Genomic DNA, 55,322 nt, shown 5'->3' with positions numbered 1-55,322 from the left:
CCGCGCCATCGCGCCCGTGCTCGCGCCCTTCATCACCAGCAGCGAGCTCTGGGCCGCCTGGCAGCGGGTGTCCGACAACGAAGTCATCCACGCCGCCACCTATTCCGAAATCGTGCGCAACTCGTTCGACGACCCCTCGGTCATCATCGACGAAATCCTGCGCGTGGAAGAGGCGCACGCACGCCTGAACCGCGTGGTGCAAGCCTTCGCCGACGGTTTCAGGGCATCGCACCAGTATGCGCTGGAGCAACTGCCCAACGACCAGGAAACCTACAACGCCATCTTCATGATGGTGGTGGCGCTGTATTGCATGGAGCGCATCCAGTTCATGGCCTCGTTCGCCGTGACCTTCGCCATCTGTGACACCGGCATGTTCCAGCCCATAGGCAAGGCCATCCAGAAGATTGCGCAGGACGAGCTCGAAATCCACGCCGAACTCGACCGCGCCGTGCTGCAAAACGAACTGGAAACCGCCCGCGGACAGATCGCCTTCGCGCAAAAGCGCGAAGACATCGAGCAGCTCATCGCCGAAGTGGTGGACAGCGAACTCACCTGGATCGCCTACCTGTTCTCCGAAGGGCGCGAACTGGTCGGCATGAACGCCGAACGCCTGGCCGCCTGGACGCTGTACTGCGCCAAGGATGTGTACCAGACACTGGGCATAGAGACCACGCGCTACGAATTCCCCAAGGCCAATCCGCTCAAGTTCATGGAGAAGTGGCTCAACATCAGCAAGACGCAGGCTTCACCGCAGGAGCAGGATATTGCGGCGTACAAGGTGGGGGTGATGAGGAGGAATGATGAGGGGGTGGTGTTTGAGGAGGATTTTTGAGGAGTGGCTTCCGGAAAAATCCAGGTCTGCTTAAATTGGAGGGGGTCCGTGTTTTCCACGGAAATTTTTTGACGGCGCTGCTTTATGTGACGAAAGGCGCTGAGGATCGTGTCAGCCAGGTCCAGATAGGCACTCCATGAAAGTATTTCGCGGCAGTACGTTCAAGGCGGATCGCGCTTGGGGCGCTATGGATATCGCCAATATGGGCGGTATCACCACGCGCTTGCATTGGACAGACCAGCCGTATAAGTGGCACGTCAATGACGGAGAGGAGGTGTTCGCCGTCCTCAATGGTTGTGTCGAAATGAGGTATCGAGATGCAGGCTCTGAGCACAGCATTGTCTTGGAGGCTGGCGATGTGTTCTATGCGGCTACAGGCACGGAGCATGTGGCCCATCCTATTGGCGAGGCCAGAATTCTGGTGATCGAGCGCGAGGGAAGTGTCTAACTGTCGCATCCCGGATGATTGCATAGACGAAAATCGCTATCCGCTGTTCATGGCACGCGCCGTGATGACAGAGCTGATGGCGAGTTTGCAAGCATCCGGGAGAGCTCAGACATGATGATCGCACTACACAAGAACGCCCGCACCACGCCTGCGGTGCGCGCTGAAATCGCCGCCAGCAGCGAGAGCGCAGCCGTGCTGGCAGCGCGTCACGGTGTCACCGAGCAAACCATCTACAAGTGGAAAAGGCGCGATGTCTTCACTGACCGCTCGCACAGCGCCCACCGCCTGCAAACGACACTCACGCCCGCGCAGGAGGCCATCGCCGTAGAGCTGCGGCGCACCTTGCTGCTGCCCCTGGATGATTTGCTGGCCGTCACCCGTGAATTCCTGTGTCCCGCAGTCTCTCGCTCGGTGCTCGATCGCTGCCTGCGCCGCCACGGCGTGGGCAACTTGAATGCTCTGAAACCCCAGCAGCCCAAGCCTGCGCACAAGGCCTTCAAGAGCTACGAGCCGGGCTTTGTGCATGTGGACGTGAAGTACCTGCCGCAAATGCCTGGCGAGAGCTGCCGGCGCTACCTGTTCGTGGCCATCGAGCGGGCCACACGTTGGGTGTTCGTGCAGATCAAGCGCAGCAAAACCGCCAGCAATGCTCGGGCCTTCCTCAAGGCTTTGCACAAGGCTTGTCCCATCAAGATCACCCGGCTGCTGACCGACAACGGCAAGGAGTTCACCGATCGCCTGTTTGCCAGCCGCGAGCGCGAGCCCAGCGGCCAGCATGAGTTTGATCTGCTGTGTCAGCAGCTGGGCATCGAGCACCGCCTGACCCGGCCCAGGACACCCAGAACCAACGGCATGGTCGAGCGTTTCAACGGTCGCATTGCCGATGTCTTGAACACGCATCGCTTTGACAGCCAGGAAGATCTGGACAGCACGCTGCTGCGCTACGTGGCCTTGTACAACCACCAGCTGCCCCAGTCAGCTCTCAAGAGCTTGACGCCACTGCAGGCCATGAAACAGTGGTACACATCCCATCCGCATTTGTTTCTCAGGCGACCTTATGATCGTCCGGGATGCGACATCTAACAATTCACTCAGGCCGCCGCCGCTTTGCCGCGTGGCTCAAGCCAATTGTTGGATTTCCCCCTGCGGTCAAACGCGCCATCATTCTTCGTAAAACGCCCCCAACACCAGCGCCGCCTCCGGCGTGAACGCCCTGGCGGCCAGCCGCGCCTGCACCTCGGCGTGGCTCCAGCATGCAAAGCGCTCGACTTCGCCGTTCTGATTCACTGGCATCACGGCCTGCGGCAGGCGGGCCGACCACCAGTGGACGCGTTCGTGCAGATGGCCCAGGCCCGCGCCGCCTTCGTCGCTGGGCTGGTCCAGCAGCACGGCGGCGCCGGCTTGCAGGTGGGTGAGGGCGCTGAGTTGCAAGCCGGCTTCTTCCTGCGTTTCGCGCGCCAGCGCGTCGCGCAGGCTGTCGCGCGCGCTGACCATGCCGCCCATCAGCGTGTCCCATTGGCCGGGGTGGCTGGGCTTGGTGCGCGATCGCTGCTGCACCCAGACGGCGCTGGCGTCTTCGGTCAGGCCGACGAGGTGCACCGCGTCGGTGGCAATGCCCAGCACGCGCACGGCGCCGCGCTCCACCGTGGCCCGTTGCCGACCGGCGGCGTCGCGCACCGCAAGCTGCTCGTTGCGCCAGGGGCCGCAGCGGCCGACCTCGCGCAGCAGGGCGGCAAGGGCGTTCAGGGCGGCGCTTGCCTGCTCCGCGGGCAGGGTCAAGGCAGGGGCGCCGTCCGACTCTTCAAATGAGAGCTGGTAGCGCTTGTCCAGCAAGCGTTTGGGGCCGATTTCATTCAGAATTTCAGCTGCGACCGATCCGATCTGCGCGTCGCCCAGGCGCAGCGGTATGCGGCCTGGATGCGGCCCGCGCCGGGTGGCTGCGCGCAGCGCGCTCAGCCAGGCCGCGACGGGCTGGCTCACGGCAGGGTGAGGATGGTGCAGCCGGTGGTCTTGCGCGCCTCCAGCGCGCGGTGCGCCTGCTGCACGTCGGTGAGCGCAAAGCGCTGGCCAATGTGGATCTTCACCTGGCCGCTGGCTACCACGGCAAACAGGTCGTCGGCCATGGCCTGAGTGGATTCGCGCGTGGCCATGTGGGTGAACAGCGTCTGGCGCGTGACGTACAGCGAGCCCTTGGCCCCGAGGATGCCGGGTGCGAACGGCTCCACCGGCCCCGAGGCGTTGCCGAAGCTGGCCATCAGGCCGAAGGGGCGCAGGCAGGACAGCGACCCTTCCCAGGTGTCCTTGCCGACCGAGTCGTAGACCACCTTCACGCCCCGCCCGCCGGTGATTTCCCTCACGCGCGCGGCGAAGTCTTCCTTGGCGTAGTTGATGGCGTGGGCTGCGCCATGGGCCAGCGCCAGAGCGCATTTTTCGTCGCTGCCGGCGGTGCCTATGAGCTGCAATCCCAGCGCGCGCGCCCACTGACAGGCAATCAGGCCCACGCCCCCGGCGGCGGCGTGGAACAGCACGTGGTCGCCCGCCTGCAGCCCTTGCACGGGCAGCGTCTTCTTGAGCAGGTATTGCGCCGTCAGGCCCTTGAGCATCATGGCCGCGCCGGTGTCGAAGTCGATGGCGTCGGGCAGTTTGCAGACGGTGGCGGCGGGCATCACGCGCGCTTCGCAGTAGCTGCCCTGCGGCCCGGCGTAGGCCGCGCGGTCGCCGACGGCCAGGTGGGTGACGCCCGGGCCCACCGCCTCGATCACGCCGGCGCCTTCGCCGCCGGGCACCAGCGGCAGCGCGCTGGCATACAGCCCGGTGCGAAAGTACACGTCGATGAAGTTCAGGCCGATGGCGCGGTGGCGGATGCGCACCTCGCCCGGGCCGGGCTCGCCCACGGGCAGGTCGACGATGCGCAGCTCTTCGGGGCCGCCATGCCGGTGAATCTGTATGGCTTGGACCATGGTCATCCTCTAGCAAAATTCAGGGTGGAGCGCTCGATCGTGCCATGTTCGCCCGGCGCCTGCAGCGCCCGCGCCACAAGCCGTTACAGTCAGCTTCTTTCATGCTCAACCGCGACACGCTTTCCACCGTCCTGATGCTGACCACGGCGCCGCTACTGTGGGCGGGCAATGCCGTGGTCGGGCGCATGGTGCATGCGCTGGTCGGGCCGTCCATGCTCAACTTCCTGCGCTGGCTGCTGGCCTTTGCCATCCTGCTGCCCTTTGCCTGGCCGGTGCTGCGCCGCGGCAGTCCGATGTGGCCGCACTGGCGGCGCTACGCCCTGCTGGGCTTGCTGGGCATAGGCAGCTACAACGCCTTGCAGTACCTGGCGCTGCAGACCTCTTCGCCGATGAACGTCACGCTGGTGGCCTCGGGCGTGCCGGTGTGGATGCTGCTGGTGGGCGCGCTGGTGTTCAAGGTGCGCGTCACCGGGCGTCAGGCCGTGGGGGCGCTGCTTTCCGTGGCCGGGGTGCTGCTGGTGCTGAGCCGCGGCGACTGGCAGCAGCTGGTGGACCTGCGCCTCGTGCCGGGCGACCTGTACATGGTGCTCGCCACCATCGCCTGGGCCTTCTACAGCTGGCTGCTGCTGCGCACCAGCGAGCCCAGGGCGATACGCGCCGACTGGAGCGCCTTCCTGATGGCCCAGATGTTCTTCGGTGTGGGCTGGTCGGGCGCCTTTGCGGCCGTGGAATGGGGCACGGCCAGCTACGCCATCCATTGGGGCTGGCCGCTGGTGCTGGCGCTGGCCTTCATCGCTCTCGGCCCCGCGCTGCTGGCCTACCGCTGCTGGGGTGAGGGCGTGCGCCGCGGAGGGCCGGTGCTGGCGGCCTTCTTCCTCAACCTCACGCCGCTGTTTGCGGCCGTGATGTCGGCGGCCTTCCTGGGCGAAGTGCCGCACCTGTACCACGCGCTGGCCTTCGTGCTGATCGTGGGCGGCATCGTGGCCACGTCGTGGCGGCGCAGGGCGGCGCCATGAGCCCGGCCGCCAGCCTGGTCCTGATCGCGCTGCTGGTCGTGGCCAGCGCCTTCTTCTCGCTGGCCGAGATTTCGCTGGCGGCCGCGCGCCGCCTGCGCCTGCGCCAGATGGCGGACGAGGGCGATGCGCGCGCGCAGCAGGTGCTGCAGACGCAGGAGCAGCCGGGCGACTACTTCACGGTGGTGCAGATCGGCATCAATGCGGTGGCCATCCTGGGCGGCATCGTCGGCGAAGGCGCGTTCAGCGGGCCGATCAGCGAGCTGCTGGGCAGCTGGCTGTCGGCCACCACCGCGGCCACGCTGGGCTTCTGGATTTCCTTCCTGCTGGTCACCTCGTTCTTCATCTTGTTTGCCGACCTGCTGCCGCGGCGCCTGGGCATGGCTCACCCCGAGCGCATCGCGGTGCGCGTGGTGGGGCCGATGCGCTGGTGCATGGTGGTGTTTCGCCCGCTGGTCTGGCTGTACAGCCGCTCGGCCGACCGGCTGCTGCGCGCGCTGGGCTGGTCGAGCCAGCGCGACGACCGCATCACGCACGAAGACATCCTGGCGATGACCGAGGCGGGCACGCTCGCCGGCGTGCTGGCGCAGCGCGAGCAGCAGGTGATCGTGAACCTGTTCGAGCTCGACACCCGGGCCGTGGCCTCGGTGATGACGCTGCGCGAGCGCGTGGCCTATTTCCTGCGCGACGACCCCGACGAGGTGATCCGCGTGCGCATTGCCGCCGAGCCGTTTTCCACCTACCCGGTGTGCGAGGGCGACATCGACCACGTCGTCGGTTACGTGGACGCCAAGGACTTGTTCCAGCGCGTGCTGAACAACCAGCCGCTGTCGCTGCGCGACGACGCGCTGCTGCGCAAGGTGCTGATCGTGCCCGACCGGCTGACCCTGGCCGAGGTGCTGGAGCAGTTCCGCCAGGCGCACGAGGACTTTGCCGTCATCGTCAACGAATACAGCCGCGTGGTGGGCGTGGTCACGCTCAACGACGTGATGAGCACCGTGATGGGCGAGCTGCTGGGCCCGGCCGACGAAGAGCAGATCGTGCGCCGTGACGCGCATTCCTGGCTGATCGACGGCGTGGCGCCGATCGAGGACGTGCTGCACGCGCTGCAGCTCGACGAGCTGCCCGAGGCCGGCGAGTACGAGACCATGGCCGGCTTCCTGATGGTGATGCTCAGGCGCGTGCCGCGGCGCACCGACCACGTGGTGGTGGGCAACTACAAGTTCGAGGTGCTGGACGTGGACAGCTACCGCATCGACCAGGTCATGGTGACCCGGCTGGAGCCTGCCACGGCCGAAGAGCTGGCCGCTCAGGCGTTTCGCGCCGGCTCGGAGTAGTGCCAGCGCTTTTGCGCGGCGAAGACGGCATTGGGGTAGGCCGCCTTGCCCCGGCTGCCGTTGTAGCGGCCCAGCGCCATGTACAGGTCGCCGCTTTCGCGGTCCAGGTAGTGGCGCAGGATGACGCAGCCAAAGCGCAGATTGGTCTGCAGGTGAAACAGCTTGCCCGCGTCGCCGTCGCCGATCACGCGCGTCCAGAAGGGCATGACCTGCATGTAGCCGCGCGCGCCGACCGAGGAGACGGCGAACTTGCGAAACGCGCTCTCCACCTGGATCAGCCCGAGCACCAGCGATTCATCGAGGCCGGCGCGGCGCGATTCGTACCAGGCGGTCTGCAGGAAGTCGCGCCGCTGCTCCCAGGCCGACTTGCGCGGGCGCAGGCGCTCGCTCATGGTGGCGAGCCAGCGCAGGTAGTTGATGCGCGCCTCGGTGCTGGCAAACACCGGCTCGGGCGGCGCCAGCTCGGACACTGCGGCGCTGAGCGCGCTGCGCACCGAATCGATCAGCGGCTCTTCCAGCTGGCCACCGGCGTGTGCGGGCGCCGTCCAGCCGAGCAGGCCGGCGGGCGTACCGGCCAGGGCCAGCAGGGCGTGTCGGCGGGTGAAGCTCGGCTTGGTCATCCCTGGTTGATCTTCTGCAGCAGGTGGGGCAGCACAGCGCCGAGCGCCATGCGCGTCGCCTCGGTGTCGCGCCGGTGCTGGTATTCGACCTGGCCTTCCTTGAGGCCACGCTCGGACAGCACCACCCGGTGCGGCACGCCTATCAGTTCCCAGTCGGCGAACATTGCGCCCGGGCGCTCGCCGCGGTCGTCGAGTATGACATCCACACCCTGCGCGAGCAAATCCGCGTGCAGCTGCTCGGCGGCGGCGCGCACCGCCTCGCTGCGGTCCATGCCTATGGGGCAGAGCACCACGGTAAAGGGCGCGATCGCATCGGGCCAGATGATGCCGCGCTCGTCGTGGTTCTGTTCGATGGCCGCGGCCGGCAGGCGGGTGATGCCTATGCCGTAGCAGCCCATCTCGAAGAAGGCCGGTTTGCCGTCTTCGGCGAGGAAGGTGGCGTTCATGGCCCTGGAATACTTGGTGCCCAGGTAGAAGACGTGGCCTATCTCTATGCCGCGCTCGATCGCGAGCAGGCCCTTGCCGTCGGGCGAGGGGTCGCCCTCGACGACGTTGCGCAGGTCGGCCACCAGGTCGGGTTCGGGCAGGTCGCGCCCCCAGTTCACGCCGGTGATGTGAAAGTCCTCCTGGTTGGCGCCGCAGACCCAGTCGGCCATCAGCGCCACTTCGCGGTCGGCGACGATGGTCACGCTCTTGCGCAGGTTCAGCGGGCCAAGATAGCCCGGCCTGGCGCCGAAGTGCTCCTCGATCTCGGCCACGGTGGCGAAGCGAAAGCCCGCATCCAGCCCCGGCACCTTGGAGACCTTGACCTCGTTCATGTCGTGATCGCCGCGCAGCAGCAGCAGCCAGACCTTGCTGCCCGCCACCTGGCCCGCATCGTCCAGCGTGTCGGTGGCCAGCACCAGCGACTTCACGGTTTGCGTGAGCGCCAGCCCGAGCAGATCGGCCACCTGCGCGCAGGTGCTCTTGCCGGGCGTGGGCGTGAGCGTGCGCGGCTGGCTGGCGGCGGGGCGCGGGTGTGCGGGCGCCGCCGCCTCGGCCTTTTCCATGTTGGCCGCGTAGTCGCTGTCCGGGCAATAGACGATGGCGTCCTCGCCGGTGGCGGCGATCACCTGGAATTCTTCGGAAAGATCACCGCCTATGGCGCCCGAATCGGCGCGCACCGCGCGGTAGCGCAGGCCGAAGCGGTCGAAGATGCGCTGGTAGGCCGCGCGCATCGCCTGGTAGCTCAGCTGCGCGGCCTCGCGGCTCTTGTCGAAGGAGTAGGCGTCCTTCATGATGAATTCACGCCCGCGCATCAGGCCGAAGCGCGGGCGGCGCTCGTCGCGGAACTTGGTCTGGATCTGGTAGAAATTGCGCGGCAGCTGCCGGTGGCTGCGCAGCTCCTGGCGGGCGATGTCGGTCACCACCTCTTCGCTGGTGGGTTGCACGACGAAGTCGCGTCCATGGCGATCCTGGATGCGCAGCAGCTCGGGGCCCATCTTCTCGAAGCGCCCGGTCTCCTGCCACAGCTCGGCCGGCTGCACCACGGGCATGGTGCATTCCACGGCGCCCGCGCGGTCCATTTCTTCGCGCACGATGGCTTCCACCTTGCGCAGCACGCGCAGGCCCAGGGGCATGTAGTTGTAGATGCCGGCCCCGAGCTTCTTGATCAGCCCGGCGCGCACCATCAACTGGTGGCTGATAATCTCGGCGTCGGCAGGGGCTTCCTTGAGGGTGGAAATGAAGAATCGGGAGGCTTTCATCGGGGTATGTCCGGCGCCGCGGGGCGCAGCGCTTGCCGCACGCGTGCGAGCGTGCATAATGGCCTGAACTAGCAAGAATCGGGGTCAGATTATGCTCGACAGAGAAGGCTTTCGGCCAAATGTCGGCATCGTGCTGCTCAACCAGAGAAACCAGGTATTTTGGGGCAAACGTCTTGGAACGCACAGTTGGCAATTCCCGCAAGGTGGCATCGACCGGGGTGAAACCCCGCAGGAGGCCATGTTCCGGGAACTGCACGAGGAGGTCGGGCTGCTGGCCCACCAGGTGCGCGTGGTTGCCCGTACGCGGGACTGGTTGCGCTACGAAGTGCCGGACCGCTACATCCGCCGCGATGCGCGCGGACATTACAAGGGGCAAAAGCAGATCTGGTTTCTGCTGCAACTGGTCGGCAACGACTGGGACCTGAACCTGCGCGCCACCAACCATCCGGAGTTCGACGCCTGGCGCTGGAACGAATACTGGGTGCCGCTGGACGTGGTGGTGGAGTTCAAGCGCAGGGTCTATGAGATGGCGCTGACCGAACTCTCGCGCTTCCTGCCGCGCGGAGCGCAGCGCAACCGCTATCTGCGCGCCGGCATGCGCACACGCGAAGGCGCAGCGGGGCGCGACTATGCCGGCGCCTACCGCAGCGGCTCCATGCTGGTGCATCCGGGGGTGGAACTGCCGCCCGGGGCCAGCTTCGACCCCGACCCGCACGCGAGCCTGGCGCCCGCCGAGGCGCTCGGCTCTGCCCCCGTCGGCGGCCACCCGCTGCCGGCGAGCAAGTAGGCCAAAGCAGGCCAGCCGGGGCGGTCGCCGCTCAGTGGTGCGAGAGCACCATGTTGTCGCGGTGCACCATCTCGGGTTCGGCGGCGTAGCCCAGCAGGCGCTCGAATTCGCTCGACGGCTTGCGGCACAGCAGCCGCGCTTCGGCGCTGGCGTAATTGGCCAGGCCGCGGGCAATCTCGCTGCCGCCGGCGTCGCGCACCGCGATCACGTCGCCGCGCGCAAACTCGCCCTGCACCGCCACCATGCCTATCGGCAGCAGGCTCTTGCCGGACTCGCGCACCATCGCGGCCGCGCCCGCGTCCACGGTGACCGAGCCGTGCAGCTGCAGATGGTCCATCATCCATTGCTTGCGCGCCTGGTGCTTGTGGGTGTCGGCCACCAGCAGCGTGCCTATGGCCTCGCCGCGTGCCAGGCGCAGCAGCACGTCGCTTTCGCGCCCCCAGGCGATGACGGTGGAAGCGCCCGAGCCGGCCGCGCGCTTGGCGGCGATGATCTTGGTGATCATGCCGCCCTTGCCTATGGCCGAACCCGCGCCGCCGGCCATGGCTTCAAGCGCCGGGTCGCCAGCCTGGGCCTCGTGGATGAAACGCGCGTCGGAGTTGCGCCGCGGGTCGGCCGAATACAGGCCCTGCTGGTCGGTCAGGATGATCAGCGCATCGGCTTCGATCAGGTTGGTCACCAGCGCGCCCAGGGTGTCGTTGTCGCCGACCTTGATCTCGTCGGTGACCACGGTGTCGTTTTCGTTGATCACCGGCACCACGCCGAGCTTGAGCAGGGTGAGCAGCGCGGAACGTGCGTTCAGGTAGCGTTCGCGATCCGCCAGGTCGGCGTGGGTGAGCAGCACCTGGGCGCTGGCCATGCCCTGCTCGCGCAGCTTGGTTTCGTACATCTGCGCCAGGCCCATCTGGCCGACGGCGGCCGCGGCCTGCAGTTCATTGACCTCGCGCGGGCGCTGCGGCCAGCCCAGGCGCTTCATGCCTTCGGCGATCGCGCCGCTGGAGACCATGACCACCTCGCGCTTGAGGCCGGTGTCGCCCTGCACCAGCGCACAGAGCTGGCGGCACCATTCGCCGATGGCGTCGGCGTCCAGGCCGCGCCCCTCGTTGGTCACGAGGCTGGAGCCCACCTTGATGACGATGCGGTGGGCGGTACGCAGGATGTCTGAGGGATTTTTCATGTAAAAAGCGGCTCTAGCCCTTGCTGGGCAAGCGCTTGCAGCTATCAAAGCAGAGGTTCAATGGGGTACGTCACCGCTGTCCGCAAAGCGCGGGTCGGGCTCGGCGGGGGGCTGGCTGGCCTGCTGCTCGGCGTGCACGTGCTGGTAGATGGCGCGCACCAGCGGCTCGCAGCCTTCGCGCGTCAGCGCCGATATCTCGAACACCGGGCCCTTCCAGCGCAGGCGCCGCACGAAGTCCTTCACGCGCGCAGCGCGTTCGTCGGCGGGCACCATGTCCAGCTTGTTCAGCACCAGCCAGCGCGGCTTGGCGTGCAGTCCGGGGTCATACTTCTTCAGCTCGGCGACGATGGCGCGCGCTTGCGCCACCGGGTCCACCGCATCATCGAACGGCGCCAGGTCCACGATGTGCAGCAGCAGCCGCGTGCGCTGCAGGTGGCGCAGGAACTGGTGCCCCAGGCCCGCGCCCTCGGCGGCGCCTTCGATCAGGCCGGGGATGTCGGCGATGACGAAGCTCTGCTCGGGGCCGACGCGCACCACGCCCAGGTTGGGGTGCAGCGTGGTGAAGGGGTAGTCGGCGATCTTCGGGCGTGCGTTGGACACCGCCGCGATGAGGGTGGACTTGCCCGCGTTGGGCATTCCGAGCAGGCCGACGTCGGCCAGGATCTTGAGCTCGAGCTTGAGGCTCTTCCTCTCGCCCGGCCAGCCGGGGGTCTTCTGGCGCGGCGCGCGGTTGATGGCGCTCTTGAAGCGCAGGTTGCCAAAGCCGCCGTCGCCACCCTTGGCGATCAGCACCGGCTCGCCGGGCTCGAGCAATTCGTGCAGCACCGCGCCGGTTTCCGCGTCGCTGATGATGGTGCCCACCGGCATCCTGAGCGTGATGTCGCTGCCGGCGGCCCCGAACATGTCCGAGCCCATGCCGTGCTCGCCGCGCCTGGCCTCATGGCGGCGGGCGTAGCGGTAGTCCACCAGGGTATTGAGGTTGACGTCCGCCACCGCGTACACATGGCCGCCGCGTCCGCCATCGCCGCCGTTGGGGCCGCCGAACTCCTTGTACTTTTCATGCCGGAACGAGACGCAGCCGTTGCCGCCATCTCCCGCCACGATGTCGATATAGGCTTCGTCTACGAATTTCATGGTGCACAAGTGTAGTGAGGGGTGCGCGCCGGCCAAACAACAAAGCCCCGGAATACGGGGCTTTGCAGGTGGGGGCGGTGAGGGCCGTCAGACCGGCGTCACGTTGGCGGTGTGCTTGGACAACGCGCCCCGGGTGGAAAACGAGACCTGGCCGTCCACCAGCGCAAACAGCGTGTGGTCCTTGCCCACGCCGACGTTCGCGCCGGGATGGATGCGCGTGCCGCGCTGGCGCACGATGATGGAGCCGGCGCTGACGGTCTGGCCGCCGAAGGCCTTCACGCCCAGCATCTTGGGGTTGGAATCGCGGCCGTTGCGTGTGGAGCCGCCGCCTTTTTTCTGTGCCATGGTGTTCTATCTCCGTATCAGGCGGCTATCGTATCGATCTGCAGCTCGGTGAACTGCTGGCGATGGCCCTGGTGCTTCTGGTAGTGCTTGCGACGGCGCAGCTTGAAGATGCGCACCTTGTCGTGCTTGCCGTGGGCCACGACCGTGGCCTTGACACTGGCTCCGGACACCAGGGGCGTGCCGACCTTGAGTTCACTGCCGTTGCCGACAGCCAGAACCTGGTCAAGCACGATTTCCTGGCCTACTTCCGCAGCAATCTGTTCTATCTTGATTTTTTCGCCGGCAGCCACGCGATACTGCTTGCCACCGGTTTTTATGACCGCGTACATGTAAACCTCTAGAAACGTCGAATCAAAGAGTTCCCGCGAACGAATTTTCGCGAAACGGGCAATTGTACTGCACGGCGTTGCTGCCGGGCAATGCCCCCAGCCGGGTGCGGCCCAGGCCCAGGACGGCGCTTTCTATAATCGCGACCGAGCAAAGACACCAGCAGAGATCGGACACCTTGAGCGCCTCAGCACCCAGCACGACCGCCGCACTGGCACTCATTGCCAACGACATGCGCGAGGTGGACAAGGTCATCGCCGCACGGCTTGATTCTTCCGTGGCGCTGGTGGGCGACGTGGCGCGCTACATCATCCTCGCGGGCGGAAAGCGGCTGCGCCCGGCGCTGCTGCTGCTGATGAGCGGCGCGCTGCAATGCAGCGACGCCCGGCGCTTCAACCTCGCGGCGGTGGTGGAATTCATCCACACCGCCACGCTTTTGCACGACGACGTGGTGGACGAGTCCACGCTGCGCCGCGGGCGCACCACCGCCAACGAGAGCTTCGGCAATCCCGCCAGCGTACTGGTCGGCGACTTCCTGTATTCGCGCGCCTTCCAGATGATGGTGGAAACCGGGGACATGCGCGTGATGCGGATCCTGGCCGACGCGACCAACGTCATCGCCGAAGGCGAGGTGCAGCAGCTGGTGAACACCCACGACGCCACGCTGACCGAAGCGGGCTACCTGGAGGTCATCCGCTCCAAGACGGCCAAGCTGTTCGAGGCCAGCGCGCGCCTGGCCGCGGTGCTGGCCGGCGCCGACGCGCAGGTGGAGCAGCACTGCGCCGAGTACGGCAAGGCGCTGGGCACGGCCTTCCAGGTGATCGACGACGCGCTGGACTACGACGGCGACGTGCGCGAAATGGGCAAGAACATCGGCGACGACCTGCGCGAGGGCAAGATGACGCTGCCCCTGATCATCGCTATGCAGCGCGCCAATCCGGGGCAGCAGGCGCTGCTGCGCCGGGTGATAGAGCAGGGCGCCACCGGGGAGCTCACCGCCGTGGTGGACATCGTGCAGGCAACCGAGGCCATGGCCGCCACGCGGGCCGCGGCGGCGGCGCAGGCACAGCGCGCGGTGGATGCAATTTCCACCCTGAAAGCCAATTCGTACACCGAAGCACTGCTACAATTGGCGGCTCAGTTGCTGGTGCGCAGGGTCTGATTTGCGTCGGCAGAAGCGGGGTGTAGCTTAGCCTGGTAGAGCGCTACGTTCGGGACGTAGAGGCCGGAGGTTCGAATCCTCTCACCCCGACCAGAATTTCCTTGCCAATCAAGGACATACAAGCCGCGAACTCCGCGGCTTTTGTGTTTTAACAGGTTCTGTTCCAAATCTGTTCCACGAAAGCAGAGTTGGGTGGGACAGAAACTCGACAAGGCTAAAACCCATTCACTTCACGAGTCTCCCTTGTCAACTGGAGACTCACATGGCTGACCTCACCAACCGCGGGCGCTTTCGTGTCGCGGTCAAGAACCGCGACGACCTGACCCGGCACTTCAGCTTCAACCGGCTTGATGACGTTGGAAGCTACATGGCGTGTTTGCGCGCGCAACGCTTGAAGCCGCGTGTCGAGCAGCTCGATGAAAGCTGGCTCGTGCGCATTCGCGACAAAGGGCACAAGCCGCTGAGCGCGACGTTCAAGACGCGCAAGGAAGCCGAAGGTTTCATCGCCCGGACAACGGAAGAGCGCAGTCGCGGATTATTCGTCGACTACACGGCATCGCTCAAAGTCAGTCTCGCTGAACTGATGGTGCGCTACCTGCTCGAGGAAGCGCCAAAACACAAGAGCCATCAGGTGCTCTCCTATTCGCTGGAGGGCTGGCTCGCCGATAGCGGACCGGTCGGCCTCGAACTGCTCGAGAAATATCGCGAAGAGCGGCGCAGGCGCGGTCTCGCCGCGCGGGTGAGCAAGTTTCAGATGCGCCGCAGCAGCGGCGAGCTGGCTTGGATTCACAAGCCGCTGTCGGAAATCACGACGGTGGACGTCGAGAATTTCATCAATGAGCGAATCGATGCCGTCGCACCGGCTACGGTCGACCGCGAAATTGACCGCCTGAAGGCTCTCTTCAAGATTGCCATCTCTGTCTGGGACTACCCGCTGGCGAAGAATCCCATGGACGCGGTCCGCCGGCCGAAGTACTTCAATGAGCGCGATCGCCGCATCGCGGACGACGAAGAGCGCCGCCTGCTGGAGGCCTTCGCCGCGCTGGACTTCGAGCGCGCCGTTGAGGCTCGATTGAGCGAACTTGCCGACGCCGCTCTTGCCGACCATGTGTTTACGAGCGTCAGCGCACGCAAAAAGGTGCTGGCGAAAGTCCGTACTGAGTTGCTCCCGCTGGCGCAGGAGACGGCTGAGGCTGTGCCCTATTTACAGGTTTTTTATCTGTTCCAGGTCATGACCGCTGCACGCCGGGGCGAGACGCTCGGGTTGCCGTGGAAGCACGTCGATTTCGTCGCGAAGACGGCCTATCTTCCTAAGACCAAAAACGGGCGTCCACGCAAGCTGGCACTGCGCGAAGATCTAGTGCAGCTAGTGCGCGAGCTACCCCGCGACACCGAGCGGGTTTTCGACCTGGGGATTGACTATCTCGTATGCGTCACGGGTCGCATCGTCCGCATCGACGGCGTGCTTTCGGCCACTGTGCTGCCCGCCGACCGCTGGGGCCGGCCGCTCCCATCCTGGCAGCAGTGCCAGCGCCTCGAACCCGGTGAACTGTTCCTGCTCAGTGTGACCAATCCGGCGTCGTTCGATAGCAGGTATTTCGGGCCGGTCAGCGCAGCCGCCGTGATCGGCGTTGCACGTCCGGTCTGGCTGGAGTCACGCCCATGATCGCCGCTGATTCGCTGCGCATCATCGTGCTATCGGGCGTGGCGCAGCACGCAGCGGCTTCGCCGCCGTGCCGCGTGGGGCGCGAGGCTCGCGCCAATGCAGGCTTGTCCGCGTGCTTCGCACGACCGGACACGCCAGAGCTTGCAGAGAGCGCAGCCATGACCGACCGCCGCGACGATGATTTCCGCATCCGCCCCGGCGTCCCAAAGAACCGCGGCCAGGGCTTCGTCTCCAAGGTGCTCAAGCAGGCGGGCAAGGCCGGCAGCGGTACGTCCGCTGTGCGCCGTCCTGCCACTGCCAGCGGCACCGGGAGGGGCACCGGCCAGCGGCCCGGCTCGCGTCTGGGGCGCGGCCACACGGCGGCGCGTTTCGCGGGTGCGAAGCTGACGCCCATGTCGCGGCGCGTGACGATCAAGACCCTGCTGGTCAATCAACGCAACGCCAGCCCGCAATCGCTCGCCAAGCATCTGCGCTACATCGAGCGCGACGGCGCCGGCCGTGATGGTGAGCCGGGCCGGGCCTATGGGCCGCAGACCGATGCCGCCGATCTGGATGCCTTCAAGGAACGCTGCGCCGACGACCGGCACCATTTCCGCTTCATCGTCTCGCCCGAGGATGGGGCCGAGTTGGAAGATCTGCGTACCTACACGCGACACCTGATGAATCGAATGGAAGCCGACCTGGGCACGCGGCTGGAATGGGTGGCGGTCGATCACTGGAACACCGACAACCCGCACACCCACCTGATCGTGCGCGGGCGCGACGATACCGGCAAAGACCTCATCATCGCGGGCGATTACATCGCCGATGGCTTCCGGCATCGTGCGTCTGAGCTGGCGACCGAGTGGCTGGGGCCGCGCACCGAGCTGGAGATCCAGCAGACCTTGCAGTGTGAGGTGGAGCAGGAACGGTGGACGAGCCTGGATCGCACGCTGAAGCGCGAGCTTGGCGACGGCGGTCAAGTGCAGATTGAACGCTTCAACGAGCCGCGGCTGCAACGCCAGCGCCTATTGCTGATCGGCCGCCTGCAGCGTTTGCAACGTCTGGGCCTGGCCGATGAAGTGCAGCCCGGCACCTGGGCAGTCCATTCGGATGCGGAGAAGACCTTGCGCGCCCTGGGCGAGCGCGGCGACATCATCCGCACCATGCAGCGAGCCATGAATGGCGAGCCTCGCGAGCTGGCCGTATTCGAGCCGGGCGACGATGGTCGCAGGGTCATCGGCCGTGTGGCCGCCAAGGGGCTGGCTGACGAGCTGCGCGACCGGGGCTATTTGGTCATCGACGGGGTGGACGGCAAAGCCCACTATGTTGCGCTCAACGCCCGCGTCGAACTGGCGAACTATCCGACCGGCGCCGTGGTGGAGGTGAAGGGGTCGGCCGACATGCGCGCGGCCGATAAGAATATCGCGGCGCTGGCGAATGATGGCCTGTACCGCACCGACCACCACCTCGCCATCGCGCAGGGTCAGGCGGTGCCCGGACGCGACCCGCAGGAGGTCGTCGCGGCCCACGTCCGCCGGCTCGAAGCCCTGCGCCGCGCCGGCATTTTGGAGCGTGTCACCGAAGGTCTATGGAAGGTACCGGACGACCTGGCTGAGCAGGGCCGCCGCTACGACGCACAGCGCCTGGGCGGCGTGGCCGTGGAACTGAAATCGCACCTGCCCATCGAGCGGCAGGCCCGCGTGATCGGAGCCACCTGGCTCGACCAGCAACTGATCGGTGGCGGCTTAGGGCTGGGTGGCCTGGGCTTTGGTAGTGAGGTCAAGGACGCACTGCAGAAGCGGGTCGATTTCCTCGCCGAACAGGGACTGGTCGAGCGACGCGGCCAACGCGTCATCCTCGCCCGCAATCTGTTGAACACGCTGCGCAGCCGCGAACTGGCCCAGGTCGCGAAGGATATTGCCGCAGAAACTGGCCTAGAGCATCGCCCGGTGGCCGACGGCCGGCGCGTGGCGGGGATCTACAGGCGTTCCGTCATGCTTGCCAGCGGACGCTACGCCATGCTTGATGACGGCATGGGGTTCAGCCTGGTGCCGTGGAAGCCGGTGATCGAGCAGCGGCTGGGGCAGCAGATTGCGACGACTATGCGCGATGGCGTTGCGTCGTGGGATATGGGGCGGGGACGTGGGATGTCGATCAGATGAACTGAGCGAGAACATAACGTGCAGTCTCAAGCTGCAAGAGGGTTTTGTGCCCATTAATTTCGTCCTTTCTTGTTTCTGAATTCATCGAACACTCAGGTTCCGGCAAGATTCTTGCGGCAGTGCAGCGGCTGGGATGGGAACAAGGCCTCTGGCACCGAGATGCCAGAGGCCGAGGCAACGATCATGTGCACCGCTCAAATGGATGGAGCCGACTCTCTCGCCACTGTCGACAAGGGCGCTGAGTGCGCCGGTGTCGCGCGCCGCAGCAGCCGCATGGCATTGGCAATCACGATCAATACCGAGCCTTCGTGGAACAGCATGCCGGCGGCCATGGTCACCCCACCCATCAGCACACCGGTCAGCAGGAGGCCGACGGTCGCTAGAGCGATGACGATGTTCTGGCGGATGTTGGAGAGCGTGCGCCGCGCCAGCGAGATGGCCTCGGGCAGCTTGAGCAGGTCGTCGCCCATGAGCGCGATGTCGGCGGTCTCCACCGCCACGGCCGAGCCGGCTGCGCCCATGGCCACGCCGACGTCGGCGGTGGCCAGCGCCGGCGCGTCGTTGACGCCGTCGCCAACCATCGCGACGACGTGGCCGGCCCGCTGCAGGCGGGCGACGATGTCGAGCTTGTCCTCGGGCAGCAGCCCGGCGTGCACCTCGTCGATGCCGGTGGCGGCGGCAACGGCATCGGCCACCGGCTTCACGTCGCCGGTGAGCATGACGACCTTCTTCACGCCCGCCTTGTGCAGCGCGGCCACCATGGCTGCGGCGTCGCGCCGGATCTCGTCGGCCACGGCGATCACGCCCAGCACCTGGTCGTCCACGGCAACGATCATGGGCGTGCGCCCCTGGGTGGCCAGTTGATGCGCCTGGCGGTCTGCGCCCACCGTATCGGCGACGCCAAACTGCTCCAGCAAGGCCAGGTTGCCGATCAGCACCCGCTTGCCCTCGACGCGGGCGGTGATGCCCTTGCCGATCACGGGCTCGATGTGCTCGGGCAGCTCGGCCACCGCGATGCCTGCTTGCTCCGCCGCTTCCAGGATGGGACGCGCCAGCGGGTGCTCGGAGCCGGCCTCGGCGCGCGCCGCCCAGGCGAGCACCTGGTTCTTGTCCACGCCCGGCGCCAGCGCCACGACATCGGTGAGCTGCGGGCGGCCCTTGGTCAGCGTGCCGGTCTTGTCCACGGCCACGACGTCGATCTTGGCCGCGGTCTCCAGGAACTCGCCGCCCTTGATCAGGATGCCGTCGCGTGCCGAGCGGCCGATGCCGGCGACGATGGACACGGGAATGGAGATCACCAGCGCCCCCGGGCAGGCCACCACCAGCAGGGTCAGGCCCAGCACCACGCTGCCGCTGATGAGGCCGGCCAGCAGCGCCAGCACGACGACGGCGGGGGTGTACCAGGACGAAAACCGGTCCATGAATTTCTGCGTGCGCGCCTTGGCGTCCTGCGCGTCTTCCACGCGGTGAATGATGCGCGCCAGCGTGGTGTCGGCGCCGATGCCGGTGGCCAGCACCTGCAGAAAGCCGCCGCGCGAGATGGTGCCGGCGAAGACATGGTCGCCCTTGGACTTTTCCACCGGGATCGATTCGCCGGTGATCGACGCCTCGTCGAGCGCGCCGGTACCGGCGATCACCTCGCCATCGACCGGCACCTTGGCGCCGTTCTTGACCAGCACCACCTCGCCCATGGCGACGCTGGCGGCGGGGATTTCCACCTGCTCGCCCTTGCGCATCACGATGGCCGTGTCCGGCGCCACGGCGATCAGCTCGGCCAGCGCCGCGCGGGTCTTGTTCAAGGTGGCCGATTCCAGCGCGTGGCCAATGGCAAACAGGAAGGTGACGGCCGCCGCCTCCCAATACTCACCAATGATCAGCGCGCCGACGGCGGCGATGCTCACCAACAGGTCGATGCTGATATGGCGCACGGCCAGCGCACGTACGGCGTTGCGCACGATGGGCGCGCCGGCGACGAGGGCGGCGGCGACCATCAGCCACTGGGCCGCCAGGGCAGCGCCGTAGCCCTTGGATGCGGTGAATGAAGCCAGGATCAGCAGGCCGGACAAGGCGGGAGTCGTCCAGCGGCCGTTGATCCATGCGTTGATCTTGTTCATGGGGTTGGCCTCCAAAGGTGGTCAAGCGGGACAGGGGCAGCCGCCGCCGCCGGGCGCGGCGGTGTGCTGCTCGTGGAGTGAGCGGCGCGGGGGCCATGGTGGTGCGTCAGAACGCCGAGGCGCGCGCGGTGTAGCCCACCTTGGCGATGGCGGCGATGAGATCGTCCGCGCTGACGGTTTCGGGGTGGTGGTCGACTTCGATGCGCGCCGATGCGAAGTGCACCTTGACGTGGCTCACGCCCGCCATCGCGCCGACGCTTTTCTCGATCTTGGTCACGCAGGACGGGCAGGAAAAACCCTCGGCGCGCAAGGTGGTGCGGGTGTTGGTGTTGGTCATGGTTTTTTCCTTGTATGACGGTCTGGTTGAGGGATGCCTTCACTGTAGGCAGGCCCGCCGTATTGCTCCATGAGAAACGTCAATCAACAGCAGCCGACTTTGGCGCTGACTCAAACCATGCCGTCGCGCACTTGCTCCAAGCGCGCCGCATCGACGATGGCGACCCAGCGCCGGCCGGCGTCGATCCAGCCCTCGCGCTGCCACTGGCTGAACAAGCGGCTGACCGATTCGGTGGCCGCGCCGGCCATGGCGGCCAGGTCCTCGCGCGCCAGCGGCACGTCCAGCAGCATGGCCTCGTTCCAGGGCTTGCCGACCTTGTCGGCAAGAACCAGCAGCAAGGCTGCCAGGCGCTGCTCCAGCGGCGCCCCGGCCAGCATGTGAATGGCGTGCTGCGACTGCGTCAGCCGGTGCGCCACGCCCTTGAGCGTGGCCACAGCGACTTGCGGAATTTCTTGCAGGATGGCGTCGTACTCAGGCGCATCCAGGCCCAGCAGGCAGGCCGGCGTCAAGGCGGTGGCGCTGTCGGCGTAGAACTGCTGGCCCAGCGCCGGCAGCGCGCCAAAGAAATCGCCTGGGGTGAGCAAGTCAATCAGCGACTGGCGCCCATCGGCCGCCAGCCGCGTGGTCTTGACGGCGCCGATCGCCACCACGTAAATGTGCGTCGCGGCATCGCCTTCCAGGTAGACGGGCTCCCCGGCCGCGAAGTTCTGGGCCTGGCAATGCCGGTTGACCTGCGCCAGTTGCCCGTCGTCGAGATCGGCAAAAAGAGGGACTTTGCGGCAAACGGCCATGCGCATGTCCAGCGAGCAGGCCGCCGGGTCCGGGTCTGGCATGGACAGGGGGATTTGGCGGCGTTTGTTTATGGCTTGTTTCATCGTGCTGTGGAATAAGTTCGCGGCGTCTTGAGCCGATCTGCCGGTGTTCCGGCCGGCGTCCAGATCCGGAGCTGGCAAGGGTTTTGCGGCAGCCGGTCAGCGGCTGTCTCTGGAGTTTGGGTCAAGTCGAGCCCGCCCCAGGCCCATGCGTGCCAGCGTCGTGTCGTGCATCAGGTAGTGATGCACCAGCGCCGCTGCAGCGTGTAGGCCGATCAGCCAGTACCCGAGTGTGCCGATTGCCTCGTGGACTTCTTTGAGGCCGCCTGCAAGCGCCTTGTCAGGCGCCATCAGCCCAGGCAGTTCGAGTCCGAACAAGGACACGGGCGCGCCCTTGGCGTTCAGGCTCAGATAGCCGAGAACGGGCGCCGCGATGAGCAGGCCGTAAAGCGCCCAGTGCATGACATGGGCCAAGCGGGACTGCCACGCGGGCGTACCGGCAAGCTCACTGGGTTGACCCAGCATCCACCGCAGCGGCAGCCGAACCAATACGACGACTGCGAAAACCAGGATGCCCAGGCTTTCATGCCAGCTCTTGGCCAGCGCCCGCTCGGCACTGCCCTTGGGCAGGCCATCGTGCAGCTCGATCAAGGCATAGACACCGACCATCAGCAGCAGCGTCAGCCAGTGCAGTGTGATGAGCGTTGGATGGTAGCGTTCAGTGGTTCTGGACATGAGGCTCTCAATGTGGATGCGGGCGTGAACGTGGCAGCCCGCGCTTTTGCAGGCGAGGCTGCCACGATGCCAACCCTCGTTCCGGTTCTGAAAAAGCAGCTGATGGATTCTTGCTGCCCCTGCTTGCAGCACCGTTTGTCAGCCGATGGATGCGTCGCGACCGGTTGGCTGCTGCGCCATAGCCACCCAACGCAGCCCATCGCCCTGGCTGAGGTAGTAGTGGCCGTCGGGACTGATCACCACCGCACGGGGTGCGATCGAGTCGAAGAAGTACTGCCAGCCAAACCCGGGCATGCCGGCCTGGGCCTGGTTGGCGATGGCCTGCCAGGGCGCCGTTGCCGTTTCCGCCGCTGGTTGGGCTGCGGCGATCCAGCGCAGCCCCTTGCCGCGGCTCAAGTAGTAATGGCCATCAGGGCTGATGACGACGGCGCGCGCTGCCTGCGGGTTGAAGAAATACTGCCAACCATGTCCGGGCGAGCCTGCCTCGGCCGAGTTGGGAATGGCCTGCCAGGGTGCGTTCAGCGCTTCGATGCGCTCGGCGCGGCTGGCGTGGCGCTGCGTGCGATCGGAATGATCGCCGGCCAGGGCGGTGTTGCCCAGCAGGGCCGCGGCGATGCCGATGGAGGCGATGGTGGTGGCGACTTGCATGACGTTCTCCTTGAGTTGCAATGCAGTCACGATCGACTGTGGCTGCAGTCTGCGCGGGTGTGGGTGAACCGGTGCTGAACAGCCTCTTCACCCGCCGTTCATGCCGTACCCGCCGATGCGGCAGCGGCGAAGCGGCCCGAGCCCAACTCGACCAGCGCCTCGCCCCGGCGCAGCAGCCACAAGGCATCCAGGCCGTGCCGATGCGCCAAGGCCAGGCCCTGGCCCGAGCCCGCCACCAGCAAGGCGGTGGCCCAGGCGTCGGCGTCCATGCAACGGGGCGCCAGCACGGTGACGCTGGCGACGCCGTTGTTCACCGGCTTGCCGCTGCGCCCGTCCATGCTGTGCGCCAGGCGTGCCTGGCCCACCTGGACGAAGTGCCGGTAATCGCCCGACGTGGCCACGGCCAGGTCCTGCAGCTCGATCACCCCGTGCGCGGCGCGCAGGCCTGCACGCGGGCTCTCCAGCGCCACCGCCCAGGGCGCGCCGCTGGCCTGGGGGCCGATGGCGCGCAGCTCGCCGTCCAGTGCGACCAGGGCGTGGCACACGCCGTGTCCGGTGAGCACGGCACACATACGATCCACGGCATAGCCTTTGGCGATGCCGCACAAATCGAGCTGCAGTGGCGAGTGCTTGCGCGCCAGGCCGGCGGCCAAGTCCAGCTCAAGGGCTTGCGGTGTCGGCAGGCGTTTGGCATTGCGCGCGGCGCGGATGGCCTCGGCGTCCGGCGTGTCGCATGCCGCGCCAAAGCCCCAGGCATCGACCAGTGCGCCGACGGCGGGATCAAACGCTCCGTCGCTCAGGCGGCAGACTTCGAGCGCGCGGGCCAGCACCTCAAGGATCTGCGCCGGCAGTGCCAGCCAATCGCCTACCGGCGCACGGTTGAGCTGATTCAGTGCGCTTTCCGGCTGCCAGGGCGACATCTGGGCATCGACTTGTTCGACCGCTTCGGCCAGCGCCTGGCACAGCGCGTTCGTGTCCAGCACAGGCGGCACATCGCAGCTCACGGCCCAGCGCGTGGCCATGGTCGGCCCGTGCAGTTGCAGCCGGTGCAAGGGCTCAGAACAGGTCTTCGGCATAGCGCCCCTTGGCCTTCAGTGCGTTCACGTCAAGGCCCAGCGGCGCCAGCAGCGCATCGAGCACCTCGCCCACGCCCTGGGCCATGGGGCGGCTGCCGCACACGCGCACCGCGGCGCCGGCGGCCAGCAATTTGCGCAGGCGTTCGGCGTCGCGTTGCAGGATTTCCTGCACGTAGCCGCCGCCGGGCACGCGCGAGAAGATGGTGTTGACGCTGGCCACGCGCTGCTCGGCCTGCCAGCGCGCGATCTCGGAGCCGAAGTAGTAGTCGGTGGCCGGGTCGCGCGCGCCGAAGTACAGGTGCATCGGCGTGCGCTCGTCGTTGCGCCGAATGAAGCCTGCCAGCGGTGCCACGCCGGTGCCAGCGCCGATCAGCAGCACGCTCGGCGGTCGACCGCTGAGGGTAAAGCCCGGGTTGGCACGGATGAAGGCCTGCGTGCTGTCGCCCGGCTTGAGCCCCAGCAGGTGCGCCGAGCACACGCCGCCGGGCCACTGGCGCACGCAGATTTCCAGAAAGCCGTCGGCGCTGCCCGACGCCAGCGAGTAATAGCGCGCCACCGCGTTCCCCGGTGGCACGATACCTACCAGGTCGCCCGCCTCGAAGCGGCCCAGGCCGCAGCCGAGCAGACGCGCAAACCACGGCTGGCGCGGCCAGGCAAAGCGCAGGATGGCCGTGGGCCGATCGGCCTGGCCGGGGTAGTCGCGCCGCTCGACGAGCGTCAGCGCGGTGGTGGCGGGCAGACGGGGTCGGTAATCGATCGCCAGCGGCTGGCCCAGGGCCTGCGCCAGTGCCTCGCCCCAGCGGGCGAACTGCTGCGCCGACTGCTGGTGGATCAGCTCCAGCGGCAGTAGGCTCGCATGCCCCTGGGCACGCAGCGCCTGCTCGACGGCCTGTGCATAGGCGCAGAACGCCGGGTATTGGCGATCGCCAAAACCCAGCACCGTCACCGGCACGCCGCTGCCGCCCTGCGCGGCAATGCGCTCCAGCGCATGACGCGCATGCGCCGGCGGCTGGCCATCGCCATGCGTGGCCGCCAGGATGAAGACCTGCTGCGCCGTGGGCGTGATCTGGAAGTGCTCCAGTGCGCTGCTGTGCACGCGCCGCCCGGCGCGTACCAGCGCGGCATGCAAGGCCTGGGCAAAGCCCCAGGTGCTGCCGCCCTCGCTGGCGACGAAGATCAGCACCTCGGCCTGCTGCAGGCGGGAGTTGTCGGCGATGTGCACCGCGTTGCGGCGCCCCTGCCACCAGATCAGCACGCCGCTCGCCCAGAACAGCAGCACGCAGAGGCCCGCGAGGCCCATCACCACGGCCCACGGCCAGGCGCTCTCGCCGGTGTGCAGCACGCGGGCCCAGTCGTCCAGCCGCTGCGCCAACGTCGCCTCCTGCCAGGCCAAGGTATCGCCGCTGTGGCGGTCAATCCAGCCTTGGCCGCGCGTGGTCGCCACCTGCCAGGTGTCGGTGGGGTCGCCCGCATCGGGGAGGTTGACGCGGTGCAGATCGCCGACGCCGAGGTCGCGCAGCAGCGGTAGCTGCGCCGGCGCCAGGTCGGCCCCCGTGCTGGCGCTGGAAACAACGTCGGGCTCGGGCCCGGCTTCCAGTTCGAGCAGGCCGAGTGTCGAGGCGCTCATGGTCAGCGCCGTGATCGAGGACAGCAGCAGCAGGGCCAGCACCACCCGGCCCGCCAGTACGTGCAGGCGCTGCGCCAGGGTGCCGCGCACCCGGCCTGCCACATGGCGCCAGCCGCCCATGCGGCGCACGAGCAGCACCAGGCCGGAAATCGACAGCAAGACCATGGCCAGCGCCGTGGCCGCGGCGCCCCAGCGCCCACCATCGCCCAGCAGCAGCGCGCGGTGCAGGTTCTTGACCCAGCGCGGCATGCTGGAGGGCTGGTAGTTGCCAAGCAGCTGGCCGCTGGTTGCATCGACGTAGCGCGCCTGCGCTTGGTCGCCGTCGAAGCCGAAGGCGGCGACGGCGCCCGAGGGCAGGCGACGGATTTCCTCGACGCCGGGCATGGCCTGCTGCACCTGTTGCACCAGCGTGGCCACCGGCAGGTCGGCCGGTGCTGTCGGCGCCTGCCAGGCCTCCTGCACCGGATCCAGGGCCAGCAGGGCACCGGACAGGCCCAGCACCAGGGCCACGGTGCCCAGGCTCAGACCCAGCCATCGGTGGACGGCTTTCCAGTTCATGCCTTGCTCCTTACTTCAGCTGGAAGCTGGCCGACTGGATGTACTGCTTGCCGGCCTGCGCCTTGCCGGCGCCCGCCGCCGTCAGGGGCAGCCGCACCTCGGAGGGGCTGTCACGCATGTCTTCCACGGCGGCGTCGATGCGGATCTCGTAGCCGGCGTCGATCAGCGCGTCGGCCAGATCGGCCGTCACCCTGAGCGTGCGGCCCGCGCCGACGCTGGCGCCGGTCACGCCATTGAGACGTTTGGCGTCGCCGGCCGACAGGCGGCTCCAGTCCGCCAGGTGCTTGTAGTACTTGGCCTTGCCGCCGGCCACCCAGAGCGTGCCGGCGTAGGCGCCCTTGGCATCGGTCAGGTAGACCGCCAGGTAGGCGCCGTCGCCGCCGTAGTTCTTGAGCTGGGTGGCAATGGTGACTTCGCGCGCCTGGCCGAGGGCGGGCACGGCAAGCGCGCAAGCTGCGGCAATGGCGGTGATCAGGGGTTTGGACATAGGGTTCTCCTGGAAAGAGGGGAGGCGATTCATTGCACCTGGCCGCGCGGCGCGCTGCCCGGGGTAAAGAGGGGTGAGGAAGGGGCAGTGCCCGCATCCTGCGGCGTGTGGTCGCGCCGGCGCTCGCGCTCCCGGTCCCGGTCTTTGTGGTGGTCATCGCGCTCGCGCGACTTGATCTTCAGCACCTGCAGGGTCTCGGGGTCGAGCTTGGCCTTGAAGTGCTGGCCCTGGGCGTCGGTGCCACGGATTTCGTAGCAGCCGTCGTCAATCTTCAGTCGCTCGACCTGCCAGCCCTGCTGCGCCGCCATCTGGCGCACCGCTTCGCGCGACTGCCATCGCGCGGCCGGGGCATCGCAGTCGCTGGATGCCACCGCTGGCAGCGCCGCGACGGCCAGCACCAGGGTGGCCAGCCGGGGCTTGAGGTGTAGGTTTCGTTTCATCGTCGGTTCCTTTCACAGCATCAGAGCTGTTGATGCCAATAATTTTGACGAACCGGGGGTGAATCAACACTGAACCTTCTGTTCACCTCGTGTTCATCCGATCGAGCCAACGGTCAGTTCACGTTGCCACATGCCCCCATCGGACGTATTGATGAGAAGCATGAAGCGAATCGCGAGTCTGGCTGGACTGACGAAGACGGGTTCGTCAGGGCTTGCCCGAAGATGGAACTTTTGCGCTCCTCATGCGTTAACGCCCCAATGCCCCAACCGAGCCAGTTTGACGAGACTGACTGCATTGCCCGCGCCCAGCGCGGGGAGGTTGCGGCGTTCTCTGAGCTGGTGACGCGCAACCAGGATCGCATCTACCGCTTTCTGGTGCGCATGACTCGGTCACAGGAGGATGCGCGCGAGTTGACCCAGGAAACCTTTCTGAGCGTCTACCAGGCACTGCCCAGCTGGCGCCCGCAGGCGCAGCTGTCCACGTGGCTGTTCCGCATCGCGCGCAACCAGGCACTGGACCGGCTGCGTCGCGCGCGGCACGTGGAGTTCGTGGCGCTAGACGACGCGCTGCATCAGCAGGTACCGGCGGATACGCCCACGCCCGAGGCCATGCTGCAGGCGCGCCAGCGCATCGCGGAGCTGGAGCGCGCGCTGGCGCGGCTGTCGGTGGAGCACCGTGAGATCCTGCTGTTGCGCGACATCGAGGACATGCCCTACGAGGACATTGCCCAGGTGCTGGGCATCGGCCTGGGCACCGTCAAATCCCGCATCGCCCGCGCCCGCGCCGGGCTGCTGCAGCACATGCCACGCTGACCGCAAGGAGCCACCATGACCTGCCCACGCATCGAAGACCTTTCCGCCTTTGTCGATCACGCCCTGCCCGCGCGCAGACAGGCCGCGCTGCAGAGCCACCTGCGGGCCTGCCCTGTCTGCAGCCAGCAGCTCGATGCGCTGCGGGCGCTGCGCCAGGAACTGCACGCCCTGCCATCGCCCACGCTGGGCTTCGATCTCGCGGCGCAGCTGCAGGAGCGCCTGCGCGACCGGCGGCCACCGCGCGCCGCCAGGCCCCGGCGTGCCGGCTGGGACCTTCTGGGCTGGATGCCCACGGGCCTGGCGGCTGGCGCGGCGCTGGTCTCGGGCCTGTGGATGGGCGGGCTGCTGCTGGGCACGGGGGCAGCCATTCCTACCACGTTTGCGGCCGCCGACCCCGCCATGGCGCGCGTGTTCGACCCCGTGCCGCCGGGCGGGCTGTGCGCCGCCACCGAGATTTGCCGACTGCCAAGGAATCTGCCATGAAACACCCCACCTGGATCCGCACCCTGCTGGCCGTCTCGCTGGCGCTCAACCTGGGCATTCTTGCGGCGCTCGTGCTGCGCCCTGCCCGCGTGGCGCCGCCCCCGGCGCCGGCCGTGCACCTGCCGGACTACCTGGCGCTCACGCCCGGGCAACGCACGCGCTGGGAGGCGCTGGAGGCGCCGTTCCTGCACGACCTGTCATCCAACTGGGACGACATACGCCACCGTCGCGAAGCCCTGGTGCGCCACATCTTCGCCGCCGCACCCGACCGCGCGGCCATCGACGCCGAGCAGGCCGCCATTGCCCGCCTGCAGGCCGCGCAGCAGCAGCGCGTGATCACCCAATTGCTGGCCGAGCGCGAGCTGCTGGACACCGCCCAGCGCGAGCGCCTGCTGCAGCTGTTGCTGGGTCGCTACGCGCAGGAGGCGACCGAGGAGGAGCTGCTGCACCGCAAATAAGGCCGTGCACCAAAGATGCAAAACACATGGAACATTCAGACGCGCGCTTCGTTGAAGAGGGCAAGGCAGCCAGGCAACCCGCACGGCCACCTTGCATGGTTCAACTTTCAACGGAGCATTTCCATGAAACAACTCACCACACTGCTGCTGGCCGCCGCCCTGGCAGTCCCCCTGACCTCGATGGCCGCGAGCGCGCACGACAGCCACGGCAGCGCCGAAACCCACCAGTTGCAACTCAACGCCGGCAAGAAATGGGACACTGACGCGCCGCTGCGCCAGGCCATGACGGCCGTCCATGCATCGGTGACGAAAATCCTGCCCGCGGCCCATGCAGGCAAGGCCACGGCGGCCGACTACGACGCCTTCGGCAACGCCGTCGGCCAGCAGGTCGCCTACATGGTGGAAAACTGCAAGTTGCCCCCCGAGGCGGACGCCCAGCTGCACATCATCGTGGCCGACCTGGTGGCGGGCGCCGAGGCCGCCCAGGGCAAGCACGGAGAAGGCAAGCGCGCCGCCGGCGTGGTGCAGGTCGCGCAGGCCTCCAACGCCTACGGCAAGTATTTCAGCCACAGCGGCTGGAAGGCCGTCAAGCTGCCCCATTGAAGGACATGCCAAGCAGGGTGAGGGTATGCCCAAGGCAGGCCCATTCGCCCCCGTGCAAAGTGTCTAGCCACGTTCGGGCACTTGGAGGCACCACGCCGTGCCAGCACCATGGAGCGCGTGGTCGAAGGGCTATGGAAGGTGCCGAACGATCAGCCCGAGCAGGGCCGCCGCCATGACGTGCAGCGTCTGGGTGGTGTGGCCATTGAGCTGAAATCGTACCTGCCCATCGAGCGGCAGGCCCGCGTGATCGGGGCCACCCGGCTCGAATGGCAGCAGGGCGGGCCTGAGCAACCTGGGCTCCGGTGAGGGAACCAAGCAGGCGATGCAGCAGCGCGCCGACTCCCTGGACGAACAGGGACTGGATAAGCGGTGCAGGCGATGCGTGATCCTGACATGCAACCTGCTGGGCACGTTGCGCAGTTGAGAACTGGCGCAGACCGCGAGGACATCGCCTCCACCGGCCTGGAGCTGCCGGCGCACTTCATGACCGGCACAGGATTCGCGTACCTGACTCACGGGCTCAATAAATCTTTGGGATCGCCGGTGCCATCAAGAGCCGCGCGCTGCGCAGGGTCGAGCAGTGCTTCACGATTCCAGCCGGCCACGGTCGCTGCGGCATCCACCGTATGCGCCCAGGTACAGCGGTTGGCGAACAGCATGCCGGGGACATCGAAGGTGCCGCCGCGGCTGATGTAGCCGAGGGCGTGCGTCCTGGTCGGGCCGTTGTCGATGCGGCGCAGAATGCCGAGCATGGGCTCGGGGCGCGTGTGGGTGAGGATCACGCGCGGCAGGCCTTGCGGGAACAGCGTGCTGACAGTGGCGTCTTCATCGACGAACTCCGCTTCCATGGCATCGCGCGGGATGCGCAGGCGGCCAGGTTCCAGGATGACGGTGACGCAGGCGCGCTTGCCCATCCCGGCAAGGTGCTGCTGCGCCTTGATCGCCTCGTCGAGTTGGTAGGCACCCAGCGCGATGAGCTGCACTTCGGCCTCGGCGGGGTCACCGATCAGATGGGCCGCGCCGTCACGGATCAGGCGTTGCGCCGATTCGGCATCGAAGCGGTTCTCCACGTCGCGCTTGGAAACGATGAGGCAGGCCAGTTGCCCGCGTCCGGCATAGATTTCGCGCAGCGCGGCGACCGCAGTGTTGCCATCCACCGGGAACAACACGCGCGAGGTGTCCGACATCTCGCCCAGCAGGGCTTCGCCGATCGTCGGGTCTTGGTGCGACTGTTCGTTTTTGGCGTTCTCCCAGGTGTGCGAGGTGACGATGAGTGGCACCGACAGCCAGCCGGCGGGCTGGCCGACCTGACGCAGGTGGCGGGCGAAGATGATTTCCTGCCGCATCAGGCCGAGCATTTTTACGGCGAAGGCCTCGTAGCTGACGATCAGGTTCAGTCCACCCTTGTTGCCGAGTGCGGCGGCGGCCACGGCCTCTTCGTTGAGCGCGGTGATGACGGCGCCGTGCAAATCCTCAGGCACACCGGGTTCGGGCTCGTTGACGCGGTGCTTGAGCAGCGCCAGCGTGCCGCCCATCTTGTTGCTGGCCAATTCGTCAGGGTTGCCGATGCGCATGCGCAGCTCGGGATTGGCTTTGGCGAATTCAACGAACCACTGATCCAGCGCCGTCATCGCACTGCCTTCGCTGCCTGATATTTCCCAGCGCGGTTCGGGCAGCCTGGGCGCAGCGGGGTGGCGGTGCGCCATCGGATGCGCGCTTTCCAGCGGGCGCTGCTGGGCGGCGTGGGTTGCGAAGGCGGTGAGCGTCGCGTCGAGTTCGACCGGAGCAACGAAGAGCGCAGCCGCGCTTTCGTTGAACCGCCCACGCATGGCGACATCGGTGTGGGGGTTGCCGCCCAACGGCAGGTTGTGCGCGGCGTTGCTGCCAGCACCGGGAAAGCCGAAGCCCTTCTCGGTCTCGGCGATCACGTAGGGCAGAGGCGCCGGATAGCGGCGATCCGGATCGGCGGCAAACGCACGCAGCGCGCCCTCGGCTTCGACGATTGCCCAGGCGATCGCGGCCGGGTCGCGGCCATCGACGATCACCGGGTCGAAGCCGTTGTGGCGCACGTCGTCGGCCAGCCATTGCGCACCCCCTTCCTGCATGATCTGGGTACGTTGCTCGATGCGGCGGCCGTTGAGGATCATCACCGGTACAGCGAAGCCGCTGTCTTGCGCGCGCCACCAACGCGGCGCCCAGTCCGGGCCACGCTGCTCCTCGAAGGCGCCGTCACTGAGGAAGGCGACCAGCGATTCGCCAGGCAGCGGCATGTGGATGTACTGCAGTTCGGCAAAGCCGAGGTAGCCGCCTTCGGACACGGCACCGGCGGTGTTGGGGCCGGCATGGCTGCCCAGCGGCACGGCCGGGCGGCCCTGCGCATCGATGGCATAGGAATAGAAATCGGCACACAGGCGCGACAGGCCTTGCTCGCTGCGGTCGTAGCGGCCCCGCTGCGCGGGCGAGACATCGCCGGTCAGCACATTGACGGCTTCGATGGCGGCGACACAATGGCCCTGGCCCATGATCCAGCCGCGTGTGCTGCCGGTGAGCGCGTTGGCCAGCAGGTAGCCGACGAAGGCCTGCACCATATTCAGCGAGCCGCCGGTGTGGCCTTCGGGCGTGGGCTTGAAGTCCTCGGCTGACAGCGCCGCGCCGGAAAGATCGATGCGGCGCGCATAGGTCATGTGCGCGACCACGTTCATGGCCACGCAGCTCAGGCGGTCGGCGGCGGCAAGCAGGGTGTAGGCCGTCGTCTCGTCGGCAACACGGCCCTCGACGATCAAACGGGTCACCAGGGTTTCCATGCGTTTGATGGTCTCGTCGCGATGGACGATGGGGCCGTGCCCGGCAAGCCAGCACTGGCGGATGGTGGAAGCGGTGGTCATGCGATTTCCCCTCTTTGATGTCGATGAATCCCTGCGTGGCTACAGAGTCAGTTGAGTTGAGCGCGCTCGGCCTGGCTGGGACATCACGCGCCGCCTATCAAATCCTGCGTATAGCGCGCTGTGATCCATTCCTCGTTGGTAGGCTCCACCGCGGCCAGCACCCGGCTGTCGGTGGTGGAGATAACCGGGGCATCGATGGCGTTGGCATCGGCATCCAGCTTGATGCCGATAAATGCCAGGTCGCGGCAGACGCGCTCGCGCACGAAGGCGTTGTGCTCACCGACACCGGCAGTGAACACGAGCAGATCCAGGCCGCCAATGACTGCGATCAGTGCGCCAATCTCCCGCACGATACGGCGCACGTAGAGCGCCAACGCGATGCGGGCGCGTTCGCCGACTTCGCCGGAATCGCTCTCGTGCTTCACCACCACGCGCGGCTCGGCCGAAATCCCGGAAACACCGAGCAGGCCGGACTGGTTGTAGAGCGTGCGGCCTACTTCTTCCAGTGAGAGCTTTTCGATCTCCATCAGGTAGAGCAGGGCGCCCGGATCGAGCGAGCCGGTACGGGTGCCCATCATCAGGCCGTCGAGCGCGGAAAATCCCATCGTGGTGGCGATGCTTTGCAGGTTCTGCATCGCGCACAGGCTGGCCCCGCTGCCGAGGTGCGCGACGATGGTGCGGCCGCGTGCCAGATCACCGTGGCGCTCGGGCAGGACGTGGTTCATGTAGTCGTATGAAAGGCCGTGAAAGCCGTAGCGGCGCAGACCGCGTTCCCAGGCCGAGTACGGCAGCGGCAGGATCTGCTCCACCTTCGGCGCCGTGCGGTGAAAGGCTGTATCGAAGCACGCTACCTGAACAATTCCGGGCCACTGCTCGAACAGCAAACTCATGGCCTTCAGGGGAAAGGGTTGGTGCAACGGCGCCAAAGGAATCAAGGCCCGCAGCTCCGCGATGGAGCCATCGGTCACCACGGTTGGCTCGAAGTACCTGCTGCCGCCATGGACGACACGATGCGCGATGGCCACAATGCGGCGGCCATCGAGTCGGGCCACGATGCGCGCTTGAATCAGCGCCAGAGCGGCGGTGTGAGGGTGTTCGTGATCCAGATGGATGCGCTGCTGTGCAGTGCCACTGTCGCTGTACTCAGGCGCGGGCCCAGCAATCCCTTGCACCTTGCCGTGCCAGAGCGGCTCGCGCGGCAACGGGCGCACCTGTGCATCGAACAAGGCGAACTTGATGCTTGAGGAGCCGCAATTGAGCACCAGGATGAGGCTCGGCTGGGAGTTGCTCATCGTGATGCCCCATACAAACCGGCCTGGGACAAATGCGTGTCAGCGACTCCCATAAAACTGTTCCACGAACGATTGTCGGAAGCTTTGGTGACAAGCGAGGCAGCTTTGTTGTGTCTTGGAGAATGCGGCGATAACGGCCTGGCCGTCGCCGCGCTTGGCGGCATCCCCCATGGCGCTCGCAGCGTCCTGGACCTGCCCGTCGAAACCCCGAAATTTCCCGGCATCCGTGCCAAGCCAGCCAAGAATGCGCATTTTTTCGCCCAGAGGTGGCTCGGCATGCTTGGCGATTTTGGGCGCCAGCTCGGCGACCAGTGTCCATTCCTCCTTGGAAATCGCACCGGTGACGGCTTGCATGTCACGGCCAAGTCTCTCCATGACGCTGCGCAGCGCCATCGGCTTTGCAGCGTCAGCGGACTGCGCGCTCAGTCCCGTGGCAACGGTGGCCAAGGCTACTGACAACGTGATCGTCAAAAGCTGTCGAGGGTTCAATAGATGACTCACGGGATTCTCCATGGAGGTTGTTGGTGAATGCTTCGCAGGCGGGCGCATGGCTTCGGGATTTCAAAATTCCATGCTCAACGCAATCGATCCGAAGGCGTGATGGCCGATCTGCTGGTCGAACTCGCGGGTTCTCCAGACGCGCATCCCGGCAAGCCGCACGCCATGCCCGGCAACAATCCATTGGCTGCTGATGCCAATGGCTGCCTGAGCGACCCAGGGTCGTCGACTGACGTGATGGCTGTGCCGAAACAGATTCCCGTCGAGCGAGAAATCCCAGGCAACGGCTTTGGCCTCCAGATTCAGGAATGCATGCGCTCCGGGTTTGGGCGCGCGCGCTGATTGAGGCTCTGTTCTGCGCAGGTCGGAAACGCCCGAGGGCGGGCGATTCTCCGCGCCGGGCCGAATCGGATAGCTGCCGAAGTCGTTCGGAATGTTCCAGCCCGCACGCAATTCCATGCCGGTGCTGGCTGCGGTTTCGATGTTTCCGATCCGCAGGGCATAGCTGCCGATCACGTCGCCGCTCCACCCCGGCCGGACGGCACCCTCTGTGTACGACTTGAACTTGCGCTCCATCGCCATCTGGAACGCGGGTTCGTTGCGCAACTGGTTGTCCCAGCCGCGAAAACGATCGATGCCCCGCACCCGATGCACCAGATCCTGCGATTGCTCCGCCAACGACCAGGGGCCAATCACGCCCAGGGTCAGTTCGCGCACGTCAAGCATTTCATAGCTGGCGGCCTGTGGGTGGACGCGGTGATTCCATGCCAAACCCAGGTACAGCAGGCCGGCGTACGGGCGATCGTCGGAAATCAGATCGGTGCGCGTCTTGTCCTCGGGCGTGTACATGGACTGGCCGAAGCGCACGACGATGTTTTGCGATGCCGATTGGGCGCCAGAGTCGCGCCAGAACTCGGGATCAGCCCAGCCGATGAAGCGGGTGTACCAGGCAATCGGTTGGGGCAGACACTCCGGGCGGAGCGCGCCTTGCAGATCGCGCGAAACCACGCTCAGCGCCACACCGTTGGTGTAGTTGCGGTCGGTGCCCGTGAACAAATCGTTCTCCAGGCGCAGGGTTCCACCTCTCCAGTGCAAGGCGTGCTCTGGCAGGCAGCGGGAAATACCATCCGAGGATGCGGGCTCCGCGCCACGGGCGGCAGTCGAGCCGAGTACCGCGCACGCAATCAGCGGCGTGATACTGCGCATCGACCATTGCGCATTGGCCTTGGACAGCCGCGCGTGAAGGCTGCCGATGCGCATCATGATGGCGCGCCATCTGTTGCCCTATCGACGTAAAAGCGTTCCAAGGCACCCATGATTTCCTCGGCTTTGTCGACGCAGGTAAACAAGTCGAGATCGGACGGCGATACGTAGCCTTCGTCGAGCAGAAGATCGAAATCAACGGCTCGGCTCCAGAAGTCGCGACCGACAAGAACCACCGGAATCCGTTGCATCTTCCCGGTCTGGATCAGGGTCAGCACCTCGAACAGTTCGTCGAGCGTTCCATAGCCACCGGGGAAGGCCACCAGACCTTTCGCATGCAGCAAGAAATGCATTTTGCGCAGCGCGAAATAGTGGAACCGGAACGCCAGCTCCGGACACATGTAGGGGTTCGGCGCTTGTTCGTGCGGCAACGTGATGTTGAGGCCGATCGAGCGAGCCCCGGCATCGAAAGCACCGCGATTGGCTGCCTCCATGATGCCGGGGCCGCCACCGGTGATGACGACGAAATCGCATCGTCCCTCCTGCTGGAAACGAGCAGAGATCAGTTGAGCGAAGCGCTGTGCCTCTTCGTAATAGCGTGCCTGTTCCACGCGGCGACGGGCCAAGACTAGTTCCCGCCCAAGCGTCGAATTCCCTGGCATGGTGCCCGCTCGCTGCTCCAGCACAGCGAGCCGGTCGCGTGCAGTGGCAGCATCGCTTACGCGCGCACTGCCAAACACCACCACGGTCGAATGCACGCCTTGCTCACGCAAGATGCGTTCGGGCTTGAGCAGTTCGAGTTGGAGACGCAGCGGGCGCAGATCGTCCTGGCCAAGCAAATCGATGTCTTCATACGCAAGGCGGTATGTGGGTGAATCGAGGATGGCGCGCAGGCGCTCGTCAGGATCAGCGGGCGGTGTCATCGCTCGACCACCAGAAAATCCGGCCACGGAACGACCCGGCCGCGCTCGGGCACCGAGACCTGCCAGCCAAGCTGCTGTTGCAGGAGTTCCGCCAAAGCCTGCGCGGCGGACGGCTCCCCATGCACTACAAAGGTTTGCTCGGGGGCTTGCTTGAAGCCTCGGGCCCAGGCCATCAGGGCTGGTTGGTCGGCGTGCGCCGAGAGCCCATCGACACTGTGGATCGCCGCGCGCACCGGAATGTCGTCGCCGAAGATGCGCACGCGCGCCGCGCCATCGACCAGTTGGCGGCCCAGTGTTCCCTGCGCCTGAAAGCCGGAGAACAGGACGCTGCATTCCTTGCGCGGCAAATTGTGGCGCAGGTGGTGCCGGATGCGTCCCGCGTCGCACATACCGCTGGCGGAAATGATGATCGCGCCCGAACGAATCTGGTTCAGCGCCATGGATTCGTCGGCGCTTTCCGTGAAATGCAGATACGGCAGGTTTTCGCCGCGCGCGTGCCACCCGGCCAAGCGCTTGGCCTGCTCGTCGAACAGCTCAAGGTGCTCGCGCGTGATGCGCGTGGCTTCCGTGGCCATCGGCGAATCAACGAATACCCTCGGTTGCCGCAGCCGCCCCTCGCTGGTGAGACGGTGCAGGTGGTACAGGACTTCCTGGGTTCGACCGACCGCGAAGGCCGGCACGATGACGTTGCCACCGCGTTCGAACAGGGTTTTCTCGACGATGCCGATCATCTCCTCTTCGGTTGCCGAAAAGTCCTTGTGCTGGCGGTTGCCATAGGTGGACTCGATGACGAGGATGTCGGCGTCCTCGATGGGTGTCGGGTCGCGCAATATCGGGCGTCCCGGCTGGCCAAGGTCGCCGCTGAATACCAGTTTTGTCGGGTAGCCGTACTCGGTGACCCAGACTTCGATGATGGCCGAACCGAGGATGTGCCCGGCATCGCGAAAGCGCGCGCGCACCCCGACCCGGGGCGCGAACTCCCGGTCGTATTCGATGCCTCGTACCTGCTGCAGGCATTCGCGCGCATCCTGCAGCGTGTACAGCGGCGGCAGCGGGTCCTTTCCGCGGAACCGCTTGGCACTGCGTTTTGCATCGCTCTCCTGGATGTGTGCACTGTCGGGCAGCATCACGCCCAGCAGATCAACCGTGGCGGGAGTGGTGTAGATGGCCCCTTTGAACCCGGCGCGGGTGAGTTTGGGCAATAGCCCGCTGTGGTCGATGTGGGCATGGGTCAGGAGCACGAAATCGATAGCTGCCGGGTCGAACGGAAATGGCTCGCGGTTGCGCGCCGCCGCCGCAGAGCCCCCTTGAACCATGCCGCAATCCACCAGGAAGCGCAGGCCCGCCGCCTCCACCAGGAAGCACGACCCGGTGACTTCGCGCGCAGCACCCAGAAATTTCAGTTTCATGGGATGCTCACTCGGGCTTCTTCTTTTGCATTGGACAGGTGTTCACGCCGAGCAGGCGATAGCCCGGACAGCGACCCGCCAGGCCGGTAATCAGCGGCATGATTCCGATGAGCCCCAGCCACCGCCATGGCGAATCCAGCCACAACGGCAAGCTGAGCAGGATCAGGCCGATGACGACGCGCGCGATGCGATCGAGGTTTCCTACGTTCGTTTGCATGGAGGCACTCCTTGATGGTGGGATAGAACGGGTTCGGGAAATCACGCCGACGGCTACATGGCCGCCGCGAAAATGGCACTGATTTCCTCGTGCGACGCCTGTATTGGATTGGTCAGTCCGCACGCGTCCTTGAGCGCATTGGTGGCCAGGGTGGGAAAGTCCTTGGCCTGAACGCCAAGCTGTGACAGCCCGTGGGGAATGCCGATGTCGGCGGACAATTGGCGAATCGCCAATAGGCACAGATCCGCGGCGGCCTCGTCGCCCAGGCCATCGGTTTTTTCCCCCATCGCGCGGGCGATGTCGGCGAGGCGTCCCGCAGCGACCTGCTTGTTGTAGGCCTGCACGTGCGGCAGCAGGACGGCGTTGCACACACCGTGCGGCAGGTCGTAGAAGCCGCCCAGTTGATGCGCCATGGCGTGCACGTAGCCCAGCGAGGCATTGTTGAAGGCCATGCCGGCGAGGAACTGCGCATAGGCCATCTGTTCGCGCGCTTCGACGTTTCGCCCGTCAGCCACCGCCTTGCGCAGCCATTGGCTTATCAATGCCACGGCCTTGAGTGCGCAGGCATCGGTGATCGGCGTGGCAATGGTTGAAACATAGGCCTCCACCGCGTGCGTAAGGGCATCCATGCCGGTGGCGGCGGTCAAGCTGGCGGGTTTGAGCAGCATCAGCTCGGGGTCGTTGACCGAGAGAATGGGCGTCGTGTGCTTGTCGACGATCGCCATCTTCACGTGGCGCGCCTCGTCGGTGATGATGCAAAAGCGCGTCATTTCGCTGGCCGTTCCAGCCGTGGTGTTGATCGCCACCAAGGGCAGCTGCGGCTTGGCCGACTGGTCAAGTCCCTCGTAGTCCTTGATCGTTCCGCCATTGGCAGCGACCAATGCGATTCCCTTGGCGCAGTCGTGCGGCGAACCGCCGCCGAGCGAGATGACGAAATCACAATCGTTGTCGCGCAGTTGCTTCAGCCCATCGGCCACGTTCTTGGTCGTCGGGTTGGGCTGCACTCCATGAAAAACCAGGGTATCCACGCCGTGGCTGGCAAGAAGGTCGCGCACGTTGCCGACCAGTCCGAGACGAACCAAGGGAAGGTCGGTCACGATCAGCGCTTTCCTGAAGCCATAGGACTGGATGGCCTTGGCTGCATCACGAAGACAGCCCGCGCCCATCAGGTTCACGGGCGGAATGAAAAAGGCGGTGGTGGTCATGGCTTGGCTCCTTCGGTTGGCCTGTTGATGATCAAGTGAGTAAGGGTTTCGCGTTCCGCGCTTTGGCTTGTGAGGTGTTCCGTCGCGGCGGCGCTTGCAGGCATGCCGGAGCGACTTGCACGAGGCGTGGGTGCGGCGGCGCCTGTAGGCGAATGGGCGGCGCTTGGCGTCATGTTGGATACCTCCCAGCCGCCCCCGAGCGCCTTGTACAGCGCCACCAATTGCACGGCGGCGCTGGTATGCGCACGTGCGGCCGCAGTCTCGGCTTCGTGCAGGCTGCGCTGGGCGGCCAGCAGCTCCACCAGTGCAACATCGCCCGCGGCGTAGCGAGCCTTGGCGTAGCCGTAGCTGGTTCGTGCCGCATCCAGGGCCATGGCACGGCGCTCCAACGTGTCCAGCCCGCCGTGGTAGTCGCCCAGCGCACGCTCGGCGTCACCCAGCGCCGCCAACACCGCCTGCTCATAGGCCAGCGCCGCCTGCTGCTCGGCGGCCTCGCGTGCCCGAATCTCGGCACGCACGCGGCCACCATCGAACAGACGCCAGGAAATCAGCGGCAGGATGGAAAACCGTGAACTGGATGCATCGAACCAGTTGCCCGTGCTGAGCGCCTGAAACCCGCCGCCGACACCGATGGAGAGCTTGGGGAACAGCTCGGCCGTGGCCACGCCGATGTCGGCAGAACTCGCCGCCAGACGCCGTTCCGCGGCCAGCACGTCAGGGCGGCGGCGCAGAAGATCAGCACGTTCGCCCACCGGCAGGGCCCGCAGCGTGCACGGTGCCAAGGGGCCGTCGAGCAATGCCAGTTCACGCTCCGGTGGAGCGCCCAAGAGCACGCCCAGGCCCAGCACCGCGGCGCGCTGGCGGGCCTGGATGTCCGGCAGCAGTGCGTTGACGGCAGTCCACTGCGCATAAGCCGCCTCCACATCGGCGGCGGATGCGTCGCCCAATGCATGCCGCAGGCGCACCAGCTCCAAGGTCTGCTGCAGCGTATCCAGCGTGGCTTGTTGTGCATGCAGTTCGTATCCAGCACCAACGGCGGTGAACCAGGTGCGTGCGACCTCGGCCACGATGCGCATGCGCACACCCTGTGCTTCGACTTCGGTGGCTTGCAGGCGGGCGCTGGCGCCTTCCAGGGCGCGGCGCTTGGCGCCGAATAGATCGGCCTCCCAGGCCGCATCGAAGCCCGCATCGTAGATGGTCTGGGTGGCGTCCATGCCGGGAATCGAGCCCACGGGCAAGGGGCCGTTCTTGCTTTGCCCGCGTCGGTTCACGCTGGTGCCCGCGCTCACGGTGGGCATCTGGTCGCCAGCCACGCGGTCGCGCAGGGCGCGCGCCTCGTCGATGCGTGCCGCGGCTTGGCGCAGATCCAGGTTCTGTGCCAGTGCCGTGCCCATCAGGCGGTCAAGGATGGGGTCGTCCAACGCGGACCACCAGCGGGCCAGGTCCGCGGACTGCGATTCGCTCGCCAGAGGCAAGGTCCAACCGCTGCCGATGTCCACAGGAGGCGGCTCGCGGTAGTCGGGGCCCACGGCCGCACAGGCGGTCAGCAGCACGCAGGACAGGGCCAGCCCGAGCGGGCGCAAGCGCCTGGACGCCGGCGGTGCGGCTGGCGTGCGCGAGGAGAGGTGGCGGGTTTTGGTTTTCATTGCAGGCGTCCTCGGACGAATACGGTGGCCATCGTCAGCGTGGCGAGGGCGATGAGCGCCAGCGGCCAGAGGCTGGCGAGAATGTCGCCGGGCGGCATGGCCTTGAGGAAGCTGCCTTCGACGATGATGAGGAAGTGGGTCAGCGGAATGGCCTGGGCCAGCCACTGCAGGACGAGCGGCATGTTTTCCACCGGCGTCGCAAAGCCCGACATCAGCACCGCCGGCACGCCAATGGCGAACGCCCCCAGGATGGCCTGCTGCTGGGTCATGCTGACTGCGGAAATCATCAGGCCGATGCCGACCACCGACAGGATGAACAGCACCAGGCTGGCGAGCAGCAGCGCGAACGAGCCGGTGAACGGGATGCCGAACAGGAACACGCCGGCGCTGATCATGAACAGGCCCAAGAGCGTGCCGATCGCCAGCGCAGGCAGCGACTTGGAAACAATGATCTCCGGCGTCGAGGTGGGCGATACCAGCAACTGGTCGAAGGTGCCCAGTTCGCGTTCGCGCGCGATCGACAGCGAGGTGATGAGCAGCGCGCTGAACAGCGCCAGGATGCCCGTGAGCCCAGGCACGATGAACCAGCGGTAGACCAGGTTGGGGTTGAACCAGTGGCGCACGACCACGGGCGTCGGCGCCTGCGCGTCGGGCACGACCTCGGCCCCAACGTCGGCGGCGATGGTGGACAGGTAGGCGACGGTGATCTGGCCCGAGTTGCTGCGCCGGCCATCGACCAGAACCTGGGCGCGGCCGCTGTCGCCGGCGGCGATGGTGCGCGAGAAATCCACGGGAATGGCGAGCGCGGCGATCACCTGGCCGCGGTCGATCATCTCGTGCAACAGCCGCTGGCTGTCCACGTGCCGCACGTGGGTGATGAAGCGGGCGCTGTCCAGGCGCTGCACCAGCTCGTGCGACCAACGCCCGGCGTCCTGGTTGTAGACGGCGATGTCGACGTTGCGCACTTCCAGTGTGGCTGCAAAGGCGAATACCAGCAGTTGCAGGATCGGCGGTACGAATACCACCATGCGGCTGCGCGGGTCGCGCAGCACGCTGAGCACTTCCTTGATGAATTGGGCGCGCAGGCGGGTGAACGAGAAGGCAGAGGTCAACATCGCGTCACTCCAGGTTCTTGCGCGTGGCGCGCTTGGCGATCAGGAAAAACAGCGCCCCAATCGCCGCCATGGCCGCCAGGTTGGGCAGGAAGACGGCCCAGATGTCGCCGGCCAGGAACACGGTCTTGAGCGAATCGACGAAGTAGCGCGCCGGAACCGCCCGAGTGATGGCGCGGATCGGCGCTGGCATCGCATCGATCTCGTACAGAAAGCCTGAGAGCATGAAGGCCGGCAGAAAGCCCGTGAACAGGGCGATCTGCGCCGCCAGGAACTGGTTGCGCGCCAGCGACGAAATCAAGAGGCCCTGGCCCAGCGCCGGCACCATGAACACCGCCGACAAGAGCAGCAGCGCCGCCAGAGAGCCGCGCATCGGCACGCCGAACACGAACACGGCTAAGGCCGCCGCGCCCAGCGTGGACAGCATGCCGAGCACGAAGTGCGGCAGCAGCTTGCCGATCAGGATTTCGGCCACCGACGCGGGCGTGGACAGCACCGCTTCCATGGTGCCGCGCTCCCATTCGCGCGCCACCACCAGCGCGGTCAGCATGGTGCCGATGATGGTCATGACGATGGCAATGGCCCCGGGAATCAGCGCGCGACGGCTTTCCAGCTCGGGGTTGAACCAGTAGCGTGGCTCCAGCACGACGGATTGCGCGGGTGCCGCGACATCCAGCCCGGCACGCCAGGTCTGCACCACGCCGCGGGCGTAGTTCTCGACGTAGTTGGCGGTGTTGGGATAGGAGCCATCGGTGATGATTTGCACCAGCGGTTCTGCTCCGCGCTGGGCCACGCGCTGCTCGAAATCCTGCGGAATGACGACGTAGCCGCGCAGCGCACCGGAGACGAGCTGGTCTGCCACCTCGCGCCGGTCGTGGGCGAATTGCGTCTTCAAGAAGCGGGTGCCCGAGAAGGCAGCGGCCAGCGACTGCGCCGATGCACCGGGCGACTCCAGCACGACGCCGACGCGGACCTCCTTGGCATCCAGCGACACCGCATAGGCGAACAGCAGCAGCAACACCACCGGCAGCACGAAGGCGATCAAGAGCGTCGAGGGGTCGCGCAGCGCCTGATAGCTTTCCTTGGTGACCAGGGCCATCAGCCGCCGCAGGTCAAAGCGGCGCAAATCGCTCGGCTCCAAAGCAGCCCCTTCCTTGCGTTGTGCTACAGCGTTCATGCGGCGGCCTCCATCTCGCGGTCGGCAGATTCCACCAGGTGAATGAAGGCGTCCTCCATGGTCGGGTCGGGGTGTTCGACATTGGCTGCGGCGCGCTTGAGCGCATCGGGCGTGTCCAACGCGATCAGGCGTGCGCGCGAGAGCATGGCGACGCGGTCGCAGTATTCGGCCTCGTCCATGAAGTGGGTGGTGACCATGATGGTCACGCCCTTGCGCGCCAGGCCGTTGATGTGGGTCCAGAACTCGCGCCGGGTGATCGGGTCCACGCCCGAAGTAGGCTCATCGAGGAACAGCACGGGTGGCCGATGCATGAGCGAGCAGGCCAGCGCCAGGCGCTGCTTGTGCCCCAGCGGCAGGGAATCGGGCGTGGCGGACAGCCACTCCCCCAGATCGAAGGTCTCGATCATCTCGGCAATGCGCTCGCGCCGGGTGTTGCCTTCCAGCCCGTAAACGCCGGCCGAAAATTCCAGGTTCTGCTGCACCGACAGCAGACCGTAGAGCGAGAATTTCTGCGCCATGTAGCCGAGCCGGCCCTTGGCTGCACCGGTGGCGCGGCGCAGATCATGGCCCACCACATGCGCTTCACCAGCAGTGGGTTTCAACAGGCCGCACAGCATCTTGAAGGTGGTGGACTTGCCGGCGCCATTGGGGCCGAGCAGACCGAAGATTTCGCCCTTTTGCACCTCGAAGCTGACCTGGTCGGTGGCGGTGAACTCACCGAAACGCTTGGTCAGATTGCGGCAGGAGACGGCTATTTCGGAGCCCAGTTCGACCGGTGACAGCCGTTCGGCCAAGGTTGAGGTGCCGCCGGGCCCGCCGCCGAGCAAATCGATGAAGGCATCTTCAAAGCGGGCGGGTACCGGCGCCAGCGCTACTCGCGCCCGATCAGCCAGCGACTGGATTTGGCTGACCTGCGCACCTTCGCGCAGCACCACCCGCACCCCGGCGCCCTGGATCACTCCGTCGCTCACGCTCTCCAGATCGAGTGCCTCGGTCAGAACCGCCCGGCGCTCGGCGCCGACGTTTTCCAGGCGAAAGCTGCGGCCTTCAAGTTGCGCGGTGAGTTGCTGCGGTGGACCATCGAACAGGAGCTGCCCCTGGTTCAACAGCAGCACGCTCTCGCAGCGCTCGGCCTCGTCGAGGTAGGCGGTGGACCAGACCACGGCCATGCCCTCATCGGTCAGTGCCTGCACCATGCGCCACAAATCCTGCCGGCTGACCGGATCGACGCCCACGCCGGGCTCGTCCAGCAGCAGCACCTTGGGCCGCGCCATCAGCGCACAGGCCAGCCCCAACTTTTGCTTCATGCCGCCGGAGAGCTTGCCGGCCAAGCGTTTGGTAAAGGGCCCAAGCCGCGTGAAGTCCAGCAACTCGGCAAACAGATCGGCATTGCGATCCGCGTCCATGCCGCGCAGCTGCGCATACAGGCGCATGTTCTCCATCACCGACAGGTCTTCGTACAGGCCGAAGCGCTGCGGCATATAACCGCTGGCGACATGGATGGCGTCGTTGTCCTTGACCACGTCAAAGCCAGCCAGGGTGACGCGACCGGCGTTGGGCACCAGCAGGCCGGTCAGAATGCGCATCAGCGTCGTCTTGCCGGCGCCGTCCGGGCCGACCAGGCCCGTCAGCCGTCCGTAGTGGATGTGCGCGCTCAAGCTGCGCAGGGCCTGCACCTTGCCGAAATGCTTGTCCACCCCTTCGATGACGACGGCGGCAGCGGCGACAGCGCTTGCCGGCGTGGCGGCCATGGCGGTGTCTGCCTGCATCTCAACGCTCCCCCGCGCGCGCGCCGGAGACCGGCTTGGCATCGACCGCGATCGTCACCGGCATGCCCTGGCGCAGGGCGGCATCGCTGTCGGCCTCGTCGATGACGATGCGCAGGCGGTACACCAGATCCGTGCGCAAGTCCGTTGTCTCCACCGTCTTTGGCGTGAACTCGGCGCGCGGCGAGATGAAGCCGACCTGGCCGCGATAGACCTTTTCCCCGGAATCGCTCCTGACGTGCACCACGGTGCCCGGTGCGATGCGGCCCAGATCCCGTTCGCCCACGTAGGCGCGCACGTACACGGGCTTGTCCAGACTCAGGCTGTAGACCGTGCTCTGGCTGGCCACCATGCTGCCGGGCTCGCGCACCCGCGCGATGATGGTGCCGTTGCTGGGTGCCGTCAGTTCGGTGTCCGCCAGGGAAGTGGTGGCTTGCGCCGCGGCTGCCTGCGCGGCTGCAAGGCGAGCCTGCGCTGCCTCAATGTCTTCCTTGCGAAAGCCTTCGGATGCCTGCGACAGGGCGGCCTTGGCGGATTCGACACCCGCGGCCGCCTGATCCCTGGCAGTGCGTGCGGCATCGACCGTGCGCTGGCTGCTGGCGCCCGACGCCAACAGGCTGCTCTGGCGCTGGAAGTTGCGCTCGGCGTCAAGCGCCTGCGCCTGCGCTTGTCTGAGCGCCTCGCGTGCCTGGGTGATTTCCTGCGGCCGCAGGCCGCGGCGCAGCTTGGCCAGCTCGGCCTGGGCCACCTGCACCTGGGCTTGCGCGGCTGCAAGGGCGTCTTGATATGGCTGCGCGTCGAGCGTGGCCAGGCGCGCGCCGGCGGTGACGACATCACCCTCATCGAAAGTCATTTGCGTGATGCGCCCGGGCTGGCGGAAAGCCAGTTGAACCTCACGGATGTCGACGTTGCCATAGAGGCGCAATGCATCCTGGTTGTCATGGCCGCGCGTGAACCAGAACGCCAGTGCACCGCCAAGGGCGAGCAGGGCAACAATGATCACGGCCCAACGGGCTTTTCTTGTAGGGAGGTTCGGAGTTGTCATTGATGGGTTTCCACTGGAAAGAGATGCTCAGTGCTCGCGCGTGGTCGGTGCATGCGCTGTTGATCGACGCCAAGCCATGGCCGCAATGCCAACCCACACCAACGTACGCAGCGTCATGGCAATGAGCGTGCGCCGCTCCCAAGCGCCGTCCAGCGCCACATGCACTCCGAAGGCCAGGAATACGAGCGCCGTTGCCACCGCGATAGCCATCGACATCCATGCGGCCCAGCGCCGGCGCATCCACAATCCGGCGCCAGCGATGACGTAGGCAAACCCGGCCAGGAAGTTGAACCAGAGCACGAACGGCACGTAGCTTCCGGCTGCGGCACGCGCCGCGCCGTCAAAAAACAGAACGGCGCCGCCTTCCCTGATGGTCAGCAGACCAAATGCGATGGCAATCAGGGCGATCACACGCATCCAGATTCCGCGCCCGCTGTGTGCAGTCATGTTCATGGCCCCCGGTTCTTTGGAGGGTTTGCTGGATCGTCGTGCCGCTTGTGGACTGGACGGGCGCTTCATGTGCCGCTTTCGATGCCACGGCGATAGATGGCGAACACGGCGGGCGCATCGCGACGAATCCGGCTGACCTTGCCGGCCAGCAAGGACTGCATGACCAGTCCCTGGATCGTGCCGATGAACAGCACGGCGGCGGCGTCCACGTCCAGCTCCGCGCTCAGCTCGCCCTGCGCCTTGCCCGCTTCCATCAGGCGACGCAGGCGCTGCTCGTACTGGCGGATCAGGGTTTGCACCATGCGCTTGGCGAGCGTTTCGCCAGAGCGCTGCAACTCTCCGAACAACATGCGTGGCACGCCCGGGTGCTTGGACACGAAGTCGATGTGCGTGATGAACATCGCTTCGAGCGCTGCGGCGGGAGATGCGGCGCCCTCGGCCGCCTTGTCCACGCTGACCAGAAGACGTTCGCCGACCCACGACATCGTGGCTTCCACGATGGCTTCCTTGGTGGGGAAGTGGCGAAACAGCGCGCCCTGTGTCAGGCCCATTCGGTCGGCAATCGCCGTGGTCGTGATCTCGGCCGGGTTCTGCTCGGCTGCCAGATCAACCACGGCTTGCACTGTGGCCGCACGCCGATCTTCGGCGGACAGGTATTGGGGGCGTTGACTCACGATTCGGACTCCATGTAGTTAGTGATCTATTACTATCGTAACACGCAAAATGACCATGATGCAAGATCGGAAACTTGTCGGGTGAGGCAGGACTGTGGGCCCTTTCCTGGGGAGAGCGGATCGGTCAACTTGATGCAACTCAAGAAGCTGTATGGCCTTCCAGACAGATCGAAAAGTGCTTGATCGTCGGACTGCAGCATCAGCAGCGGTAGTGATTGAGCTTTGGGTGGCTGAAAAATTTGGCGCCCCTGCGGAAGGCTTGCAACTTTTCCTGTAAGCGATAAGATAGTAATATGTTACTCGCTAAATGAAGGGTTGGAGATGAGCAACGTCGCAACACACGGCAAGGCCGATCTGGCGCAGCCCGAAGCCTGTCGCCCTGACACCCTGGATACGCTTGCGAACGCCTGGCGGGCGCGCAGCACGGGTGGGCTGTCACCGGCGGCCGGCCTGCTGGCCTGGTACGACTGGGCGTTGCACCTGAGCCTTTCACCAGGCAAGCAACGCAGCTTGATCGAAAAGGGTTTGCACAAGCAGCAGCGCCTTGCGCGCTATGCCTTGCGCGTTGCCAGTGCGCACGACTGCCCGACCTGCATCGAACCGCTGGAGCAGGATCGGCGCTTTGCCGCCCCGGCTTGGCAGCAGTGGCCCTTCAACGTGATTCACCAGGGCTTTTTGCTGCAGCAGCAGTGGTGGCACAACGCCACCACGGGCGTGCGTGGCGTGTCGCGCCATCACGAGAACATGGTCACTTTCGCCGGGCGGCAGTGGCTGGACATGTGGTCGCCTTCGAATTTCATCTGGACCAACCCCGAGGTGCTGCACGCCATCACGCAAAGCGGGGGCGCAAACCTGTGGCGCGGCGCCATGAACTTTCTGGAAGATGCAAGGCGCCTCGCGCTCGACGATGCGCCTGCAGGGGTCGAAGGGTTCGAGGTCGGCAAGGACGTGGCGGTCACCCCAGGCAAGGTGGTGTTTCGAAACCACCTGATCGAGTTGATCCAGTACTCACCCACGACGCCGGATGTGCATGCGGAGCCGGTACTGATCGTGCCGTCCTGGATCATGAAGTACTACATCCTCGACCTGTCGCCGCACAACTCGATGGTGAAGTACCTGGTCGATCAGGGGCACACGGTGTTCATCCTTTCATGGAAGAACCCGACGGCGGCCGATCGTGACCTCGGCCTGGAGGACTACCGCTGGCTGGGGGTCATGGACGCATTGGATGCGGTCACGGCCATCGTGCCCGAACGCAAGGTGCAGGCGGTCGGCTATTGCCTGGGCGGCACCTTGCTCGCGATCGCCGCCGCCGCGATGGCGCGCGATGGCGACGAGCGTCTGCAAAGCCTGACGCTGCTGGCATCGGAGACTGATTTCCGCGAGTCGGGCGAGATCGCGCTTTTCATCGACGACAGTCAACTGGCATGGCTGGAAGCCGGCATGTGGGACAAGGGCTATCTCGACGGCAAGCAGATGGCTGGCGCGTTCCAGATGCTCAACTCACGCGACCTGATCTGGTCGCGACGGGTGCGCGAATACCTGTTGGGTGAGCGTCAGACCTTCAATGACCTGATGGCCTGGAATGCCGACGTGACCCGCATGCCGTACCGCATGCACAGCGAGTACCTGCGGCGCCTGTATCTGGACAACGACCTGGCCGAGGGGCGCTACCGCGTCGGCGGGAGACCCGTGGCGCTGGCCGACATCGAGGTGCCCATGTTCATCGTCGGCACGGTGCGCGATCACGTCGCCCCCTGGCCGTCCGTGTACAAGATGCACCTGCTCAGCGATGCGGAACTGACCTTTGTTCTCACCAGCGGGGGGCACAACGCCGGCGTCGTCAGCGAGCCGGGACACCCCCGGCGCAGCTTCCAGATTGCGACCCGTGCGGCCGGCGATCGCTATATCGATCCGCAACTGTGGCGTGCCGAGACCCCGATGAACGAAGGCTCCTGGTGGCCGGCATGGCAGCAATGGCTGGCCCAGCGCTCTGCCGGGCGCGTCGCGCCGCCTGCCATGGGCGGGACGCAAGCACCGCTTGGCGATGCGCCGGGAACCTATGTGGCCATGCGATGACAGGACAAAACATCGCCAAGAATACACCCTCAACTTTCATCGGGCCGTTGCGCAGCCATGGCCTACACCCGCCCCGGAGGGGCACATCATGACCGTGGAGCATTGACATGAACAGCGAACTGCCCATCCAACTCTACAAGGCCAATGCCGAGTTGCAGCTTCAGATCACCCGCTTGCTTCAAGAAAGCGGCCACCACTGGCTCGAAGCCATGCAGCAACTCAGTGCCGGTGGCGTGCTGGAGACCACCTCGCGCATCCAGAACCTCCAACAGGCAGCGGACTGGCAGGCGCTTGCCACCTTGCCGTCCGAGGTGTTCTGGCGCCTGTGCCAAGGCCGTATGGGCGACACACAGGCGGTCGGCCGGGCTGCTGCCAAGAGCCAGGCGGCATTCGCCGATGGCCTGCGCGAAGCGCTGACCACCTGGCAGGCATCTGTCTCCGAGGTATTCGGCGCCAGCGGCGGCACAGCCTCTTTCGCGCAGTTTTTTCAGCAATGGACGCAGCCCTGGACTGCGCCAGGCGCCGCGCCTCAGGGCAAGGCCAAAAAGTGAGGAGGCGCATATGAGCAGTTCGGGACGAACCGCCCTGGTCACTGGCGGCAATCGCGGCCTTGGCGCGGCCATTGCCCGCGCGCTGGACGACGCGGGCCACCGCGTCATCATCACGCACACGCCCGGCAACGAGAAGGTCGCCGCCTGGCTTGACGCGCAGGACACCAAAGGCTACCGGTTCACGGCCTACGGCGTCGATGTCGGCGACTGGGAATCGACCCAGGCCTTGGCGCGTCAGATTCAGGCGGACGGCCACCACGTTGACATCCTGGTGAACAACGCCGGCATCACCCGCGACGCGACCCTGCGCAAGATGGACAAGGCCGGCTGGGACGCCGTGCTGCGCACCAACCTGGACTCCATGTTCAATGTCACCAAGCCATTCATCGATCCGATGGTGGAGCGTGGCTGGGGGCGCATCGTCAACGTCTCGTCCATCAACGGCAGCAAGGGTCAGTTCGGCCAGACCAATTACTCGGCGGCCAAGGCTGGCGTGCATGGCTTCACCAAGGCGCTGGCGCAGGAGGTGGCACGCAAGGGCGTGACGGTCAACACCGTCTCGCCGGGCTATCTGGCCACCGAAATGGTGATGGCGGTGCGCGAGGACGTGCGCCAGAAGGTCATCGAAGCGATTCCGGTGGGTCGCCTCGGCCAGCCGGATGAGATCGCGGCGCTGGTGGCCTTCATCGCCAGTGACGCTGCTGCTTTCATGACGGGCAGCAACGTGGCGATGAACGGTGGCCAGCACATGTCATGAGTCGGGAGAGCCCGCAGCCCTTGCGGGCGGTTTCCCGCGCGGCAGTCAGCGCCTCCCGGAGGAGTTCCATGTATTCCCGATTTCTGGTGCCGCTGGACGGCAGTCCCACATCCTTCCTGGCGCTCGATCATGCGGCAGAACTGGCACGCCTGAGCGGCGCCACCGTGATCTTGCTGCATATCGTCGAACCAACCCGCCACAGCACGGGTTTCGAACGTCCCGAGGTCTACCATCAAGGATGTCCGCCCACGCTTCCTCAAAGCCGGCCAGACGTTGCTGGATGAGGCTGCGAGTCGGCTCCGCCGGGAAGGAATTGCCACAGAGACGGTGCTGCTTGAAAGCGGCACCGAACGCGTGTCGGAACAGATCGCGCATCAGACCGAGATCAACGATTGCGACCTGGTCATCCTGGGCACCCACGGACGTCGCGGCATGAACCGGCTGCTGCTGGGCAGCGATGCGGAGCAAGTAGCGCGCATCGCGCCAGTTCCGGTAATGCTGGTGCGCCAGTCGAGCCGAGATGGTGGCCCGCCATCTTCAGCCGCACGGGCGCCAGTGAAGGCCAGCGACAACATCGGTACGTCAGGCTGGCGTTCAACTGGCGCAAGCAAGGCAAAGAAATCACATGAATGAACAAGCCCCTGAGGGCGTTCGCGCCGATCCTCCAAGTGGTGTCGAGCGTCTTATCGCCCATGTCAAAACCATGGCCCCGGTTCGCACCGCGGTGGTGCACCCTTGCGACGCGCTCAGCTTGGGGGGTGCCTTGGACGCGCGCGATGCCGGCGTCATCTCGCCAGTATTGGTGGCGCCGCTCGCCAAGTTGCGTGCCGTTGCGGCCGACACGGGGTTGGAACTGGGAGACAGTGAGGTCGTCGATGTGCCGCACAGCCACGCCGCAGCGGCCACCGCCGCCCGGCTGGCTGGCAAGGGCGAGGTGCAGGCGCTGATGAAAGGCAGCTTGCACAGCGATGAGTACCTGGGTGCCATCCTGGCGCCCGAAGCCTGCCTGCGCACCGAGCGCAGATTGACGCACTGCTACATCATGCAGACGGCCAGCTACCCACGGCCCTTCATCATCACCGACGCCGCCATCAATATCGCTCCGACGCTCGAAATCAAGGCCGACATCGTGCGCAACGCCATCGACTTGGCGCGCGCCATCGGCATTGCCGAGCCCAAGGTGGCGATCCTGGCGGCGGTCGAAACCGTCAACCCGCGCATGCTTTCAACCCTGGATGCTGCGGCACTGTGCAAGATGGCCGATCGTGGCCAGATCACCGGAGGTGTGCTCGACGGGCCACTGGCCTTTGATAACGCCGTCTCTCCCGATGCCGCGCGCGTCAAGGGCATCAAGTCCGCCGTGGCCGGGCAAGCCGACATCCTGGTCGTTCCCGACCTGGAAAGCGGCAACATGCTGGCCAAGCAACTGGAATACATGGGCCAAGCCGATAGCGCGGGGATCGTGATGGGCGCGCGCGTGCCGATTGTGCTCACCAGTCGCTCGGACTCGCGCCGCACGCGAATAGCTTCATGCGCCATTGCACTGATCTTGGCGCATCGCCAGCGTGCTTTTGTTCAGGGCGAAGGGAGCCGCGTATGAAATGCAATTTCACGGGCAATGTTCCGTTCGTTTCAGGTAATGATTCTGCAGTGCCGGTACGCAGCTCTCGATCGTGAGGCATATGCTCCTTGCATCTCTCTGGCGTTGGTTGATCGTGATCACCGCCGCGTTTGCACTTGGTGGTTGCGCGGTCGTCAGTGAATTCAAACCTTCTGTCGCTGTACGCGCGATGACGCCGGATGAATACGTTGCCCTACGACGCGGCGATCTCCTCGGCAGAGGCAAACTCAGCGCACCGACCTTGCAGACAATCCGCGTGACCGGGCTCGATGAGCGAGTTTGCGCAACGAACACCTCGCTCACTTGCATCGAGGCGTTGACCATGATGAAGGACTTGGACGGCGAAACGAGGCTGTCGGCACTGGCTGAACTCTGGTTGCAGCATGCCATGTCGATCTCGACGGCAGTCCCAAATAGTCGCATCGTTTCTACTTCCGCCTGGATCGAGACGGCTCGGCACGCTTACGCGTATCTCTTTTTCACCAGGCGCTCGCCCGGCGAGCGCGCGTTTGAGGAACGGCAGACGCAGGTGCGCGATTGGTACAACTATGCGGTGCAAAAAACGGTCACGCAATTGTTTGGCCTACAGCACCAAGCACTTCGTGCACATGCTGGCGAAACCAAAGCGACATTGTGGACTTGAAGTTGCCCCTTTTTCACGGACACCTTACCGTTTGGATCAAAGGAGTCCGCAATGCCCAGAACCCGCCCGCCGTATCCAGCGGCATTTCGACAACAAATCCTGGAGCTCGCCCACTCTGGGCGCACGCCCGCTGAGCTCTCGCGTGAGTTCGGCGTCACCGCACAGACCATCTCCAACTGGGTGGCGCAAGACGCACGCGATCACGGCACAGCACTGCCCGGCAAGGAAGGCCTGAGCACGGCCGAGCGTGAAGAGCTGGTACGCCTGCGCCGCAGGCTGCGTCAAGTGGAGCAGGAGCGCGATATCCTGGTAAAGGCTACGGCCTGGTTTGCCGCCAGACACGACAAGACGTTCACCGCGTCTACGAACTCATGAGCGCAAACCAGGCCGACACCAAGAGCCGTTTCCCCCTACGCACCATGTGCCGGGTGCTGGGTGTGTCCAGCAGCGGTTACCACGATTGGCTGGGGCGCCGCCCCAGTGCCCGGCAGACGGCCAACGCACGTCTTGCCGAGCAAATTCTCCAGGTGCATCAGGCGTCAGACGGCACCTACGGCATGCCACGCGTGCGCGCACAACTGAGGGCCGAAGGCCACAGCGCCAGCCGCAAACGCATCGCCCGGCTGATGCGACAAGCGGGGCTGCGCGGCGTGAGCCGGCGCAGGAGCTTTGTGGTGACGACCGAGGGCGATAAACGTCAACGCCCCGCCCCCGATCTGGTCAACCGGCGCTTTCGCGCCGACGCACCCAACCAGCTGTGGGTGGCCGACATGACCTACGTGCCCACCTGGACGGGGTTCGTGTACCTGGCCATGGTGCTCGATGCCTTCAGCCGCAAGGTGGTGGGCTGGGCCATGGGTGAGAGGATGACGGCCGATCTGGTGATCTCGGCGTTGAACATGGCGCTGCATATCAGGCGCCCGGATTCGGTCATTCATCACTCCGATCAGGGCAGCCAGTACACCAGCATTGCCTTTGGCAATCGTTGCACAGAGATGGGGGTGCGCCCATCCATGGGCACGGTGGGCGATGCGTATGACAACGCCATGGCAGAGAGTTTCTTTGCCACGCTCGAGTGCGAACTGATCAATCGGCGCAGCTTCAAGACCAAGGCCGAAGCCAGGACGGCGCTGTTTACCTGGATCGAGGGCTGGTACAACCCGCGCCGGCTGCATTCGTCCCTTGGCTATCTCTCCCCCATCAAATTCGAGGAGACATTCGTGGCGAACAACGATCGCGCCCCCAGCACCGGGTTACCCACCGCGGCTTTGCGTTCGTCGCAAGCGACGCACGCCGCCGTGGATAACCCTGCACCCGAGACGGCTTGAGAATCAAGCCAATACCTGTCCGTGGGATGGGGTCAAGTCCAGCACGCCGCCGTGGATAACCCTGCACCCGAGACGGCTTGAGAATCAAGCCAATACCTGTCCGTGGGATGGGGTCAAGTCCAAGTCCAACTTCAAGTCCAAGTCCATTCCTCATACCGGCTCTCTGTAACCGAACGGTTGGAAATCCGTGTGCAGGGTCACGGTCAACGTTACATGCTCAGTGCAGAGGTTGCTACACTAGTGCCGCTAGCGCAGTTTTCTGTTCCAATTCTGTTCCAGTTCCGCCGTTTGGAAGACGGTAGAAATCAATGGAAATGGGTGAAAAACGACGCTTTCACTAGGAACAACCATCGCGAGGTGTGGCTCCTGGAGTGATAGGTTATGGTTCGGGACGTAGAGGCCGGAGGTTCGAATCCTCTCACCCCGACCAGAATTTCCTTGCCAATCAAGGACACAAGAGCCCCTGACTCAGGGGCTTTCGTGTTTCTGGCGCGCCCTGGTGGCACTACGGTGGCATTTCTCGCCCTTCGTGCCGTCGACGTGCAGGAAGAGCACACTGGAACAAACTAGAGGCCAGGATGGCAACCGCTGGAAAGAAGCTACAGACCCATCTCGTCGCGCCTACGCTCATCACGACGCTACTGTCCGCTTTCCCTGAGGAGGAGGTCTCTGTTCAGGCGCTGTTGCGTGCTGGCGTCTTGTTTGGTGTGACTGAGCGGGGAATCCGCGTCGCGCTGGGGCGCCTCTCGGCCGAGAAGAAGATCCAGAACACGTCCCGCGGCAACTACATGAGTGCGCGCCGTACTGGCACTGTGCACCGTGCGATCGTCGACTGGCGCCCCGCCGAGATCCGGATTGTCCCTTGGGATCGCAGCTGGCTCTGCATGCTTGGCGCCGCTGTAAGCCGGGGTGAACGAACCCAGTTGAACCGCCATGAGCAGGCACTGAGATTCAGGGGCTTTCGAGAGCTGCTCCCGTCGTTCTGGGTTCGTCCGGCCAATTTGAGGGCGGGCTTGGGCGTCCGCGACGAACTGTGCCAGCTTGGTCTCCATCCTCATGCCCACCTGATGGTCGCTTCCGAGTTTGAGAAGGGATTGGACACCAAGGCCAGAAAGCTGTGGAAGCCAGAGCATCTGGAAAAGAAGTACGCCAGCAATGTGAAGATGCTGGAAACCAGCATGCAGAACCTCAACAAGCTGACTGCTGAAGACGGGTTGGTCGAAACCCTGACCTGCGGCCGCGCGGTCATCCGCGACATTGTCCTGGACCCTCTTCTGCCCCAGGAGCTGGTGGATGTCGAACTGCGCCGGTCCATGATTGAGCACATGAAGACCTATGACGATATCGGCCACAAGCTTTGGCGGAGCTTTCTCTTCTCTTGATGCTGCTGCGGCTCGCTTCTGGCTTGAGCGCCCGATTTGCAACGGGATCGAGAGGCAAGTCGATGGCGCCAGCAATGCTCGCCATCGGCTTGGTCAAAACGGCTCTGGCCATGAACAGCGGGTGCTTTTCTCGTCGATGCAATCGGCCGGGGTGAGCCAATTGGATTGAGCCGGCACTCTCAGGCAGCCTGCTTCATCCCTGCGTCGCTGGCTTCGCAGGGTAGAGAGCGCTCCAGAATCTCGACAGCGGACGTGCCGGAGAAATTTGTCGTGCCGTAGGTCAGTTGTGAGCGAGCTCCAAGGCGGGAGCCAGCAAAGGCGTCGGCCATGAAACCTGGCGAGTGCTGACGAAGGAGTGAAAGCTGCAGTGCAACTGCAAGACGCTCCGTCAGCTCGCGCCCCAGGCGTTCGTCGGCAAGGGCGTCATCAATCAAGGCCTCCATGTCGCGCACAAGCGACGCGGACAGGCGGTCGCCCTTCAGCCCGGCCTTCAGCTCGTTGACAAGTGCCTCACGCGTGTGGGGTTCGCGGCGCAGTGCACGAAGAACGTCCAGGCAGATGACATTGCCAG

General features: G+C 65.7%; 53 protein-coding genes, 1 tRNA gene and 4 pseudogenes (2 of these 58 running past the window's edge). 25 read left to right on the top strand and 33 right to left on the bottom strand.

Annotated features, from left to right (window positions below; all coding sequences use genetic code 11):
* The 3 genes from FOZ74_RS01050 to FOZ74_RS01040 form a co-directional block, all read left to right on the top strand.
* Positions 1-832, top strand: the 3' portion of a protein-coding gene (locus FOZ74_RS01050) for a ribonucleotide-diphosphate reductase subunit beta (RefSeq protein WP_146911238.1). Its footprint begins 266 nt before the window's first position; only the last 832 of its 1,098 coding nucleotides appear in the window; the start codon falls outside the window, past its left edge; it ends in the stop codon at positions 830-832.
* A gap of 136 nt (positions 833-968) precedes the next feature.
* Positions 969-1,280 (top strand): cupin domain-containing protein, encoded by a 312-nt coding sequence (locus FOZ74_RS01045; RefSeq protein WP_146911237.1) that lies wholly within the window; start codon positions 969-971, stop codon positions 1,278-1,280.
* 111 nt (positions 1,281-1,391) lie between these two features.
* Positions 1,392-2,363 carry an IS481 family transposase gene (locus FOZ74_RS01040; protein ID WP_146911236.1) on the top strand — a complete coding sequence of 324 codons (972 nt, stop codon included), beginning with the start codon at positions 1,392-1,394 and terminating at the stop codon, positions 2,361-2,363.
* A gap of 78 nt (positions 2,364-2,441) precedes the next feature.
* On the opposite strand, the gene FOZ74_RS01035 is transcribed toward FOZ74_RS01040, so the two are convergent.
* Positions 2,442-3,260, bottom strand: a complete 819-nt coding sequence (locus FOZ74_RS01035) for an NUDIX hydrolase (RefSeq protein WP_255437710.1) — start codon at positions 3,258-3,260, stop codon at positions 2,442-2,444.
* Entirely contained in the window at positions 3,257-4,240 is a 984-nt protein-coding gene (locus FOZ74_RS01030) for a quinone oxidoreductase family protein (RefSeq protein ID WP_146911235.1), read from the bottom strand. The genes FOZ74_RS01035 and FOZ74_RS01030 overlap by 4 nt, the downstream gene beginning before the upstream one ends.
* 101 nt (positions 4,241-4,341) lie before the next feature.
* Between FOZ74_RS01030 and FOZ74_RS01025 the strand changes: the two genes are divergently transcribed.
* Positions 4,342-5,256 (top strand): DMT family transporter, encoded by a 915-nt coding sequence (locus FOZ74_RS01025; RefSeq protein WP_146911234.1) that lies wholly within the window; start codon positions 4,342-4,344, stop codon positions 5,254-5,256.
* Positions 5,253-6,590: a polyamine export protein PaeA gene (gene paeA, locus FOZ74_RS01020; protein WP_146911233.1), complete on the top strand. Its 1,338-nt coding sequence runs from the start codon at positions 5,253-5,255 to the stop codon at positions 6,588-6,590. The genes FOZ74_RS01025 and paeA overlap by 4 nt, the downstream gene beginning before the upstream one ends.
* On the opposite strand, the gene FOZ74_RS01015 is transcribed toward paeA, so the two are convergent.
* Both FOZ74_RS01015 and FOZ74_RS01010 read right to left on the bottom strand, forming a co-directional pair.
* Complete coding sequence (locus FOZ74_RS01015; RefSeq protein ID WP_146911232.1) at positions 6,563-7,210, bottom strand: lytic transglycosylase domain-containing protein; 648 nt, start codon at positions 7,208-7,210, stop codon at positions 6,563-6,565. The genes paeA and FOZ74_RS01015 overlap by 28 nt on opposite strands.
* On the bottom strand, positions 7,207-8,955 hold the full coding sequence (locus FOZ74_RS01010) for a proline--tRNA ligase (protein WP_146911231.1): 1,749 nt from the start codon (positions 8,953-8,955) through the stop codon (positions 7,207-7,209). Before FOZ74_RS01010 ends, FOZ74_RS01015 begins: the two co-directional genes overlap by 4 nt.
* A 91-nt stretch (positions 8,956-9,046) precedes the next feature.
* On the opposite strand from FOZ74_RS01010, the gene FOZ74_RS01005 reads away from it, so the two are divergent.
* The gene (locus FOZ74_RS01005) at positions 9,047-9,742 is read left to right on the top strand and encodes an RNA pyrophosphohydrolase (protein WP_146911230.1); all 696 of its coding nucleotides are present in this window, start codon (positions 9,047-9,049) and stop codon (positions 9,740-9,742) included.
* Positions 9,743-9,773: 31 nt separating this feature from the next.
* On the opposite strand, the gene proB is transcribed toward FOZ74_RS01005, so the two are convergent.
* From proB to rplU, 4 genes are all read right to left on the bottom strand, one after another.
* Positions 9,774-10,919, bottom strand: coding sequence for a glutamate 5-kinase (gene proB / locus FOZ74_RS01000; RefSeq protein ID WP_146911229.1), 1,146 nt, complete (start codon positions 10,917-10,919; stop codon positions 9,774-9,776).
* A gap of 57 nt (positions 10,920-10,976) precedes the next feature.
* Positions 10,977-12,053: an Obg family GTPase CgtA gene (cgtA, locus tag FOZ74_RS00995; RefSeq protein ID WP_146911228.1), complete on the bottom strand. Its 1,077-nt coding sequence runs from the start codon at positions 12,051-12,053 to the stop codon at positions 10,977-10,979.
* Between the two features lie 87 nt (positions 12,054-12,140).
* A complete protein-coding gene (rpmA, locus tag FOZ74_RS00990; RefSeq protein ID WP_146911227.1) occupies positions 12,141-12,398 on the bottom strand; it encodes a 50S ribosomal protein L27 in 258 nt (85 codons plus the stop codon).
* A gap of 17 nt (positions 12,399-12,415) precedes the next feature.
* Entirely contained in the window at positions 12,416-12,727 is a 312-nt protein-coding gene (rplU, locus tag FOZ74_RS00985; protein WP_146911226.1) for a 50S ribosomal protein L21, read from the bottom strand.
* Between the two features lie 176 nt (positions 12,728-12,903).
* On the opposite strand from rplU, the gene FOZ74_RS00980 reads away from it, so the two are divergent.
* The 5 genes and pseudogenes from FOZ74_RS00980 to FOZ74_RS00965 all read left to right on the top strand — a co-directional run bounded on the left by FOZ74_RS00980 (position 12,904) and on the right by FOZ74_RS00965 (position 17,697).
* Positions 12,904-13,887, top strand: coding sequence for a polyprenyl synthetase family protein (locus FOZ74_RS00980; RefSeq protein ID WP_186764627.1), 984 nt, complete (start codon positions 12,904-12,906; stop codon positions 13,885-13,887).
* A gap of 16 nt (positions 13,888-13,903) precedes the next feature.
* A tRNA-Pro gene (locus FOZ74_RS00975) sits at positions 13,904-13,980 on the top strand.
* Between the two features lie 169 nt (positions 13,981-14,149).
* Positions 14,150-15,220 (top strand): annotated as a pseudogene (locus tag FOZ74_RS16495) (site-specific integrase); the annotation flags it as partial.
* A 93-nt stretch (positions 15,221-15,313) separates the two neighbouring features.
* A pseudogene (locus FOZ74_RS16000) lies at positions 15,314-15,553 on the top strand (S26 family signal peptidase); the annotation flags it as partial.
* Between the two features lie 158 nt (positions 15,554-15,711).
* Positions 15,712-17,697: a relaxase/mobilization nuclease and DUF3363 domain-containing protein gene (locus FOZ74_RS00965; RefSeq protein WP_146914024.1), complete on the top strand. Its 1,986-nt coding sequence runs from the start codon at positions 15,712-15,714 to the stop codon at positions 17,695-17,697.
* Between the two features lie 194 nt (positions 17,698-17,891).
* On the opposite strand, the gene FOZ74_RS00960 is transcribed toward FOZ74_RS00965, so the two are convergent.
* The 9 genes from FOZ74_RS00960 to FOZ74_RS00920 form a co-directional block, all read right to left on the bottom strand.
* Entirely contained in the window at positions 17,892-19,811 is a 1,920-nt protein-coding gene (locus FOZ74_RS00960) for a heavy metal translocating P-type ATPase (protein WP_103044763.1), read from the bottom strand.
* A 106-nt stretch (positions 19,812-19,917) separates the two neighbouring features.
* On the bottom strand, positions 19,918-20,148 hold the full coding sequence (locus tag FOZ74_RS00955) for a heavy-metal-associated domain-containing protein (protein ID WP_013519689.1): 231 nt from the start codon (positions 20,146-20,148) through the stop codon (positions 19,918-19,920).
* Between the two features lie 110 nt (positions 20,149-20,258).
* A complete protein-coding gene (locus FOZ74_RS00950) occupies positions 20,259-20,981 on the bottom strand; it encodes a Crp/Fnr family transcriptional regulator (protein ID WP_158306335.1) in 723 nt (240 codons plus the stop codon).
* Between the two features lie 138 nt (positions 20,982-21,119).
* Entirely contained in the window at positions 21,120-21,695 is a 576-nt protein-coding gene (locus FOZ74_RS00945) for a cytochrome b (protein ID WP_013519687.1), read from the bottom strand.
* 138 nt (positions 21,696-21,833) lie between these two features.
* Positions 21,834-22,343: a hypothetical protein gene (locus tag FOZ74_RS15995; RefSeq protein ID WP_013519686.1), complete on the bottom strand. Its 510-nt coding sequence runs from the start codon at positions 22,341-22,343 to the stop codon at positions 21,834-21,836.
* Positions 22,344-22,441: 98 nt separating this feature from the next.
* Positions 22,442-23,419, bottom strand: coding sequence for an FAD:protein FMN transferase (locus FOZ74_RS00935; protein WP_024539910.1), 978 nt, complete (start codon positions 23,417-23,419; stop codon positions 22,442-22,444).
* Entirely contained in the window at positions 23,400-25,604 is a 2,205-nt protein-coding gene (locus FOZ74_RS00930) for a PepSY domain-containing protein (protein ID WP_103044765.1), read from the bottom strand. The genes FOZ74_RS00935 and FOZ74_RS00930 overlap by 20 nt, the downstream gene beginning before the upstream one ends.
* 10 nt (positions 25,605-25,614) lie before the next feature.
* The gene (locus tag FOZ74_RS00925) at positions 25,615-26,091 is read right to left on the bottom strand and encodes a DUF2271 domain-containing protein (RefSeq protein WP_013519683.1); all 477 of its coding nucleotides are present in this window, start codon (positions 26,089-26,091) and stop codon (positions 25,615-25,617) included.
* A gap of 29 nt (positions 26,092-26,120) precedes the next feature.
* The gene (locus FOZ74_RS00920; protein ID WP_146911225.1) at positions 26,121-26,531 is read right to left on the bottom strand and encodes a PepSY domain-containing protein; all 411 of its coding nucleotides are present in this window, start codon (positions 26,529-26,531) and stop codon (positions 26,121-26,123) included.
* A 258-nt stretch (positions 26,532-26,789) separates the two neighbouring features.
* Here FOZ74_RS00920 and FOZ74_RS00915 point away from each other — a divergent pair, with 258 nt between their 5' ends.
* The 5 genes and pseudogenes from FOZ74_RS00915 to FOZ74_RS00895 all read left to right on the top strand — a co-directional run.
* Complete coding sequence (locus FOZ74_RS00915) at positions 26,790-27,344, top strand: sigma-70 family RNA polymerase sigma factor (protein ID WP_013519681.1); 555 nt, start codon at positions 26,790-26,792, stop codon at positions 27,342-27,344.
* 15 nt (positions 27,345-27,359) lie between these two features.
* On the top strand, positions 27,360-27,827 hold the full coding sequence (locus FOZ74_RS00910; RefSeq protein WP_013519680.1) for an anti-sigma factor family protein: 468 nt from the start codon (positions 27,360-27,362) through the stop codon (positions 27,825-27,827).
* Positions 27,824-28,285: a Spy/CpxP family protein refolding chaperone gene (locus tag FOZ74_RS00905; protein ID WP_013519679.1), complete on the top strand. Its 462-nt coding sequence runs from the start codon at positions 27,824-27,826 to the stop codon at positions 28,283-28,285. Before FOZ74_RS00910 ends, FOZ74_RS00905 begins: the two co-directional genes overlap by 4 nt.
* A gap of 123 nt (positions 28,286-28,408) precedes the next feature.
* Entirely contained in the window at positions 28,409-28,888 is a 480-nt protein-coding gene (locus tag FOZ74_RS00900) for a hypothetical protein (RefSeq protein WP_013519678.1), read from the top strand.
* A 30-nt stretch (positions 28,889-28,918) separates the two neighbouring features.
* A pseudogene (locus FOZ74_RS00895) lies at positions 28,919-29,309 on the top strand (DUF3363 domain-containing protein); the annotation flags it as partial.
* Positions 29,310-29,400: 91 nt separating this feature from the next.
* Here the strand turns inward: FOZ74_RS00895 and FOZ74_RS00890 are convergent.
* The 15 genes from FOZ74_RS00890 to FOZ74_RS00820 all read right to left on the bottom strand — a co-directional run bounded on the left by FOZ74_RS00890 (position 29,401) and on the right by FOZ74_RS00820 (position 46,390).
* A complete protein-coding gene (locus FOZ74_RS00890; RefSeq protein ID WP_066708206.1) occupies positions 29,401-31,773 on the bottom strand; it encodes a phosphoketolase family protein in 2,373 nt (790 codons plus the stop codon).
* Positions 31,774-31,856: 83 nt separating this feature from the next.
* On the bottom strand, positions 31,857-33,065 hold the full coding sequence (locus tag FOZ74_RS00885; protein WP_146911224.1) for an acetate/propionate family kinase: 1,209 nt from the start codon (positions 33,063-33,065) through the stop codon (positions 31,857-31,859).
* Between the two features lie 39 nt (positions 33,066-33,104).
* Positions 33,105-33,578 (bottom strand): cytochrome c, encoded by a 474-nt coding sequence (locus tag FOZ74_RS00880; protein WP_146911223.1) that lies wholly within the window; start codon positions 33,576-33,578, stop codon positions 33,105-33,107.
* Between the two features lie 48 nt (positions 33,579-33,626).
* The gene (locus FOZ74_RS00875; RefSeq protein WP_146911222.1) at positions 33,627-34,826 is read right to left on the bottom strand and encodes a lipid A deacylase LpxR family protein; all 1,200 of its coding nucleotides are present in this window, start codon (positions 34,824-34,826) and stop codon (positions 33,627-33,629) included.
* Complete coding sequence (locus FOZ74_RS00870; RefSeq protein ID WP_013519673.1) at positions 34,823-35,689, bottom strand: LOG family protein; 867 nt, start codon at positions 35,687-35,689, stop codon at positions 34,823-34,825. Before FOZ74_RS00870 ends, FOZ74_RS00875 begins: the two co-directional genes overlap by 4 nt.
* The gene (locus FOZ74_RS00865) at positions 35,686-37,098 is read right to left on the bottom strand and encodes an MBL fold metallo-hydrolase RNA specificity domain-containing protein (protein ID WP_066708194.1); all 1,413 of its coding nucleotides are present in this window, start codon (positions 37,096-37,098) and stop codon (positions 35,686-35,688) included. Before FOZ74_RS00865 ends, FOZ74_RS00870 begins: the two co-directional genes overlap by 4 nt.
* A 7-nt stretch (positions 37,099-37,105) precedes the next feature.
* Positions 37,106-37,315, bottom strand: a complete 210-nt coding sequence (locus FOZ74_RS00860; RefSeq protein ID WP_013519671.1) for a YgaP family membrane protein — start codon at positions 37,313-37,315, stop codon at positions 37,106-37,108.
* A 53-nt stretch (positions 37,316-37,368) separates the two neighbouring features.
* A complete protein-coding gene (gene yiaY / locus FOZ74_RS00855) occupies positions 37,369-38,520 on the bottom strand; it encodes an L-threonine dehydrogenase (RefSeq protein ID WP_013519670.1) in 1,152 nt (383 codons plus the stop codon).
* Positions 38,517-40,166, bottom strand: coding sequence for an efflux transporter outer membrane subunit (locus tag FOZ74_RS00850; RefSeq protein WP_024539902.1), 1,650 nt, complete (start codon positions 40,164-40,166; stop codon positions 38,517-38,519). The genes yiaY and FOZ74_RS00850 overlap by 4 nt, the downstream gene beginning before the upstream one ends.
* Positions 40,163-41,281, bottom strand: coding sequence for an ABC transporter permease (locus FOZ74_RS00845; protein WP_146911221.1), 1,119 nt, complete (start codon positions 41,279-41,281; stop codon positions 40,163-40,165). The genes FOZ74_RS00850 and FOZ74_RS00845 overlap by 4 nt, the downstream gene beginning before the upstream one ends.
* Before the next feature lie 4 nt (positions 41,282-41,285).
* On the bottom strand, positions 41,286-42,455 hold the full coding sequence (locus FOZ74_RS00840; RefSeq protein WP_146911220.1) for an ABC transporter permease: 1,170 nt from the start codon (positions 42,453-42,455) through the stop codon (positions 41,286-41,288).
* Positions 42,452-44,224 carry an ATP-binding cassette domain-containing protein gene (locus FOZ74_RS00835; RefSeq protein ID WP_013519666.1) on the bottom strand — a complete coding sequence of 591 codons (1,773 nt, stop codon included), beginning with the start codon at positions 44,222-44,224 and terminating at the stop codon, positions 42,452-42,454. The genes FOZ74_RS00840 and FOZ74_RS00835 overlap by 4 nt, the downstream gene beginning before the upstream one ends.
* A gap of 1 nt (position 44,225) precedes the next feature.
* The gene (gene hlyD / locus FOZ74_RS00830) at positions 44,226-45,224 is read right to left on the bottom strand and encodes a secretion protein HlyD (RefSeq protein ID WP_238526578.1); all 999 of its coding nucleotides are present in this window, start codon (positions 45,222-45,224) and stop codon (positions 44,226-44,228) included.
* Positions 45,225-45,293: 69 nt separating this feature from the next.
* Positions 45,294-45,719 carry a hypothetical protein gene (locus FOZ74_RS00825; protein ID WP_425294492.1) on the bottom strand — a complete coding sequence of 142 codons (426 nt, stop codon included), beginning with the start codon at positions 45,717-45,719 and terminating at the stop codon, positions 45,294-45,296.
* Between the two features lie 62 nt (positions 45,720-45,781).
* On the bottom strand, positions 45,782-46,390 hold the full coding sequence (locus FOZ74_RS00820) for a TetR/AcrR family transcriptional regulator (RefSeq protein ID WP_013519663.1): 609 nt from the start codon (positions 46,388-46,390) through the stop codon (positions 45,782-45,784).
* A gap of 321 nt (positions 46,391-46,711) precedes the next feature.
* On the opposite strand from FOZ74_RS00820, the gene FOZ74_RS00815 reads away from it, so the two are divergent.
* From FOZ74_RS00815 to FOZ74_RS00780, 9 genes and pseudogenes are all read left to right on the top strand, one after another.
* Positions 46,712-48,469 carry a PHA/PHB synthase family protein gene (locus FOZ74_RS00815; RefSeq protein WP_015912935.1) on the top strand — a complete coding sequence of 586 codons (1,758 nt, stop codon included), beginning with the start codon at positions 46,712-46,714 and terminating at the stop codon, positions 48,467-48,469.
* A gap of 107 nt (positions 48,470-48,576) precedes the next feature.
* Positions 48,577-49,020, top strand: coding sequence for a hypothetical protein (locus FOZ74_RS00810; protein WP_013519661.1), 444 nt, complete (start codon positions 48,577-48,579; stop codon positions 49,018-49,020).
* Between the two features lie 10 nt (positions 49,021-49,030).
* Positions 49,031-49,777: an acetoacetyl-CoA reductase gene (gene phbB / locus FOZ74_RS00805; RefSeq protein WP_013519660.1), complete on the top strand. Its 747-nt coding sequence runs from the start codon at positions 49,031-49,033 to the stop codon at positions 49,775-49,777.
* Positions 49,778-49,845: 68 nt separating this feature from the next.
* On the top strand, positions 49,846-50,061 hold the full coding sequence (locus FOZ74_RS16180) for a universal stress protein (RefSeq protein WP_255437707.1): 216 nt from the start codon (positions 49,846-49,848) through the stop codon (positions 50,059-50,061).
* A 43-nt stretch (positions 50,062-50,104) separates the two neighbouring features.
* Positions 50,105-50,410, top strand: coding sequence for a universal stress protein (locus FOZ74_RS16175; RefSeq protein ID WP_255437706.1), 306 nt, complete (start codon positions 50,105-50,107; stop codon positions 50,408-50,410).
* A pseudogene (locus FOZ74_RS00795) lies at positions 50,343-51,377 on the top strand (bifunctional enoyl-CoA hydratase/phosphate acetyltransferase); the annotation flags it as partial. The gene FOZ74_RS16175 and the pseudogene FOZ74_RS00795, both read left to right, overlap by 68 nt.
* A gap of 109 nt (positions 51,378-51,486) precedes the next feature.
* On the top strand, positions 51,487-52,041 hold the full coding sequence (locus FOZ74_RS00790) for a hypothetical protein (RefSeq protein WP_255437705.1): 555 nt from the start codon (positions 51,487-51,489) through the stop codon (positions 52,039-52,041).
* A 51-nt stretch (positions 52,042-52,092) separates the two neighbouring features.
* Positions 52,093-53,369, top strand: a protein-coding gene (locus FOZ74_RS00785) for an IS3 family transposase (RefSeq protein WP_432417467.1) whose coding sequence is annotated in 2 segments (ribosomal slippage) — positions 52,093-52,351 and positions 52,351-53,369 — 1,278 coding nt in all. Because the reading frame shifts where the segments join, the coding sequence is not laid out codon by codon here.
* Positions 53,370-53,947: 578 nt separating this feature from the next.
* Positions 53,948-54,751 (top strand): hypothetical protein, encoded by an 804-nt coding sequence (locus FOZ74_RS00780; protein ID WP_146911219.1) that lies wholly within the window; start codon positions 53,948-53,950, stop codon positions 54,749-54,751.
* A 179-nt stretch (positions 54,752-54,930) separates the two neighbouring features.
* Here FOZ74_RS00780 and FOZ74_RS00775 read toward each other — a convergent pair whose 3' ends face one another.
* A protein-coding gene (locus FOZ74_RS00775) for an acyl-CoA dehydrogenase family protein (RefSeq protein WP_146911218.1) crosses the window boundary here: on the bottom strand, positions 54,931-55,322 show its 3' end. The gene runs 1,297 nt beyond the window's last position; the window shows 392 of its 1,689 coding nt (coding positions 1,298-1,689); the start codon falls outside the window, past its right edge; the stop codon is at positions 54,931-54,933.

The organism is Comamonas flocculans (assembly GCF_007954405.1).
In the GTDB taxonomy this organism is placed as follows: domain Bacteria; phylum Pseudomonadota; class Gammaproteobacteria; order Burkholderiales; family Burkholderiaceae_C; genus Comamonas_C; species Comamonas_C flocculans.
Note: the sequence above shows the minus strand (reverse complement) of the source record. Positions and strands in the feature narration are given on the sequence as shown.

Excerpts from the sequence above, each read along its gene's own strand:
- FOZ74_RS00890 (WP_066708206.1), bottom strand. The coding sequence starts at position 31,773 with ATGACCACCGCTTCCACCATCCGCCAGTGCTGGCTTGCCGGGCACGGC.
- FOZ74_RS00885 (WP_146911224.1), bottom strand. The coding sequence starts at position 33,065 with ATGAGCAACTCCCAGCCGAGCCTCATCCTGGTGCTCAATTGCGGCTCC.
- paeA (WP_146911233.1), top strand. The coding sequence starts at position 5,253 with ATGAGCCCGGCCGCCAGCCTGGTCCTGATCGCGCTGCTGGTCGTGGCC.
- FOZ74_RS00960 (WP_103044763.1), bottom strand. The coding sequence starts at position 19,811 with ATGAACAAGATCAACGCATGGATCAACGGCCGCTGGACGACTCCCGCC.
- FOZ74_RS00875 (WP_146911222.1), bottom strand. The coding sequence starts at position 34,826 with ATGATGCGCATCGGCAGCCTTCACGCGCGGCTGTCCAAGGCCAATGCG.
- FOZ74_RS00880 (WP_146911223.1), bottom strand. The coding sequence starts at position 33,578 with ATGGAGAATCCCGTGAGTCATCTATTGAACCCTCGACAGCTTTTGACG.
- FOZ74_RS00905 (WP_013519679.1), top strand. The coding sequence starts at position 27,824 with ATGAAACACCCCACCTGGATCCGCACCCTGCTGGCCGTCTCGCTGGCG.
- FOZ74_RS01040 (WP_146911236.1), top strand. The coding sequence starts at position 1,392 with ATGATGATCGCACTACACAAGAACGCCCGCACCACGCCTGCGGTGCGC.
- FOZ74_RS01025 (WP_146911234.1), top strand. The coding sequence starts at position 4,342 with ATGCTCAACCGCGACACGCTTTCCACCGTCCTGATGCTGACCACGGCG.
- rplU (WP_146911226.1), bottom strand. The coding sequence starts at position 12,727 with ATGTACGCGGTCATAAAAACCGGTGGCAAGCAGTATCGCGTGGCTGCC.
- FOZ74_RS00935 (WP_024539910.1), bottom strand. The coding sequence starts at position 23,419 with ATGCCGAAGACCTGTTCTGAGCCCTTGCACCGGCTGCAACTGCACGGG.
- cgtA (WP_146911228.1), bottom strand. The coding sequence starts at position 12,053 with ATGAAATTCGTAGACGAAGCCTATATCGACATCGTGGCGGGAGATGGC.
- FOZ74_RS00920 (WP_146911225.1), bottom strand. The coding sequence starts at position 26,531 with ATGAAACGAAACCTACACCTCAAGCCCCGGCTGGCCACCCTGGTGCTG.
- phbB (WP_013519660.1), top strand. The coding sequence starts at position 49,031 with ATGAGCAGTTCGGGACGAACCGCCCTGGTCACTGGCGGCAATCGCGGC.
- FOZ74_RS16180 (WP_255437707.1), top strand. The coding sequence starts at position 49,846 with ATGTATTCCCGATTTCTGGTGCCGCTGGACGGCAGTCCCACATCCTTC.
- FOZ74_RS00825 (WP_425294492.1), bottom strand. The coding sequence starts at position 45,719 with ATGAACATGACTGCACACAGCGGGCGCGGAATCTGGATGCGTGTGATC.
- FOZ74_RS00915 (WP_013519681.1), top strand. The coding sequence starts at position 26,790 with ATGCCCCAACCGAGCCAGTTTGACGAGACTGACTGCATTGCCCGCGCC.
- FOZ74_RS01030 (WP_146911235.1), bottom strand. The coding sequence starts at position 4,240 with ATGGTCCAAGCCATACAGATTCACCGGCATGGCGGCCCCGAAGAGCTG.
- FOZ74_RS00815 (WP_015912935.1), top strand. The coding sequence starts at position 46,712 with ATGAGCAACGTCGCAACACACGGCAAGGCCGATCTGGCGCAGCCCGAA.
- FOZ74_RS00850 (WP_024539902.1), bottom strand. The coding sequence starts at position 40,166 with ATGAAAACCAAAACCCGCCACCTCTCCTCGCGCACGCCAGCCGCACCG.
- FOZ74_RS15995 (WP_013519686.1), bottom strand. The coding sequence starts at position 22,343 with ATGCAAGTCGCCACCACCATCGCCTCCATCGGCATCGCCGCGGCCCTG.
- FOZ74_RS01015 (WP_146911232.1), bottom strand. The coding sequence starts at position 7,210 with ATGACCAAGCCGAGCTTCACCCGCCGACACGCCCTGCTGGCCCTGGCC.
- FOZ74_RS00840 (WP_146911220.1), bottom strand. The coding sequence starts at position 42,455 with ATGAACGCTGTAGCACAACGCAAGGAAGGGGCTGCTTTGGAGCCGAGC.
- proB (WP_146911229.1), bottom strand. The coding sequence starts at position 10,919 with ATGAAAAATCCCTCAGACATCCTGCGTACCGCCCACCGCATCGTCATC.
- FOZ74_RS00945 (WP_013519687.1), bottom strand. The coding sequence starts at position 21,695 with ATGTCCAGAACCACTGAACGCTACCATCCAACGCTCATCACACTGCAC.
- FOZ74_RS00870 (WP_013519673.1), bottom strand. The coding sequence starts at position 35,689 with ATGACACCGCCCGCTGATCCTGACGAGCGCCTGCGCGCCATCCTCGAT.
- FOZ74_RS00925 (WP_013519683.1), bottom strand. The coding sequence starts at position 26,091 with ATGTCCAAACCCCTGATCACCGCCATTGCCGCAGCTTGCGCGCTTGCC.
- FOZ74_RS00835 (WP_013519666.1), bottom strand. The coding sequence starts at position 44,224 with ATGCAGGCAGACACCGCCATGGCCGCCACGCCGGCAAGCGCTGTCGCC.
- FOZ74_RS00780 (WP_146911219.1), top strand. The coding sequence starts at position 53,948 with ATGGCAACCGCTGGAAAGAAGCTACAGACCCATCTCGTCGCGCCTACG.
- FOZ74_RS00955 (WP_013519689.1), bottom strand. The coding sequence starts at position 20,148 with ATGACCAACACCAACACCCGCACCACCTTGCGCGCCGAGGGTTTTTCC.
- rpmA (WP_146911227.1), bottom strand. The coding sequence starts at position 12,398 with ATGGCACAGAAAAAAGGCGGCGGCTCCACACGCAACGGCCGCGATTCC.
- FOZ74_RS00930 (WP_103044765.1), bottom strand. The coding sequence starts at position 25,604 with ATGAACTGGAAAGCCGTCCACCGATGGCTGGGTCTGAGCCTGGGCACC.
- FOZ74_RS01045 (WP_146911237.1), top strand. The coding sequence starts at position 969 with ATGAAAGTATTTCGCGGCAGTACGTTCAAGGCGGATCGCGCTTGGGGC.
- FOZ74_RS00950 (WP_158306335.1), bottom strand. The coding sequence starts at position 20,981 with ATGCCAGACCCGGACCCGGCGGCCTGCTCGCTGGACATGCGCATGGCC.
- FOZ74_RS00900 (WP_013519678.1), top strand. The coding sequence starts at position 28,409 with ATGAAACAACTCACCACACTGCTGCTGGCCGCCGCCCTGGCAGTCCCC.
- FOZ74_RS00910 (WP_013519680.1), top strand. The coding sequence starts at position 27,360 with ATGACCTGCCCACGCATCGAAGACCTTTCCGCCTTTGTCGATCACGCC.
- FOZ74_RS00865 (WP_066708194.1), bottom strand. The coding sequence starts at position 37,098 with ATGAAACTGAAATTTCTGGGTGCTGCGCGCGAAGTCACCGGGTCGTGC.
- yiaY (WP_013519670.1), bottom strand. The coding sequence starts at position 38,520 with ATGACCACCACCGCCTTTTTCATTCCGCCCGTGAACCTGATGGGCGCG.
- FOZ74_RS01010 (WP_146911231.1), bottom strand. The coding sequence starts at position 8,955 with ATGAAAGCCTCCCGATTCTTCATTTCCACCCTCAAGGAAGCCCCTGCC.
- FOZ74_RS00965 (WP_146914024.1), top strand. The coding sequence starts at position 15,712 with ATGACCGACCGCCGCGACGATGATTTCCGCATCCGCCCCGGCGTCCCA.
- FOZ74_RS01005 (WP_146911230.1), top strand. The coding sequence starts at position 9,047 with ATGCTCGACAGAGAAGGCTTTCGGCCAAATGTCGGCATCGTGCTGCTC.
- FOZ74_RS00810 (WP_013519661.1), top strand. The coding sequence starts at position 48,577 with ATGAACAGCGAACTGCCCATCCAACTCTACAAGGCCAATGCCGAGTTG.
- FOZ74_RS00845 (WP_146911221.1), bottom strand. The coding sequence starts at position 41,281 with ATGTTGACCTCTGCCTTCTCGTTCACCCGCCTGCGCGCCCAATTCATC.
- FOZ74_RS00860 (WP_013519671.1), bottom strand. The coding sequence starts at position 37,315 with ATGCAAACGAACGTAGGAAACCTCGATCGCATCGCGCGCGTCGTCATC.